The sequence below is a fragment of the Kribbella speibonae genome, from assembly GCF_004331375.1.
GTDB lineage: Bacteria > Actinomycetota > Actinomycetes > Propionibacteriales > Kribbellaceae > Kribbella > Kribbella sindirgiensis.
The window spans coordinates 905327-959939 of sequence record NZ_SJKC01000003.1 but is presented as its reverse complement, the minus strand read 5'-3'; the positions used below and the strand labels follow the sequence as shown (position 1 = coordinate 959939).

The window sequence follows — 54613 nt, the reverse complement described above, 5'->3', positions numbered from 1 at the left end:
CGAGTCTGCGGCTGGCGATGGTCGCCGCGATGCAGCACCTTCCGCCGCGGCAACGCGCCGTACTGATCCTGCGCGAGGTGCTCACGTGGCCGGCCGCGGACGTCGCCTCGTTGCTCGACACAACAACCGCGGCGGTGAACAGTTCGCTGCAGCGTGCGCGGGCCGAACTGGCGCGGTTGCGGCCGCGGGAGGACGAGTTGAGCGAGCCGCACGAACCGTTGCGGCGGGCGTTGCTCGACCAGTTCCAGGCCGCGATGGAGAGCAAGGATCTCGTCGTACTGGAAGGGCTGTTCAGCGCGGATGCCCGGTGGGAGATGCCGCCGATCCCGACCTGGTTCAGCGGGCGTTCCGACGTACTGCGGTTGCTCGACGCGAAGCTCCGCCCGGGCCCGGGCCGGCGGGTCCTGGTCGAGACGTCGGCGAACGGCCAACCGGCCTTCGCGCTGTACATCCGGGGCACGGACGACCTGTTCCACGCGCACTCGATCAAGGTGCTGACGTACACCGAGGACGTGATCTCAGCCGTCCTCGCATTCCACCAACCTTCCCTCTTCCCAGCCTTCGGGCTGCCCCTGATCCACGGGAGATCTTGATGTCATTGGCAACCATCCTGCGGGAACTGCACGTCCCCGGCACACCGCTCGTCGTACCGAACGCATGGGACGCCGCCTCGGCCCGCATGGTCGAGGCGGCCGGCTTCGCCGCGGTCGCCACCAGCAGCAACGCCACGGCCGCGGTCCTCGGATACGACGACGGCGAGCACGCGCCCGTTGACGACGTACTGGCAGCCGCGGCGCGGATCGCTCAGTCGGTGTCCGTCCCGGTCACGGTCGACTTCGAACGCGGGTACCGGCTGGCGCCGGCCGAACTGGTCGAGCGCTTCGTCGCGACCGGCGCGGTCGGGCTCAACCTGGAGGACTCCGACCCGGCGACCGGGGCAATGATCGACCCCGGCGAGCAGGCGGACTTCCTGGCAGCGGTCCGCGATTCGGCCGGTGACGCGCTGGTGATCAACGCGCGGATCGACGCGTTCATCCGCCAGGCCGGTACGGCGGATGAGCAGCTCGCGACCGCCCTCGACCGCGGAAACCGCTATCTGGCCGCCGGCGCCGACTGCGTGTACCCGATCGGCGTCGGCGACCTCGACCTGCTCGCCACGCTCAGCACGCAGATCGACGGCCCGGTGAACGCGGGCTACGGGCAGGGCGCGAACTCGGTCGCGGACTACGCGGCGCGCGGGGTCGCCCGGGTCACCTTCGGCCCGATGTTCCAGCGCCACCTGTACGCGAAGTTCGCCGACACGCTCCTGCCCGCCGTCGCCGCGGACCGCAACCCGTTCACTGCATGAGGTCGGGTACTTCCTCGGCGTGGATTCGGCCGCGGTCCTGCTTTTCAGTAGTTCGCAGGGCAGCAGGCGCCGCGGTCGGATCCGTGGGGCGGCGGTGATGCCAGTCGGTGACGGCCTGGTAAGCGGCTGCGACGGAGAGCAGGCGGTCCTCGCCGAACGGTTTGCCGCCGAGGATCGTGCCGATCGGTACGCCGTTCGCGGTGAACCCGATCGGCAGCGCCAGCTCGGGCAGTCCGAGCGCGTCGAACGGCGTCGGGGACGTCTGCACCACGACGTCGCACTGCTCGAACAGATCCTCGAGCACCCGCTCCAGCAGGACCACCTTGGCGCGCTGGCCGATCAGGAACTCGTTGGCTCCGAGCAGCGCGCCCTGCAACCACCCGACCACGGACACCCCGAAACCGCGGAGGTCCGACCGCAGCATCGGGAGGAACGGCTCGCTCCGCTCCGGCAGCCGGACGTTGTTGAAGGCCGCGTTCGTGAGCAGGTCCCACTCGTCCGGCATGGTCACGTCGACGACCGACAAGCCCTCGATCCCCGCGAGGACGTCGAGGGCCGTCGTACGGGCCGCCGCTGTCTCCGACGTACCGCTGGTGAATCCGGGGATCACGCCGATCCGGGTCCGCCAGCGGGCCCGTCCCGGTCGCAGCGGCGTTGCCGCCTTCACGAGGTCCGGCACCGGCGGAAGCCCTTGTGTTCTTGGGTCTTCCGGGTCCTCGCCCGCCATCGCCGTCAGCATGATCGCGGCATCCATCGCGTCCCGCGCCAGCGGGCCCGGGTGGTCGCGGGTGTAGCTCAGCGGCACGATGCCGTGCAGGGACACGCGGCCCATGGTGGGCTTCAGGCCGGTCAGGTTCTGGGCGTTCGACGGCGCGGTGATCGATCCGCCGGTCTGGGTCCCGACCGCCGAGGTCGCGAGCCTCGCCGCGACCGCGGTCGCCGATCCGGACGACGATCCGCCGGGGTCCGTGGCCGGATCGTTCGGCGTCCACGCGTTCACGGTGGTGATCCGGCCGTCCGGCGTGGTCGCGCGAGTAGTTGCCAACGGCCCCATCTGGGTCTTGCCGAGAACGATCCCGCCGGCCGCGGTCAGCCGTCGTACTGCGGTCGCGTCGTACGGCGGCACGAAGTCGGCGAACAGGTACGAGTTCGCGGTCGTGGTCACACCGCGCGTGTAGTAGTTGTCCTTGATCGCCAGCGGGATGCCGTGCAGCGCACCGCCGCGGGTCCGGCCGAGCGCGCGGGCTCGTTGGAGCGCCTCGTCGGCGAGGACCAGGTTGAACGCCTGGTACGCCGAGTCGAACGCGCTGATCCGCGCGAGATGAGCCTCCACCAGCTGTTCGGGCTTCAGCTTGCCCTTGCGGATCAACGTAGCCGCCTCGGCGATGGTCAGCTCGCTGACGTCGACCGATCTCGCCGGTACGTCGACCAATGCCGCCGTACCGCTGGACCCGGTGGACGCGGGGGCGGCGTGCGCTACGGCCGGTAGCGCGACCGAGCCGACCGCGGTGGCGGCGGCCAGCGCGCTCGCGCGGTGGAGGAACGATCGCCGATCGACCTGGGTGTCCTGTGGCTCGCCCATCAGGCCTCCCGGACGACGTCGATGGACGGGTACAGTTTCGGCGGCGCGGCCTGCTGGGCGAGCCGGGCGTCCGCGGCGAACGTGTACGAGCTCAACGGCAACACCGTCGTACGCATGAAGCTGCGCAGACTGGCGAGCACCGAGTCGCGGCCCGGGCTCCCGGTGTCCGGATCCGGTGCGCTGCCGGCCGGCAACTGGTCGAGATCGATTCCGATGGAAGCCAGACGCGCCCTGATCATCACGTCCAGCTCGGCATCGGTGGGCTGACTGAGACTCACGAGTCCCCTCCCGGTCGTGGCGGCAACCTGTCAGCCTTTTATGTCATCTTCAACTACTCCGCAGGTTTCGGCGGGATCACCACCAGGTTGCGGCGCCCGGGTGTGTGGAATCGGACCGATCGGGTACTGACGGCTCGTAGCGGAAGGCAACCATCGAGAGAACGGGGAAACCACGATGGGTATGTTCGACAGCATGAAGGACAAGGCCGGCGACCTGGTCGACGAGCACGGTGACAAGGTCAGCGAGGGCCTGGACAAGGCCGGCGAGTTCGCCGACGAGAAGACCGGCGGCAAGTACGGCGACAAGATCGACCAGGGCACGGACATGGCCAAGGACCAGCTGGACAACCTGGACGGCCAGAACGACGACATCCCGGACAACCAGTCCTGACACCCGTCGCCCGCCCCACATTTGGTGGGTCAGCCAGCGCATTTGGTGGGCCAGCCAGCGAATTGCGGGGTTCCACACCCTGAGAACGGGTCAGGAACCCCCGATGTGACCGGCTGACCCATCAAATCGGCCGCGTCGTGCCCGACCAGCAGAGCGAACGCTTGACCAACTGGTTGATGCTGTGGGCAACGAGGTTCCTGTGAGTCCGCTGAATGCCTGCTCACCGGTCGTCTGCGTGCTGGCGGCGACCGCGTGGTTGCTGATGGTCAGAAAAGCCCACGGGGGTTCGCCTTATGGGCTCCACGACGTAGTCTCTGCTCCTAGGGGTGGGTTGGGTCTGCAGGGGGGAACTGCATGATGCTGGATTTTTGCCTGCGCTCGGGGACGGACAGCCGATGACGCCGTTGCGGCGGATTCTGGTCTGGATCTCTGGTGCGTCGGCGGGGCTGGGGGCTGCGCTGGCGGCGACGATCCCGTTCGAGAGCGCGGAACTGATTGACATCTCGCGTCGCGGCGGTACGCCGGGCGCGCACCACGTCGCGGTGGATCTGGCAGATCCTGAGTCGTGGCCCGTGGTGGACAAGGACTTCCGGCAACGGATCGAGGCCGGCGACCCGGAGCTCGTGGTGTTCATCCACAACGCCGGAACGCTGACGCCGCTCGGCTCGGCGGATCACGTCGACACCGAGCAGTACACCCGCAACGTGCTGCTGAACTCGGCGGCAGCGCAGGTGCTCGGGCAGTCGTTCCTGAGCGCGGTGTCCGGACGGGACTGCGAGCAGCACCTGATCATGCTGTCGTCCGGCGCGGCGAGCCGCCCGCACGAAGGCGAATCCAGTTACGGCGCAGGCAAGGCAGCGATCGACCAGTGGGTGCGCACGGTGGGCTTGGAGCAGCAGCGCCGAAGTCCCGGCTGCCGGGTGATCTCCGTGTCGCCAGGCTCGGTCGACACCGACATGCAGGCCGAACTACGAGCGGCCAGCCTCGATGAAGTCCCGATATCGGGCCGCTTCCGTGAGATGCAGGCCCTCGGCCACCTCGCCAAGCCGGAAACCGTGGCGCGGACGATCTGGTCGCTGCTCGACCGCGATCTCCCCAGTGGAACTGTGCTGCACGTCCGCGACGTGTCCTAGCGAGCGGTCTGCGCCAGGCGGTGGATCTGCTCCCGCGTCGCCGGGTACAGCTCCGTGAACGTCTGCAGCAAGCCCGAGTACGTCGACCGGGTCGCCGGATCGGGCACGACGACGTGGTCCGGCCTGGTCCAATCGGTGTCCGGTGGGACCGCCCCGATCCCGATCGCGGCCAGCAGCGCATCGCCGTACGACGCTCCGATCGTCTGCTGGGGAACCGTTTGCCGTACGCCCGCGACGTCGCTGACGATCTGGGTCCACAGCCCACCCTGCGTGCCACCGCCGACCGCAACGATCCGTCCCGCGGCGCCCGCGGTGCCGACGCTGTCGAAGAGGTCGAGGATCTGGCGAACGCCGCAGGCGATCCCTTCGTACGCCGCGCGCAGCAGGTGACCGCGGCCGTGCCGGAGGGTGAGGCCGGCGATCACGCCACGGGCCAGCGGGTCGTAGATCGGGGTTCGTTCGCCACTGAAGTACGGCAGCAGGACGAGTCCCTCGCTGCCCGCGGGAACGGCAGCGGCCTCCGCGAGCAGGGTCTCGAACGGTGCACCGCCGGTGAGCTCCTGCAGCCAGGTGGTAACGGTTCCCGACGTCGCCATACCGGCAGCGAGCGTGTGCGATCCGTGCTCGACGCCGGACGTCGTCCACAGGCCTCGCACGCTCGTCGGCGCGGACAGGACCTGGACGAAGAACATCGTCGAGCCGTACATCAGCATCAGATCGCCAGGACGCCGTACGCCGACGCTGAACGCCTCGGCCCACGCGTCGACGGTCCCCGCGACGACCGGCGTACCTTCGGCCAGACCGGTCAGTGCTGCGGCGTCCCGACGTACGACGCCGACCTGTTCGGACGGCCAGACCAGGCGGGGCAGGGCGAGACCCGGCAGGACCGCCTCCACCCAGTCTGTCGCCCAGTCCTGCCGATGGATGTCGTAGAACGGGTCGCACTGGCTGGCGGTGTGGTGATCGAGAACCCATTCACCGGTGAGCTGCGCGACGACGTACGTATGCGCGCTGAACCAGCGGTCCTGAGGCCGCCACGCGTCGCCGGCCGCCCGCCGCAACCAGGCCAGCTTCGGCCCGATCGCCTGGCTGGACAGGTCTTTGCCGCAGCGTTCGAGGATCGCGTCCGCGCCGAGCTGGGCGGTGATCTCGGCGATCTCGCGGGTCGATCGGGTGTCGACGCCGTACAGGATCGCCGCGCGCCGTGGGCGCAGGTCGTCGTCGGTCTGGACGACGCACGGACCGAGGCCGGAGACACAGACGGCTACGACGTCCGTGGAGTCCAGCTCGGCGAGCACGTCGACGACGTCGCCCCACCAGTCGCGTTCGGGATCCATCTCGGCCCACCCCGGCTGCGGCAGGCTCGGGGCGTGGTCGCGGCGCGCCACCGCCACGACCTCCCCGTCGAGAGTGCACAGCACAGCCTTCGTACTGCCGGTACCGATGTCGACGCCGATGACGAAGCTCATCCGGCAATTGTCCAGGTGTGTGGAACGCCGGCGGCGAGAGACACCTCCTCGCGCTTCTGCCGATGCCGGAGTACGACGGCGGTGTCGCGGTCGGCCGTGAGTACGGCGTTCGCGGCGTCCGGGGACCAGGTGAGGTCGACGCGGACGCCGCCGCGGGCCCGGAGACCGGTGACCGAGCCCTCCGGCCACGCGTCCGGGAGCGCGGGGAAGATCTCGAGCTCGTCGGTGTGGCTCTGCAGCAACATCTCCGCGATTCCGGCGGTCGCACCGAAGTTGCCGTCGATCTGGAACGGCGGGTGCGCGCAGAACAGGTTCGGGTACAGGCCGGAGCCGTCGCCCACGTAGTCGGTGCCGGAGTCGGCGGCCGGGGTGAGCAGCTCGCGGACCAGGCGGTGGGCAGCGGCGCCGTCGCGAAGCCTTGCCCACAACGAGATCCGCCAGGCCAGCGACCAGCCGGTGCTCTTGTCGCCGCGCAGCTCCAGAGTGCGCGCGGCGGCCGCGGCGAGTTCCGGCGTACCGTCCGGGGTGATCTGGTCGCCGGGGTGCAGGCCGATCAGGTGGGACGTGTGGCGGTGCTGCGGCTCGGCCTCGGGCAGGTCGGCCAACCACTCCTGTAGTTGCCCTTGGCCACCGATCTTCGGGTCGGGGATCCGCTTGCGAGCCGCGGTCAGGTCGTCGATCAGGGGGTCGGTGAGGTCGAGTTCCGCGGCGACCTGGGCACAGCGGTCGAAGAGGTCCGCGATGAGGGACAGATCCATCGTCGACGAGATCGTGACCGAGGCGGGCTTGCCGTCTGCGGCGACGTACTCGTTCTCCGGTGAGGTGGAGGGGGCGGTGCCGAGGGTGCCGTCCGGGAGTTCGATCAGCCAGTCCCGGGCGAACTCGGCGGCGCCTCGGAGAGTCGGCCAGACATCCTTCAGGTACTCGCGGTCGCCGGTGAACGCGTAGTGATCCCAGAGGTGACGGCACAGCCAGACGCCGGCCATCGGCCAGTTCGACCACTTCGGATTGCCGTCGACGGGCGCGGTCCAGCACCAGGCATCGGCGTTGTGATGGGCGGTCCAGCCCTTCGCGCCGTACAAGTGTTCCGCGGTACGGCGACCCGCTACGGCTAGGTGTTTGACGTAGTCGAGGAGGGGTTGGTGGCACTCGGAGAGGGATGTGGTCTCGGCGGGCCAGTAGTTCATCTCGGTGTTGATGTTGACTGTGTAGTTGCTGCTCCACGGGGGCTGCAGCTTGTCGTTCCAGATGCCTTGGAGGTTGGTCGGCAGTCCGCCTGGGCGGGAGCTGGAGATCATCAGGTACCGGCCGAAGTTGTAGATCAGCGCGGCCAAGCCGGGGTCGTCTCCCGCTTCCACGAGCCGACGGTCGGTCGTGAGGTCGATCGCCGAGGGAAGTACGAACACCGACCGTCGGAACAGCTCTTGGTAGTCGCGGACATGCTCCTGCAGAAGCACCTCGGCACCTTGGGCGAGTGCGGTGCGGGCTGTGGTGTCCGCTGCCTGGAAGCAGTCGTCTTGTGTGCGAGTCGGGGCGGTGTGGGGGTCTTCGTAGCCGGTGGCGGTGGTGAGGACTACCAGGAGTTCTGTGGTGTTGCTGACGGTCAGTTGGTCGTCTGTGGGCGTCAGCGTGCCGTCGGTGTGTGCGCGCAGTACGACGGCTGCGTTCATCCCTCGGTCGTCGCCGTCGGAGTACTGGATCGGCTCGGTGGCGTTCCCGTGGGGCGGGGCGACGGACGACGGGCAGGTTGCTAGCAGTGCTAGGCCGTTGTCGCCGAGGGACTGCGTGGTCGCGCGGAGCTGCGAGGTGAGGGTGAGCGTCATCGTGAGTGGCTGCGAGGCGCCTAGACGTAGGACCAATGCCTGTGCCGGCGCGCTGACGAAGACCTCTTGCCAGATCTCGACGTCGCCCACTTCGTACTCGACGCGGGCGACTGCGGTGTCCAGGTCGAGCCGGCGGCGGTAGTTCGTACCTGTGGACGCGAAGTCCAGGAGCAGATCGCCCAGCGGGAGATACGCCTGCGAGTGACCGCTGTGAAATCCACCCGAAAGCTCCTCGGCCGCGCGCACGTCCCCCGCTGCCAGCGCGGCCCGCACGCGCTCAACCGCCCCCGCTCCAAACCGATCACCGGTTGGGGTTGCGAGGCGGCGGGTTGTCTCGGGGCTGCCGGACCAGCAGGTTTCGTCGTTCAGGGCGATCCGGTCCTGCGGGGTGCCGCCGAACCACATCGCGCCGATCCGGCCGTTGCCGAGGGGGAACGCCGCCAGCCAGTCCGCCGCGGGAGCGTCGTACGTCAGCTCGGTGGCGGCCGCAGTCATCCGATCTCTCATAGCGCGATCCTCCCCCGACCGCCCGCCACCGCGCGACCGGAGGTCCGGCTGGTGATCAGGCGGCTTCGGCGAACTGGGTGGCGTAGAGGTCGGCGTACAGGCCGCCCTGGGCCAGCAGTTCGTCGTGGGTGCCGCGTTGCTGGATACGGCCTTCGTCGAGGACGAGGATGACGTCGGCGTTGCGGATCGTGGAGAGGCGGTGGGCGATGACGAGCGACGTACGGCCGACCAGCGCGTTCGCGAGCGCGGTCTGGACGGCGGCCTCGGACTCGGAGTCCAGGTGCGCGGTCGCCTCGTCGAGGATCACGATCGACGGGGACTTGAGCAGCAGCCGCGCGATCGCGAGGCGCTGACGTTCGCCACCCGACAACCGGTAGCCGCGATCCCCGACCACGGTGTCGAGACCGTCCGGCAGGCTGCCGACCAGCGTCGCGATCTGCGCCGCCTCGAGGGCCTGGTGGAGTTCGGCGTCGGTCGCGTCCGGGCGGGCCAGCTGCAGGTTGGCGCGGATCGTGTCGTGGTACATGTGCGAGTCCTGCGTGACCACGCCGATCACCGCACGGAGCGAGGCCTGGGTGACTTCGCGGACGTCGTGACCGCCGACCAGGACCGCGCCGCCCGTGGCGTCGTACATCCGGGAGACGAGTGAGGACAGCGTGGACTTGCCGGCGCCCGACGGGCCGACGACGGCGACCATCTGGCCGGGTTCGACGGTGAACGTGACGTCCTCGAGGACCTCTTCCCCGGTCTCGGCCGACAGCGTCGCGACCGACTCGAGCGAGGCGAGCGACACCTCCTTGGCCGACGGGTAGTGGAACGACACGTGGTCGAACTCGATCGACGGCTCCGCGTCCGGCGGCAGCGTCTTCGCGTCCTTGCGGTCGGCAACCATCGGCGGAAGGTCGAGCACCTCGAGCACCCGCTCGAAGCTGACCAGCGTGGTCATGATGTCGACCTGCATGTTCGAGAGCGCCGTCAACGGCCCGTACAGGCGGTTCAGGTACGCCGTCAGCGCGACGACCGTACCGATCCCGAGCATCCCTTCGACCGCGAAGACCCCGCCGACGCCGTACACGAGCGCGACCGCCAACGCTGCAACGAGTGTGAGCGAGACGCGGAAGACACCGGCGTACATCGAGGTGGTGACGCCAATGTCACGAACGCGGGCGGCCTTGCCGGCGAAGTCGCGGGACGCGTCCTCGGTGCGGCCGAACACCTTCGCGAGCACCGCCCCGGCGACGTTGAAGCGCTCGGTCATCGTCTGCGCCATGGTGGCGTTCAGCTTGTACGTCTCCGCTGTTGCCGTACGCAACTTTCCGGCGAGCAGCCGGGCCGGAATCACGAACAGCGGGAGAACGACGAGTGCGAGCAGGGTGATCTGCCACGACATCACGAACATGGCGGCGAGGACCAGTGTGACGCTGAGCAGGTTGCTGACCACGTTCGAGAGCGTAGACGTGAACGCCTGCTGGGCACCGAGTACGTCGCCGTTCAGGCGCTGGATGAGCGCGCCGGTCTGCGTCCGGCTGAAGAACGCGACCGGGAGTTGCTGCACGTGGTCGAACACGGCGGTGCGGAGGTCGTAGACGAGACCTTCGCCGATCCGCGAGGAGAACCAGCGTTCGACGAGGGTGATGGCGCTGTTCGCGACGGCAAGCAGTGCGACGACGAAGGCGAGCCAGACGACCACTTGGGCATGGCCCGGCACGATGCCGCGGTCGATGATCGCCTTGAACAGCAGCGGGGTGACCGCGCCGGTGGCGGCGTCGAGCGCGACGAAGACGAGGAAGGCGGCCAGGTGACCGCGGTACGGACGGGCGAACCCGAGGATCCGGCGGAGCGTGCCCGCCGACAACTTGTGATGCCGGACGGAGGAGTCCTTCAACAGCGACCGCATCGCACGCCCGCCGCCCCCTCCCCCACCCGGAAGCCCGGAAATCTGCGACATGCAGCTCCTTCCAGCTCAGGGACCAACTCAGGGATCAGCTCATATTGAGGTTAACTCACTATGAGCTAACCTCACAATGTGCTGGTTTGTTCCCCGCGGGCGCGAGAACTCCCATTAGGCTCTGGGCATGCCTGATCCCGAGGATGCTGCAGAGCAGATCGCCGGCCTGCTGGACGGGATCGTTCGGCGTCAGCGGCGGGCGTCGCGGGAGGGGTTCGGCGAGAGCGTCACGCACGGGCAGTTCCGGGTACTGCGGACGCTCCATCGTGCGGACCGGCTGCTTCGACTGAGCGAACTGGCAGCACTACTGGACATCGTTCCGCGGTCGGCGACATCGGTTGTGGACGATCTGGAGGCGGCCGGACTGGTCGCGCGGCAGCCGGACCCATATGACCGCCGCGCCACCCTCGTCTATCTCACGCCCGACGGCCTGAAGATCCTCAGCACCCTCCGCGAGAAGCGCCGGGACGTGATGGCCAGCCAGTTGGCGCGGCTCAGCGCCGACGAGCAGCAGACGCTCGCCGTACTCCTCCAGCGTCTCGCCGAGGACTGACGCGGACGCCGCCCTCTCGTGGGTTGACGTCCGAGATGCAGGGTTTGCGCACGGGATCTCGGACGCAAACCCTGCATCTGATGGGTCAACCCACCAACGGCGGGGATCCGGGTGGGGCTTGGTCAGGCCTTCTTCAGGTGGGCGATGATGCCTTCCAGGTCTTCGATCATGCGGTTGGGGCGGACCATGTGGCCGCCTTCGTCTTCGTAGGCGGTGAAGGGGATGTTGGCCCGGTCGAGGGCGGCCTTGAACTCGCGGTGGCCGGCCAGGACCTGGGTCTCGTTGGCGTAGTCGAACGGGTCGGGGCTCGGGCTGGTGCCGGCGACCAGGAAGATGCGCTTGCCGCGGTAGCGCTCGAGGTTCTGCATCGGGTTGTCGGCGGTGACGCGTGCCTCGTCCCACGCCGGGGCGCCGTAGATCGTGCCGCCGGCCAGGTCGACGGCCGCGGAGGACACGTTCGCCCAGTGCACGACCAGGCCAGCGTCACGGCGTACGCTCGCCGGGCCGGAGTGCGAGCTGACGGAGGCGAAGTGGCCGTAGTACTTCGCGGTGTACTTGAGCGCGCCGAAGCCACCCATCGAGAAACCCGCGACGGCACGGCCGGCGAACTCGGCGTGCGTCCGGAAGTTGGCGTCGACCCACGGAATCAGCTGGTTGATGTGGAAGCTCTCCCAGTTGCGCGGACCGGTGTTGGAGCTAACCGGGTTGGAGTACCAGCCGGCCTTGCCGCCGTCGGGCATCACCACGATCATCGGCTTGCCCGCGGTCCAGTCGCGGATGCCGAGGCGGTCGAACGCGATGAAGTCCTGGTTGCCGCCGTGCAGCAGGTACAGCACCGGGTAGGTGCGCCCGCTGGTGTGATAGTCACTCGGCAGCAGGACGTTGACGGCCGGGGCCCAGCCGATCGCGTCGGTCCGGAAGCGGTAGTACCACATCCGCGGATCGTCTTCGTTCCGCTCGGTGATGTGCAGGCCGAATCCGTCGTCCGCCGCGCTGGCGGCGAGGGAGGTGGCCAGAATGGTGCCGGCGCCGAGGCCGGCGGCGACGGTCAGCCCGCCGGCGGCCTTCAGCATCGTGCGCCGGGTGGGGCGAGGTGCGCTCACCATATTCTCCTGAAGAGTGAGGGACAGAAAGATCACCGTCGGTGACGGTGTCGATCTAAGTTAGTAGCATAACTTTGGGGTCAGTCCCCAGGGAGGAGGGTTGTGACAGCGAATCCGCCCCGCCGGAAGACCGGCGGCCGCCAGGCGCAGATCACCATCGCGGACATCGAACGGGAGGGTCTGCGGCTCGGCCTGACCAACCTGACCGTGAACGGGGTCGCGACCGCGCTCGGCGTCACCCCGACCGCGCTGTACCGGCACGTCGACGGCAAGCTCGGGCTCGAGGCGCTGGTCGGTGAGGCGGTACTGCGGGAGCTGCACATCGTCGACGACCCGGACGAGGACGTCGAGGCGCACCTGTTGTCGTTCGCGCGGCAGCTGCACACGTTCGTACTCGAGCACCCGGGCCTCGCGGCGTACCTGCAGGGGCTGTTTCCGCGCGGCGAGGCCGGCGTACGGCTGCAGCGGGAGGCCGTCGAGGCGCTCAGCCGGCGCGGCTACAGCGCGGCCGGCGCGGTGCTGATGTCCGGCACCGTCGCGTCGCTCGCGATCAACCTGACCGCGGCCGAGGAACGGCATCGCCCGTACTTCGAAGGCCCGCACCAGCGCGAACTCGAGAAGGTCTACGCACTCCTCGCCGCGGACGACGTACTGAGCGCGGCGCACCAGGAACTACCGATGATCACGTCCGAGCCGTACTTCCGGATGGTGATGACCGGCTGCATCCGCGGCCTGGTCGCCGCCGCCCCGCCGAACCGCCCGGTGATCGAGGTCCTCACTGACCTCGGTCTGGAATGAGTGCGCGGGCGCCGGCCAGCTCGAAGAGGAACGTGTTGACGGGGGTCGGGACGCCCGACTGGGCACCGAGCCGTACGACGGCGCCGGTCCAGGCGTCCAGTTCTGACGGGCGGCCGGCGATCAGGTCGCGCTGCAGGGAGGTCGTGCCGTCGGACGGGAGCTGATCGATCCAGGCGAGGGTCCGCGGTACGACGTCCTCGGCGAGCCGGATGCCTCGCGCCAGTGCGATATCGCGGATCTCCGTGATGGCTTCGGTCAGCAGCCGGCGAGTGGCGGGGTGGGTGCGGAGTACGCCGTACCCGGCGCCGGTCGCCGTACCGAGACCGCCACCCGGGACGACCGAGAGGAACTTCGTCCAGAGCGCCGCCCAGATGTCCTCCGGCACGGTCGCCTGGAGGCCCGCCGCCACGAACGTGTCCCGCAGCAGACCGGTCCGCGGCGTGGTCGCGTTGTCCCATTCGCCGAAGTTGAGCTTCCCGTTGCCGAGATGCCGGATGACGCCGGGACTCTCGACGTACGCGATCACCTCGGCGGCGCCGGGCAGTACGGCGTCCCGTCCGTAGACCTCGGCGACCTGGTCGGGGGCCTCGACTCCGTTCTGCACGGTGACGATCGCGGTGTCCGGACCCACCAGCGGACGGATTGTGCCGATCGCCGCGGGGAGCTGCCACGTCTTCACGCAAATCAGCACGTAGTCCACCGGGCCGATCTCGGCCGGCTCGCTGGTCGCGCGCACCGGCAACCGCAGGTCACCTGCCGGGCTGTGCACGACGAGCCCGTCGGCCTGCAGCGCCTCCAGGTGCTTACCCCGCGCCACGAATGCCACGTCCTGCCCGGCGGCGGCCAGCCGCGCACCGAAGTACCCGCCCACACCGCCCGCGCCGACGATCCCGATCCTCACAAGCCGCTCCTCTGGTTACCGGTTCAAGTGGTAACAGCGATGATAGACTACGCAGATGTTCACTTGGGTCGGCGGCCGACCGTCGGTCGACTTCACCGCGACGCTCGGCAAGCGGCAGCAGGCGCCGTTCGAGCGGATCCCGGAACCTGCGGATCTCGGTCGATGGTTCCGCGAAGCGGGCCTCGTTCAGGAGGAACCGGGGGTTCCGGGGCGTGCGTATCGGCAGGCTGTCGAGTTGCGCGAGGCGATGTACCGGCTCTTCACCGGGACGACGGACTCCGCTGACCTCGAGGTGGTCAATCGGTGGAGCAGCCGTCCATTGGCCGGGCCTCGGCTGACCTCTGAGCTTCGCGCGGAGAGTGCGGCGGTTGATGTGCTCGGTCTGCTCAGTGGTTTGGCTCGGGACGCGGTCGACCTGCTCACCGGTCCGCTCGGCGATCGGATCCGGACGTGCGCTGCGGACGATTGCTCGCTGCTGTACGTCGACGCGAGTCGCGCCGGGCGGCGGCGCTGGTGCTCGATGAACACGTGTGGAGCGCGGGCGAAGATGGCGACGTACCGCGCCGTCGATTGAGAGGTTCGCGCAATCGGCCGGGGCCGCGGCATCCGGGCTGGTTGATTGTCGGCATGCGTACACCGACTACAACACCGGCGCAGGCCGCCGGGATGATCCGCCGGGACCAGGACCTGTTGCTGAGCCGGATCGAGGGACTGAGCGAGGACGAACTGCGGGCGCCGTACGAGGTGACCGCCGGACCGCTCGGGGACTTCTGCGACTCGTTGCACGACCTGGTCGCGCACGTGCTGATGTGGGACGAGATCACCCTCGCCGTACTGCGGGACGCCCGGGCGGGGCGCCTGCACTGGAGTCTCGATCCGCGCTGGGAGACCGCCGGCATCGGGCGCGCGCTCAACCTCGGCGGCGTCGAGGCGGGCCGGCGGATCCCGTCCGAACTGGTGCTGCACCGGTTCCGCTCCGTCGGCGACGCCCTCGTCGACGAGATCGCGCGGTACGACGAGGAGACCTGGGCGGACCCGTCGACGGGCGCCGGGTTCGACGGCGGGATCGGGGCGCTCGCGGAGTACGTCGCGACGACGCCCGACGGGATCCTGTTCGCGCACGCGGCGCGCCATCTGCAGCCGGTGAGCGCATGACGCCCGAGCTCGTCGACAGCCCGGAGTACGGCCCGGAGACCGACGCGCTGCTGAAGGTGCTAGCCGATCAGCCCGGCTACCCCGGCCTCGATCCGTACCAGGCGTTGCTGCTGGACCGGGAGGATCTGCCGGATCCGGTGCTGGCGGGCGAGCGTGATCCGCGGCCGGAGATCGAGGACATCGTGATCGAGCTGCCGGGGCGGTCGCTCGACGCGCGGATCTATCGCATGTCGTCAGCGCCTCGACCGGTTCTGCTCTGGCTGCACGGCGGTTCGTTCATCGGCGGGCATCTGCGGGACATCGAGTACGCGACCTCCGGGATCGCCGCCGGCGGCAACGTCACTGTCGTCTCGCTGAACTATCGGCTCGCGCCGGAGAACCCTTATCCAGCAGGGCTTCTGGACGTCCGCGACACGCTGCGATGGATCCGCGAGCATCTCGGTGGGGAGATCGCGGTGGGTGGGCAGAGTGCGGGCGCGGCGCTGGCGGCCGGGGCGTGTCTGCTCGCTCGGGACGACGGCGGCCCTCTCCCCGACCGTCAGGTTCTTTGCTATCCGACATTGGATCTGCACCCGGACGCCGAGTGGCACGAGTGGTACTTCCCCGCGGACGACGTACCGGCAACCGCCGTACCGCTGCGGGCCGACTCGCTCGCGGGACTTCCGCCGACGCTGATGCTGGCGGCCGGGCGGGACTCGTTGCGTGATGACGCGCTCGCGTACGCGGGCCGCCTGGAGCAGGACGGCGTACCGACCCGACTGGTCGAGTACGAGGACACGATGCACGCGTTCCTGAACTTTCCGGGCGCGCTGTCCGCCGGGCGTCACGCGGTCGAACTCATCGCGGCGGACCTGCGTACAGCGTTTTCCTAATGATCGGCGCGGTGCGTGAAGAAACGGGCCGGGTTGCCGGCGGCGCGCGGGTTCGACGCCAGCCAGACGGCGAACGAGTCGGGGTGGCGGCGTTCGAGTTCGTCGAGGTAGGCACGGCGTACGTCGGCCATCGCCTGTCTCCGATCGGGACCGGTCACGCGCTCGAGCTGGCTGAAACTGCGTCGCCAGGCGAGGCACAGCTCCTCGTCGCTCAGCTCACTTAGGCTCCGCACCACGGCGACCAGGTACTTCGGCATCGGCCAGTCCGCTTCCGGGTCGTCGTCGGCGTGCACGGCGTTCAGCCGGCGGTTCGATGCCTTGGGCAACCTGATCGGCCGTCGCGGCAGTGTCCGCGCCGGCCGGTCGGCGCGGCCGGACCGTAGCCAGCCGACAACCGGCGGAGACACGCCGACCACCAGCAGGAGCAGAGTCACGGTACGGGCGCCGATCGCGGCGGCGTACCCGCAGATCGAAAGCACGCACAGTCCGCCGAGCACTGCGCCGCGGGGAACCATGTTGAGCAGGTCCGAGTTCGGCAGGTCGCGCCCGAGTCCCGCGCTGAGGCAGATGGCTCCGGCGGTGAAGGCGGCGACCAGGAAGACCGCCAGGTTCGACGCCGGTGACACGAACACCAGCGCAGTGACGACACCCAGAATGGCCAGCAGTCCCACGGCTGCTCGCCAGATCCGCAGATACCGCAGCTCGACGTCCACCATGCTCACCTAGTGCCCATCGCCCGGTCCCACAACCGGGGTCGACCGGCGCCCCTGACATCAGTGTCACTCGCTCCGCCGCCACAAAGAAGACAGTGTGACGACCTGGACATTGCCCGCCACGGGTGTGCAACCGGTTGCACGAGCCTTATGGTGTGCGCATGGCATCACGTGCCGGCCGGGCGCCGGGGGTCACCATCGGCGACGTCGCGGCCGCCGCCCAGGTTTCGCGGGCGACGGTGTCGCGCGCCTTCACCCGGCCGCAGCTGCTCAGCCAGGAGACCGTCGAGCGCGTGCGCACGGTCGCGGCCCGGCTCGGGTACGTCGGCAACCAGGCGGCGCGGGCGCTGTCGACGGGACGGTTCGGCAACATCGCGGTCGTCGTACCGGACATCGCCAACCCGTTCTTCCCGCCGCTGGTGCGGAGCCTCCAACTCGCCGCGGAGGCCGCCGACCTCGCGGTGTTCCTCGGGGACTCCGACGAGTCCGCGGAGCGGGAGGCCAAGCTGATCGCCCGGCTGGCGGCGCAGGTCGAGGGGTTCGTACTCGCCTCGCCGCGACTGTCCGAGGCGTTGATCCGGGAGCTGGCCGCGACCCGGCCCGTCGTCCTGGTCAACCGTGATCTGGACGGGATTCCGCGGGTGCTGATCGACTCGTCGGGCGGGATGACCGAGGCGGTGCTGCTGCTGAAGAAGCTCGGTCACCAGCGGCTCGTGTACCTGGCCGGGCCGCGCGACTCGTGGTCGGACCAGCAGCGGCGGGAGACGCTGACGCAGACCTCCGCCAAGGCGGGACTGACGGTGGAGATCGTCGAGGTCGGACGGCCGACGTACGCGGCCGGGCGGGATTCGGTGTCGGCCGTGGTCCGATCGGGAGCGACCGCGGCGATCGCGTTCGACGACGTGGTGTCTCAGGGCGTGCTGGCCGGGCTCGAGGTGCGCGGCATCTCGGTGCCGACGGACTTCAGTCTCGTCGGCTGCGACGACACCCTCGCCGCGCTCACCACGCCTGCCCTGACCAGCGTCTCGGCGGGTGCCGCGCCGGCCGGTACGGCGGCCGCGAAACTGCTGGTCAACCTGCTGGAGGCGACCGAACCTCACACCGAGCCGAGCACCGAGTGCGTCACGATCGCGACCCACCTGGTGACCCGGGCGACGACCGCGGCGGCGCCGAAGTCGACGCCCTGATGCGTTGACGTGCAACCGGTTGCATGCTGGAATCACGATCATGACGCGCATCGCCATCGCCGGCGCCGCCCATCCGCACGTGGCCTATGCGACCGCGGAGGTCGATCAGGTCGCCGAGTACGAGCTGGTCGCGGTCGCGGACCCGTCCCGCGACACCGCCGAGCGCTGGGCTGCGCCGTACGACGCCAAGGTGTTCACCGATCACCAGCAGATGCTGCGCGAGGTCGAGCCCGACGTCGCCATGGTTGCCGGGATCTACGGCGACCGCGGACAGGTGGTGGTCGACGCGCTGAACGCCGGCTGCCACGTGATCGCCGACAAACCGCTGTGCACGACGCTCGAGGACCTCGACGCGATCACCGAGGCCGCGGACCGCACCGGCCGGCATGTGACCCTTCTGCTGGAGAAGCGGTACTACCCCGTCACGCTCGCCGCCCTGGGCATCGCGGAGCAACTCGGCACGATCCACGGCGTGACGTCGTCCGGCCCGCACAAACTCAACCGGCCGACGCGTCCCGACTGGTTCTTCGAGCGCGCGCGGTACGGCGGGCTCCTGAACGACCTCGCTGTGCACGACATCGACGCCGCGCTGCTCTTCACCGGACTGACCAGCGGGACCGTCAGCGGCGCCGTGGTTGAGGGGTCGTACGGCGTCGCGACGCTGAGCGGACCCGGTGCGGTCATCACCGCGGGCGTTGACTGGATGAACCCGGCCGGCTCACCCGTCCACGGCGACTACCGGATGAAGCTCGTCGGCACAGATGGCACCGCCGAACTGCTCTGGGCGCGCAACCGCCTCGTTCTCACCACGACCGACCTGGCGCCGCACGACGTACCGCTGCCGGCCGGTCATCGCCCGGCCGAGCTCGTCCTGCAGGCGCTTGCTGCGGGCAACGAACCGGACATCACCACCGCGCGCGGCCTGCTGGCCACGCGGCTCGCACTCCTCGCGCAACGGTCCGCCGAGAACGGCGGCGTACCCATCTCCTGGACGACCGACTGAAGAGAGGTCCTATGCGTTTCGCCCTCATCGGTGCCGGCACGATCGGCGCCGTGCACGCCCGCCTCATCGAAGCCCTCGGCGACGAGGCCGTGCTGGCCTGTGTTGTCGACCAGAACCTCGAACGCGCCGGCGAATTGGTCGCGCAGTACGGCGGCCGGGCCTTCGCGACACCGGCCGAGGCGTACGCGGCGGAGGAGGTCGACGCCGTCGGGATCTGCCTGCCGAGCGCACTGCACGCCGACGTCGCCATCGAGGCGCTGCGGGCCGGTAAGCACGTGATCGTCGAGAAGCCGGTCGACATCACGTTGGCCGCCGCCGACCGGTTGATCGCTGCGCAGCGCGAGACCGGGCTGACCGTTTCGGTGATCAGCCAGCGCCGCTTCCAGCCGCCGGTCGCGCAGATCCGGGCCGCGATCGACACCGGTGCCCTCGGACGCGTGACGTCCGGGATCGCCGAGTCGGCGTTCTTCCGCCCGCAGTCGTACTACGACGGCGACGACTGGCGCGGCACCCTCGCGATCGACGGCGGCGGCGCGCTGATGAACCAGGGCATCCACGCGCTCGACCTGCTGGTCTGGATGCTCGGTCGCCCGGTCCAGGTGAGCGCGCAGACCGGGCGGCTCGCGCACGAAGGTATCGAGGTCGAGGACCTCGCCGGGGCCTCGATCGTGTTCGAGAGCGGGGCGATCGGACTGATGCTCGCCAGTACGGCGGCGTACCCGGGCCGTCCGGTGCGGCTGACGATCCACGGCGATCAAGGGACGGCGGTCCTCGACGACGATCAGCTCGCGTACTTCGCCGCGGCGGACGCTTCGGCACCCGAGGTACCTGCGCTGGCAGGGCCGGACGGGTGGGGGCCGGTGGAGCTCGCTCATCTCGCGCAGTACCGCGACTTCATCGCCGCTGTCCACGAAGGCCGTCCGCCGGCGGTGACGCTGGAGGCCGGGCGGCGATCGTTGGCGACGGTGCTCGCTGTGTACGAGTCTGCCCGTTCGGGGCAACCGGTCGAACTGAAAGAGGACTGACCCATGCCATTGCGCGTCGCGCTCGTCGGCACCGAGAACAGTCACGCCGACCACATCGTCGAGCATCTGAACGTCGATCCCGTCGCTGATACCGCGCGCATCGTCGCGCTGGTCGGAGCGGACGACGACCGCAACCGGAAACTCGCCGCGGCCGGTGGGATTACCCAGATCGTGCCGACGTCGGGCGAGTTGCTCGGCAGCGTCGACGCGCTGATCGCCACCAATCGGGACGGCGCGTTGCACCGCGAGCACGCCGTACCGTTTCTGGAAGCCGGGCTCCCGGTGTGGGTGGACAAGCCGTTGGCCGCGAGTACGGCGGATGCGCGGGCGATCCTGGACGCGTCACGGCGGGGTGGTGCGCCAGTGACGTCGTACTCCGCTGTGCGCTGGGTCGCGGACGCGGATGTGCTCGCCGCGGCGTCGGTCGGTGAGCTGCAGGCGGTGACGGTGACGGGGCCTGCTGATCCGGACAGTGAGTACAGCGGGATCTTCTTCTATGGGATCCACGCGGCCGATCTGGCGCAGCGGTTGGCCCCTGGCGAGCCGGGGCCGGTGACGGCCGAGCGTGTCGGGTCCACCGTCGTCGTGCGGTACCTGTGCGGTGGGGTGCTGGTCACGTTGCAGTTGGTGAAGCCGACGGATGACGGGCGGGTGCCGTTTCACGCCGAGCTCGTTGGGCGCACTGGGCTGGTGAGCCGCGACGTACAGCTCGATTCGGAGTACGTCGTACCTGGGCTGAAGGTGTTCCTCGACATGCTCGAGACCGGTGAGCGGCCCCTCGACGACGCGACGATGCTCGCCCCGATCACGGTGCTGGAACAGACTCACACGAAGGTGCGCCAGACCGTTCCATAGGTATGAACAAGTACGAGCGACGTGTGGCCGGAGCGGACTGGGATGCGGTGGCGGCTTCGGTTGATGATCTGGGTTGTGCGCTGCTGCCTCAGCTGCTGACGCCGGCTGAGGCGGCGCGGATCGCCGGCCTGTACGACGACGTACAGCGGTTTCGGGCGACGATCGACATGGCGCGGCATCGGTTCGGTGAGGGGCAGTACCGGTACTTCGATCGGCCGTTCCCGGAGGCTGTGGAGGCGTTGCGGCAGGCGCTGTATCCGCGGCTGCTGCCGATCGCGCGGGAGTGGTACTCGCGGCTCGGGCGGGAGGCGGAGTGGCCGGACACGCTCGACGAATGGCTGGACATGTGTCACCGGGCCGGGCAGGCGCGGCCTACGCCGATCCTGCTGCGGTACGGCGCGGGCGACTGGAACGCCTTGCACCGCGATCTCTACGGCGACAAGGTGTTCCCGCTGCAGGTCGTGATCAATCTGAACGACCCTGGCGTCGATCACACCGGCGGCGAATTCCTTCTGGTCGAGCAGCGACCGCGGGCACAATCGCGGGGTACGTCGACTTCTATCCCGCAGGGGCATGGGTTGGTGTTCACGACGCGGGATCGGCCGGTCAAGTCAGCGCGTGGCTGGTCGGCGGCGCCGGTGCGGCATGGCGTGTCCGCGATCCGCTCGGGGCAGCGCCATACCCTCGGGCTGGTTTTCCACGACGCAAAGTAGAAGATCACCGCTCCGTAGCGGCTTCGCCGAGGAGTAGTGCGGCGACCGCCTCCGGAGCTTCGTTCATTGCGTCGTGGCGGGTCGGGAGGTCGTGAACCTGCCATTCGGGATCGGCCTGCAGACGGGCGCGGAGTGGAGCGAACGGCGTCTGGTCTTCCCAGCCGGAGCAGTAGACGAACTCGCGCCGAGGGACCTGGGCAGCCGCACCTGTGAGCCGGATCGTCTGCACGAAAGCAGCCAGAGGATGCGGACGCCGGCGAGGATCCTTGGTGCCTGGCGGCTGGACCGAGTAGCCGGTGCTCGCCGCGCCGGCCTCGAACACCCCCCGGAAGTAGTCGTTCGTTGCCGACCAGCACGACTCTCCGTCCTGCGGTACGTACGCGTCGAGATGCACCAGCCGCGAGATCCGGCCGGCAGCACGATCGGCGACGGCAGAGATCACCATCCCGCCGTAGCTGTGGCCGACCAGCGTCACGCCGGTGAGGTGCGCTCGATCGAGGTGCCGCAGTACGTCGTCGGCGTGCGTATCGAGGTTTGCCGTAGCAACGGTCGCGATGTCGTCCTGCGGCCGCAGACCGGTCAGTGTCAGCGCATGCACGCTGTGCCCAGCAGCCTCCAGCAACGGAATCACCGCCTCGTACGCCCACGCCCCCTTCCAGCCACCCGGCACCAGCACAAACGTCGCCATAGGTTTCTCCTGCCTCGATGACCCTGAAGTACGAGCCAGTCTTGCCGGGTCAACCCATGGCTCACCACCGTTAGAAAGCCAACCAATACCCTTACGCCGCCATGTCGGTGCAGATGTCCCAGGCAGACTGGCGCAGGAAGGCGGCGGTGTCCGGGTCAAGACCTTTGACCGGTACGTCGATACCGACGGGGTCCTCGTTCAGCAGGGCGATGAGGAACACGCAGGCCGCGAGGTAGCTGCCGGCGAGCGCCGGGTGGCTGTTGTCGGTGTCGTGCAGCGCGGGTTCGTCGTACTGGCTGAGGAAGCGTTCCCAGACCATCCCGACCGGTACGAGCGTCGCGCCGAGCTCCACCGCGGCACCGCCGTACGCCTGGGTCAGCGCCTGCTGAGTCTCCGGCGCGGTCCGGCGCGCCCAGGTCAGGTAGAACGCGGTACTCGCGCCGGCCGCGGTGATCGCCTCGGCGAAGTCACGGGCGCTCTCCCGAAACCGGTCCGGACTCTTGATCGGCAACGTGCTCTGCTCCTGCAGTACGACAGTGTCGAATCCACCGCCGGCAATCTCGTCGAGCGCCTTGCCCGCGTTGAAATGCTGCCGCAGCGACGCACCGCCGGCCGAGATCAGCTTGTGCTCGACCTCGATCCCACGCGCCCCTGCCAACCCCTTGACCAGCCCAGGCAGGTTGTTCCGCGAGGTGAAGCTGTTACCCACGAAGAGAATCCGCACGACATGGACGCTACTACTTCCCTGGGATCGAATCCGTTTGACCGCTGGCCGCGCCCGGCTGTTGGGTGGCGGGATGAGTGAGCTGCGGATCGTGCCGGTCGAGGACGACCAGACGCTGCTGGACTGGCAGCTGGTGCACAACGAAATCATCCCGACGGCGGCGCTGTCGGTCGAGGAGATCCGCGAGCGGGTCACACGGAACGTGCTCGAGGTGGCGTACGACGGTGACGTGCTCGTCGGCTGTTCCACGGTCCGGCCACCGGCAGAGGAGGAGACCTCGGCCGCGGTGGTGATCGCTCGCGTGCTCCCGGCGTACCGGCGTCGCGGATTCGGTACGGCGATCTACGAGCACTGCTTGCGGCGCGCGCGGGAGCTCGGTGACGGGATCGAGACGCACATCCTCAGCAGCAACGAGGACGGCGTACGGTTCGCGAAGGCGCACGGCTTCGTCGAGGTGGAGACCTACCTGCTGCCGGGCGACACGATTCCGTTCATCGAACTACGGCTGGGTGAGTGACGATGCGTTTCTCGATCAACATCCCGAACTTCGGCGACTTCGCCGACGCCCACACGGTCGTGCGGGTCGCGAAGGCCGCCGAGGACGCCGGCTGGGACGGCCTGTTCTTCTGGGATCACGTGGTGCACAGCAAGGACCGGCGCCGCGGCCAGCCGTTCGGCGACCCGTGGATGTTGATGACGGCCGCCGCGCTGGCGACGTCGCGGATCAAGCTCGGTCCGCTGGTGACGCCGATCGCCCGGCGGCGGCCCGAGCAGCTCGCGCGGCAGGTCGCCACGCTCGACGGCCTGAGCGGCGGCCGGGTGATCTTCGGCGCCGGGCTCGGTGGGCCGATCGACGACGAGTTCGGCAGTTTCGGTGACGAGACCGACCCGAAGGTGCTCGCCGCGAAGCTGGACGAGGGCCTCGAGCTGCTGACGGCGTACTGGTCCGGTGAGCGGGTGCACCACGCCGGCGAGCACTACCGCGTCGATGACGTCGAGTTGCTGCCGGCAACGGTCCAGCGACCGCGGCCGCCGGTCTGGATCGCCGGCTACTGGCCGCGGAAGGCCCCGATGCGCCGGGCCGCGCGCTGGGACGGCGCCGTACCGCTGTTCAAGACCGCGAACCACGGCGAGGCCCCGCCGGTCGACGAGCTGCGTGATCTGGTCACGTTCATCAATGCGCAGCGCGAAGACGGAAGTACGCCGTACGACGTGATCGTCGGCGGCATCAGCCCGGCCGACCCGGCCCGCTCCCGTGCCCTCGTCGAACCACTCGCCGAAGCGGGTGCCACCTGGTGGGACGAACGCCAGCTCATCACCGGCACCGACTTCTACCGCCTGGACCCCGTCCTGCGCCGCATCGAGCAAGGACCGCCACGCCTCGGATAGGCCGGCTTCGGGCCGGAAGCGGCCAATTAAGCTGACGGGCATGAGCGACGAGCATCAGTCCTGCTGCGCGCCTGCCCGGACCGGAGTCCCGCTGGACTTGACGGTCCGGCCGGCCGTGCCTGCCGCCAGGCCCGGGGAGCACCGGATCGAGCAGGTCGTGCTCAGTGGCGGCTCGTTCGCGATGGGTAACAGCAACGGGGACGAGAACGCCGCCGACGGCGAGACGCCGGTGCATCAGGTCGAGCTCGCGCCGTTCAGCATCGACGCGACCAGCGTGACGAACGCCGACTTCGCCCGCTTCGCCGAGGCGACCGGTTACCGAACCGAGGCCGAGACCTTCGGGTACTCCGCGGTGTTCCATCTCGCCCTGGCCGCGGAACCGGACGACGTGATGGGACCCGCGTCCGGTACCCCGTGGTGGGTCGGTGTGCGCCATGCAGACTGGCGGCACCCCGGAGGCTCGCGGTCGGACCTCGACGGGCTCGACGACCATCCCGTCGTCCATGTGAGCTGGCACGACGCGGTCGCGTACAGCAAGTGGGCGGGGAGACGGCTGCCGACCGAGGCCGAGTGGGAGTACGCCGCCCGCGGAGGTCTCGAAGGCGCGCGGTACCCGTGGGGCAATGATCTGATCGACGGCGAGTGGCGCTGCAACATCTGGCAGGGCGAGTTCCCGCGGACGAACACCGAGGAGGACGGCTACCTCACCACTGCCCCGGTCCGCACCTTCCAGCCGAACGGGTACGGACTGTGGCAGATGGTCGGCAACGTCTGGGAGTGGTGCGGGGACTGGTTCGGCCCGCGCTACTACAAGTTCTCCCCCGCCGAGAACCCGCCCGGCCCGTCCCTCGGCGCGGCCCGGGTGATGCGCGGCGGCTCGTACCTCTGCCACGACTCGTACTGCAACCGCTACCGCAACGCCGCCCGCTCGTCGAACACGCCGGAGTCGTCGATGGGCAACGCCGGCTTCCGCACCGTCAGTCTGTAACCGCCTTGACCTTTTCGGCCGCCCGCAACCCAGGCGTCGTGCCGGCGACCGCAGCAACGGCGGCGACGCACAGCAGCGCACCCGAGGCGAGCGATGCGACCGGCGACGTCAACTGTGCGACGACGCCACCGCGGAGGTTGCCGAGATCGGGACCGGCCTGACCGACGATCTGCTCCGCAGCACTGACCCGGCCGAGCAGCTCGGGCGGGGTGTGCAGCTGGACGATCGTGCTGCGGGAGACGACCGCGACGGTATCCGCGGCGCCGGCGAACGCGAGGCACACCAGCGCCAGCCAGGCGGCCGGCGAGAACGCGAACAGCAGCAGCGCGATCCCCCACCCGGCCGAACCGCACAGCATCACCAGCCCGTGCCGCGGCAACCGGGTGAACGACCCGGAGAACAACGACGCGGCGACCCCGCCGACAGCGATCGCGGTCAGGAACAACCCGAGTGTCCGCGGATTGTTCCCGAACCGCTCGGCGTTGATCACCGGGAACAAGCTGATCGGCATCGACAGCACGGTCGCGGCCAGATCAGTGATCAACGCGCCACGGATCACCGGCGTAGCGACGACGAACGTCAACCCGTCCCAGACCCCGCGCAGCCCCGGTTTCGCAACCCCGTCGATCTTCATCCGCGGCAGCCCGAGTACGCCGTACAGCGCGGCGAGGAAACTGAGCGCGTCGACGAGGTAGCAGACGCCGACGCCCCAGGTGCCGACGATCACGCCACCGAGCGCCGGTCCGAGCAGCATCGCGCCCTGGAAGCCGATCCGGTTGAGCGCGATCCCAGCGGCCAGCTGATCACGCGACAGCAACTGCGGCAGCACGGTCCGCGCCACCGGTCCGGCGGTCGCGCCGAAGGCCGACTGTACGGCGACCAGCGCCAGGAGGACCCCCACCGGGACCCGGCCGGTCACGAGCTGGCTGGCCATCACCGTTGCGGTCAGCAACTGCCCGATCGTGGTGATCAGGTAGATCTTGCGCCGTTCGAGCCGGTCGACGAGCGTGCCCGCGAACAGGCCGAGCACGATCAGCGGCAGTGCTTGGGCCAGGCCGACCGCGCCGGTCCAGGCCGGGCTCGCGGTCTGGTCCCAGACCTGGAACATCACCGCGACGAAGGTCAGCTGACCGCCGAACCCCGACAGCACCTGCCCGATCCACAATCGCCGGTACGTCAGGACCTTCAACGGCCCGAGGTCGATGAAGGCGCGCTTCACCGCAGCTTCTCCGCGATCCGGTCGTGGAAGCTCTTGCGAGCGAGTGCTTCCTCGACGTCGCGGACGACCTGAGACATCGGGTACGGCAGTTCGGCCTCGAGTTCGGCGATCGCGGCCTCGGTCGCCCGCCATTCGGCGGCGAGCAGTTCGACGAGTTTCTTGGACTTGGCGGTGAGCGTGACCTGCTTGCTCCGCGCGTCCGCACCCGGCACGGTCCGGACCAGGCCGGCCGCGCGCATCGCGGCCACCTTCTGGCTGAGCGCCGAGTGCGTCCGTCCGATCGCGTCGGCCAGCTCGGTGATCGTCATCGGCCCCTTGAGGTGCAGCTGGAGCAGCTCCCGCACCCAGGTCGGCTTCAGCCCTTTGACGTCCCGATCGGTGTAGATCTGCCCGATCTCGGCGTCCAGCCGCGCCAGCAACTCGTGCAACGGCCGCCACAAACTCTGCTCGGTGGGATCCTCCATCCGCCGATCATAACAGCACTTATATAAGTGCTGTTACATCTGCCGGACGGTCAGCTGCGGTGCGGCGCGAAATGGTTGAGATCCAGGCGGCGGCGAGACCGGCGGCGAGGAGGCTGATCGCGGCGACGGTCGCGAAGCCGTAGCGGGTGTCGGAGTGGCCGGTGACGACCGAGGCGATCAGCATCACGACGATCGTCGCGGCGAGACCGTACCCGTTGGCCAGCCCGAACGCGTGCCCGACCCTCGACTCGTCCACCGAGGTCATCAGCAACGAACGTGTTGCGATCCGCGCCTGCCCGAACAGGAAGGCGCCCAGCGGTACGAGCATCATCAGGACCGGGAGGCCGAACAGCGGCTGCAGCGCGAACAACGCCGTACAGACAAGGAATCCGCCGACCGCGAGCTTCAGGTCGCCGAGGCGTGCCGCGGATCGGCGGTAGACGGCCGCGGCGAGCAGGAAGCCCGCTCCGCCCAGTGCGTCGACCACACCGAGGACCGCCGGACCGCGATGCCACTCTCCGATCAACAGCACCGGAAGCAAGGCGTTGAAGACCGTCACGACTACGAGCCCCTGCCCGAAAAGCAAGGCCAGCGGGATCACTCTCGCGGCGGTGGGTCGCGCGGCGTGGGTCGTTTCCTGCGGCAACTCGACGACGCGGCTCCTCGTTCCGACCGCGAACACCAGTACGGCGGAGAGCGCGAACGTGAGCGCATTGAAGGTGAAGAGCGGCTTCGGACCGAAATACTGGAGCGCGATGCCACCGACGGCGGCGGACAGGAGCATGCCGCACTGGAGAGCGATCTCGTAGTGCGCGTTGAAGCGGCGAAGTTGCGCGGTGGGGACTCGTTCGCGGATCAGTGCGGCACTGGCCGGCGTGAACTGGGCAGCGATGACGGCGAGAGCGAAGTTGGTCGCGTACACGAGCGGCTGATGGGACACGCCCAGCGCCAGGCCGACCGGAAGTGCGAGGGCAGCCGCCGCGCTCACCAGGTCGCAAATGATCCACAGGCGGCGCCGGTCGAAGCGGTCCGCGAGGCGACCGAAGTACGGCGACAGGACGGCCTGCGGTACGGCGACGGCGATGAAGAGCCAGCCGACGTCGAGCATCGAGCCCTGCGCGCGAACCAGCAGCAGCGCGGCACCGAGGAGCTGGATGTTGTTGCCGAGGGACGTGATGAAGGCTGCGGGCAGCAGCAGTCGGGGTCGTGAGGTCACTCGGGCAACAGTGACACCGAACCCTGACAATCCATGGCAGCGTTTATTTCCGCTACTCCAGTTGCGGAAATAGTGCTACGGTTCTTTTCGATACCGCAGTAGCGAAAAGAGGCAGGCGATGGTGGGACGAGGACGGCCGCGGGACGCCGGCGTCGAAGGGCGCGTGCTGGAGGCCGCGATGGCCGAGATGCGCGCCCGGGGGTACGACGGGTTGTCGGTCGACCGGGTCGCGGAACGGGCCGGGGTCGCGAAGACCACGATCTACCGCCGCTGGCCGAGCAAGGCCGAGCTGGTGATCGCGATGATCACCGGCCTGCGCGGCGGCGTACCGTTCGATCCGGGCACCGACCCGCGGAGCGACCTCGTCGCACTCGTCACCGGGATCGCCGCGACCCTGCAGGCGATCCCGACCACGCTGGTCGCCGACCTCACCGCCGCGGCGGCCCGCGAGCCGCGCGTCGGCGAGAGCGTTCGCGCACTCTGGGCCGAACGGCACGCCGCCGTCACCGCGGTGATCGCACAAGCACAGACCGATGGGCTCCTGCCCGATCACGCCGATCCGCGGGTCGTCGTCGACCAGCTCGTCGGGCCCCTGTACTACCGGCTCCTGATCACCGGTGAGCCGATCGATCCCGCCTACGTGAGGGCGCTGGTGCACAGCACTCTCGGACCGGAGCAGTCATGAAGAAGTTCCTCGTTGCCCTCGGCACCGTTCTCGTCGTGGTCGCCGGCTGGACGATCTACACGGTCGCCCGCCCGTTCGTCCTGCACACCGAGCTCGACATCGACGCCTCCCCCGAGCAGGTCTGGAAGGTCCTCACGGACCGCGAGGCCTACCCGGAGTGGAACCCGTTCATCATCTCGTCGACCGGCGAGCTGACCGTCGGCGGCACCATCACGAACGTGCTCCGCGACACCAAGGGCAGCGAAACCAAGTTCACCCCGAAGCTCCTCGCCGTCACGCCGAACGTCGAACTCCGCTGGATCGGCAAGGTCCCGCCCGGCGCCCTCTTCGACGGCGAGCACTCCTTCCGGCTGACGGCCCTGCCGGACGGCCGCACCCGCCTCGTCCAGGAGGAGAAGTTCAGCGGCGCCGCCGTCCCGTTCACCCGATCCATGCTCAACAAGACGATCAAGCCCCAGTTCGAAGCCATGAACCAAGCCCTGGCCGCCCGCGCGCTAGCCAAATGACGGGCTGGTGGCCTGGGGGACGCGGAGTTTCGCAGGCGTGGTCAAGCCGACGGACCAGAGGTCGAGGGTGTTGCTCGAGTTCCTGAGCGGGTAGAGGAGGGTGTTGTTGCCCTGCCAGACCGGTTGGTCGTCCACCGGGCGGGAGTCGGGCGGATGGCTGACTTGACGAGTGGCCAGGTCCAGGACGGCGAGACGCCAGACTCCGGTGGAAACCTTTTGTTTATAGGCGATTCGGCGACCGTCAGGTGAGAGTGACGGGCATTCGACGTTCTTCGCGATCGCAGTCCCGCGGTACGCGCGGTAGTCGGCCTCGATCAGGTACGTCGTCCCCTTGCTCGCCATCGTCACGTAGAAACGGTTGCCGTCGGCAGCGAACGTGATCCCCCAGTAGTTCACGTCCGAGGCGAAGTACCGCTTCCCGTCGACGAACACCGCGAGCTCCTCGATCGTCTTCACCAGCCGCCCGGTGCCCACCTCGTACAGCCCGGTGCGGGTCGAGAAGCCGGTGGCGGCGTACGAGTCGCCGGTGACGAACAGCGTCCAGTTCACGAACCGCCCGTCCGGCGACACCCGGGCGCGGCTCGGCGTACCGGGGAGCGTCTTGCGGTGGCGTTCGCGGAGCTTCGCGTCCAGGACGATCATCTCCGTCATCGCCGGGAGCGAGCCGGCCTTCAACCGCAGGCAGATCGCCGTACCGTGCGCCGCGGCGAACCGGTCGCAGTGCAGCTCCCCCACGCGCCGGGCAGCGCCTGGATCGGCCACTGGTACGGCGGCCAGCTTGCCGGAGTCCGGTCCTTCGGCGAGGTTGCGGAAGAACAGCGTCCGACCGTCGAACCGCATCGGCTGCCCCGTGACAACCGGTACGGCGTTCTCGGTCGCGTCGTCCTCGCGTGCGTGCGCGACGTACGTGATCGCGCCGCCGAGGAGTGCGAGAACCCCGAGCGCGGAGCAGAAGAGCTTGGGCGTCATCGGCGTACCTCCAAGGGTTTGAAGACGGCGGCGGCGATCGTGACCGCGAGCAGAGCGAGGGTGAACGCGAGGAGCGCCGGGCGGAGGTCCCAGAGGGTCCACAGCAGACCGACAGTGACGGCCGCGGCCATGCGGGCGAGCGCCTGGCCGGTCTGCAGTACGGCGAGACCGGTCGCGCGGAGGTCTTCGGGCAGGAGCGGGCCGACGGCGGCTGGGAGTACGCCGTCGGTGGCTGCGTAGAAGACACCGTGGAGCGCGAGGACCAGCCACCAGGCGCCGACCGGACCGCAGACAACCAGGAGCGCGACGACGAGCGCGAGATGCCCACCGATGAACACCTTCCAACGGCCGACCCGATCACCGAGCCGACCGAGCGGGATGGCGAGCAGCAGAAACGTGCCCGCAGTCCCCAACGGCAGCAGCGGAAACAGGCTCGTGCTGATATCCCAGCGGCGCTGTACGGCGAGGTAGACGAACGAGTCCGTGATGGTGAACAACCCCAAGCCCGCCGCCCAAACACAACACCTCCGAAACCCCGAATCCTTCAACAACCCCACCGCTGACGCTCGTACGACGAGGGTCGAGGAGGGGGTGTGGTTCTGGACGACGGTGGTGAGGAGGATGACGCCGCAGGCGGCCAGGGCGAAGCTGGTGACGAAGACTGAGTTGTAGTCGTTGAGGCTGGCCCACAGGACCAGCGTGGCTACCAGTGGGCCGAGGAAGGCGCCGATCGTGTCCAGTGCTCGATGGACACCGAACGAGCGCCCCATCGTGGCCGGATCACTGCTCAACGAGATGAGAGCGTCACGCGGCGCCGTCCGAATCCCCTTGCCGGCGCGATCGATCGCGAGCACCGCGCCGATCGCCGGCACCGTCGAACCGGCGGCCAGGAACCCCAGCTTCGAGATCGCCGAGAGCGCGTAGCCGACCCCGGCGACGGTCTTCAACCGTCGCCAGCGGTCGGCCACGTGTCCGCCGACCAGCCGCAGTACGGCGGTCGCTCCGGCGTACAGGCCGTCGAGCAGACCGAACTGCAGCGGGTTCAGCCCGAGCCCGAACACGAGGTACAGCGGCAGCACAGCGGTCACCATCTCGGCCGAGACATCGGTCACCAGGCTGACGATGCCGAGAGCAACAACGTTCCCGGGCACCCGTCGCAGCAAGGTCCGCGGCGGGCCGACGGATGCGAGGTACATCAGTGGCAGCTGTACGTCGGGCTGCTGTCCAGGACCTTGCCGTCCAGCCCGATCAGCTGTGTGGCGAAGGTGTTGTCGGTCATCGACAGCTTCAGTACGCCGAAGTCCGAGATGATCTTCGCGGTCGCCGGATGCGCGGCGTGCACCGGGTACAGCGGCGCCCCGCCCATCCCGCCGATGATCTGGACCGGGCCGTTCGCGTCCTTGTCACCGTCGGCGTTCTGCGGCACGAAGCGCTCGTAGTGGTGGTCGTGCCCGTTCAGCACCAGGTCGGTCTTCGCCGACACCAGCGTCTGCCAGAGCGAGTCGGCGTCCGGGTTGTCCCCGTGGTCGCCGGAGCTGAACCGCGGGTGGTGGTAGTACGCCGCGATACAGCCCTTGGTGTTGTTCGCGAGGTCCTGCTTCAACCAGGTGAGCTGGGCCGGCTCACGGAGCCCTTCTTCCTGCACGAAGTCGTTCGAGTCGAGTGCGACGAAGTGCCAGTTGCCCTGATTCCAGCTGTAGTAGTTCTTGCCCTGCGGCGTCGCGATTGCACCGAAGTAGTCGTGGTACCCCTTGTACGGCGTGTCGTCGTACGTCTCGTGGTTGCCCGGGATCGGGTGGGTGATGCTCTTGAACTTCCCCCACGTCTTCGCGTAGTAGTTCTGGAAGTCCGACAGGTGCGCGTCGTCGTACTGGTTGTCGCCCATCGTGATCACCGCGGTCGGATTCATCGCCTGGACCAGCTGGGCGGTCTTCGGATGGATGCAGTCCGGGTCGGACGCCGTACAGCGGTCCGCGATGTCACCGGCCGCCGCGAGGACGAACCCGCCGGTCCCGCCGGTCGGCGTCGTCACGGTGATCGGCTGGCTCGCAGCGGACACGTTCCCGGCCAGGTCGCGGGCTCGCACCGAGTACTGGTACGCCGTGTTCGCGGTCAGGCCGGTGTCGTTGTACGTCGTACCCGCCGTCGTAGCGACCACAGTGCCGCCACGCAGTACGTCGTACCCGCTGACGCCGATGTTGTCGGTCGAGGCGGTCCAGCTGAGCGCGACCGAGGTGGCGGTGGTGCCGGTGCTCTTCAGACCGGCCGGAACCGTCGGCGCCTGGGTGTCGCCGCTCGAGTCGGTCGTACCGTAGACCTGCAGCTCCCACAACGAGTAGCCGTACGACGTGCCGCGCTGCGTACCGACGACCCGGACGTACCGCCCATGACCCTGCAGGCCGGTCAGGTCATCGGTCGCACCGTTGCCGTCCGCAACCGTTTTGACCGTACTGAAGGTGGTGCCGTCGTCGGAGACCTCGATCCGGTACACCTTCGCGTACGCGGCTTCCCAGTTCAGTTTGACCCGCCCGACGGCGGCCGGCTGGCCGAGGTCGACGCGGATCCACTGCGGATCGGACCCCTCGGCGCTGGCCCAGCGGGTCGACGTACTGCCGTCGACCGCCTTACCTGCCGTCAGGGTGTCGTCCTCGATGCTCGAGGCAATCACCGGTTTGCCCTGCGACAGCAGGGTGTCGGCGCTCATCCGGGCGTTGGCGGCGGAACCGCCGAGCGCGGCGAGCAGGCCGGCGGGGAGCACCAGCGCGAGCAGGCGCAGTTTCATGAGATACCTCCGGGGGCGCGGAGCCAGAATTGTTAGGAAGGTTACCTAACGGTTAATGGTAGGTAAAGGCCTCAATTTCGTTACATGCATTGAATGCATCAACTCCGCGCAGAAGATTCATTGGACGGATCACTCGCGGACTGGTTGGCTCGGCGGCATGGAGATGCGCACGTTGGGACGAGCAGGTATCGAGGTCAGCCCGGTCGGATTCGGGTGCTGGGCGATCGGAGGCCCGTTCAGCAACCCGGCCGGCGAACCGCTGGGCTGGGGTGTGGTCGACGACGAGGAATCGGTGCGGGCGATCCGCCGGGCGGTCGAGCTCGGCGTGACCTTCTTCGACACCGCGGACGTGTACGGCGCCGGTCACAGCGAACGCGTGCTGGGCAAGGCACTCACCGGGATCCGCGACCAGGTGGTGATCGCCACCAAGTGGGGCAATACCTTCGACGAGTCGACCCAGGTCATGCACCACCAGGACACGACGCCGGAGTACGTCCACAAGGCCGTACGGGCGTCGCTCGAGCGGCTCGGCACCGACTACCTGGATCTCTACCAGCTGCACTTCGACACCACCGACGAGATCGCGCTGCCGTTGCGCGAGGCCTGCGAGGAACTGGTCCGCGAGGGGCTGATCCGCAGCTACGCGTGGAGCACCGACACGGTGCACAGCGCCGAACTCTTCGCGCAGGGCGAGCACTGCGCCGCCGTCCAGCACGAGGCGAGCGTTCTGCACGACGCGCCGGAGTTCTTCGCGCTGTGCGAGCGCGAGAACCTGGCCAGCATCAACCGGACCCCACTCGGCATGGGCATCCTCGGCCGCCGGGACGCGAACAAGCCGGCGACCGGCGCGGACATCCGCACCCTGCCGCCGTCCTGGCTGCGGTATTTCGACGAGGGCGGCGTACCGGCACCGGAATGGTGGGAGAAGGTGTCCGCGATCCGCGACGTCCTGCAGAGCGACGGACGGACCCTCGCGCAGGGTGCCCTGGGCTGGCTGTGGGCGCGGAGCCCGAGGACGGTGCCGATCCCCGGCTTCCGGACCGTCACACAGGCCGAGGAGAACGCCCGCGCAATGGAGTTCGGCCCGCTGTCCGAGGAGCAGCTGACCAAGGTGGCCGACCTGCTGCGATGAACCGCACCCGACCCTGCGCGCCCCTTCCGTGGCGCGCAGGGTCTTGTCATGGCGAAGGTTTATCGATATACCTACGGCCATGCGCGGCAAGCTGGGCGATTCAGGCGGGTGGCTTCGTCGTGCCGCGCGCCACCACCTGGGCCGGTACGACGACCTCCTTCGGGTCGCCGGTCGGGCCGCCGGTGATCTGCGCGGTCAGCAGCTCCGTGATCCGGTCGGCCATCTCGTCGTGCCCGGGGTTGACCGAGGTCAGCGACGGAACCAGGTACGCCGCCTCGTCGATGTCGTCGAAGCCGACCACCTGGATGTCGTCGGGCACCCGCAGCCCGGCGTCGGCGAGGGCCCGCAACACGCCCATCGCCACCACGTCCGTGAGCGCGAACACCGCGTCGAACGCGATCCCGCGGTCGAGCAGCGACCGAATCGCGTCGTACCCGTCCTGGAGTCCGAAGCTGGAGCGGACGTTCAGCGCCGGATCGACCGGTACGGCAGCCTCGGCGTGCGCGATCGCGTAGCCCTCCGCACGCAGCCCTGGCATGTTCGCCGAACCGGTGGGGTCACCCCCGATCATGGCGACCCGGCGCGCGCCGGTGCCCAACAGGTACGCGGTCGCCTGGCGGGCACCGTCCACGTTGTCCATCATCACGTGGTCGAAGCGCGACGGCAGCGCCCGCTCCCCGATCATCACCACCGGCGCGTCGGTGCGCAGCTGGTTCAGCTCGGACGGGTCGAGGTCGACCACGCTGAGGATCAACCCGTCGTACATCCGCAGCCGGGAGAACGCGACCGCGTCCAGCTCCCCCTCCCGGCCGCCGCCGGTGCGCTCCATCACGATCCGCAGGCCGTGCGCCTCGAACCGGTCGGCGAGGCGGCCGGCCAGCTGCGCGAAGTACGGGCGCTCCAGCTCCGGAACGGCGAGACCGACCACACCGGTCCGGCCGGCGCGGAGGTGCCGGGCGGCCAGATTCACCTGGTAACCCAGCTCGCTGATCGTCGCCAGCACCCGCTCTCTGGTCGCGGCACCGACCCGCGGCCGCCCGTTGATCACGTTCGACACGGTCATCGTGGACACCCCCGCGGACCGCGCCACATCGGCCATCGTCACCACGGATCCGGCCTTCTGCTTCATGTCCCCCACCTTACGTAAGGAGTCTGCGATGAGACTGCGCCGCACAGTAGCCGCTCTGGCCGCCGTCGCGCTCGCCCTCCCGCTGGCCGCCTGTGGCGGTACGCCGGGCAGCGGCGGCAAGAGCGACGGGAAGCTGACGTTCTTCTCCTGGGACGGTCAGGACACCATGAAACCGGTGATCGACAAGTTCCAGCAGGAGAACCCCGGGATCAAGATCGAGTTCTCCAACGCACCGCCGGTCGCGGAGTACATCTCGACGCTGCAGTCCCGGATCCTGTCCGGTACGGCGGCCGACGTGTTCGCGATCGCCGCCGAGAACAAGACCAACCTGATCAACGGCAAGCATGTCGTCGACCTGAAGGACAAGCCGTTCCTCAAGAACGTGCCGAAGTTCAACCAGACCACGTACGGCGGTCCGGACGGTGCGGTGTACGGCCTGTCGGTCGCATCCTGGGGCGCCGGAGTCCTGTACAACAAGGACCTGCTGGCGAAGGTCGGTGCCACCGGGATCCCGAAGACGTGGGACGAGTTCCTTGCCCTGTGCCACAAGCTGAAGGACGCCGGTGTCACGCCGTACCTGGAGTCCGTCCAGGGGATGTCGACCCCGCTGGCCGCGTTCCTCGGCGCCCAGAGTGCCGCGGACGGCGACGCGATGGACACCAAGATCTTCGACGGCAGCGCGAAGTTCAAGGACTACTGGGTCGAGCCCCTGAAGCAGTGGTCGCGGCTGTGGACCGAGGGCCTGGTGACCCCGGCCGTCGTCGGCCTGACCGGTGACCAGGTGCGCACCGAGTTCGCCAAGGGCAAGGTCGCGATGATGATCGCCGGACCGTGGGACATCCCGGGGGTCCGCAAGGCCGCGCCGAAGCTCCAGCTCGAGATGGCGCCGATCCCGGGTATCGAGGGCCGCCCGGCGTACCTGGCCGGTGCCGCCAGCCCCGGTTACGCGATCAACGCGAAGGCGAAGAACCCGGAGGCGGCGGAGAAGTTCCTCGCGTTCCTGGACACGCCGGAGGCGATGGCGCTGTACCAGAAGGCGACCGGTGCGATCACCGTCACCACGGACTTCGAGCCGACCCTCGACCCGGCGCTGCAGCCGATCGTGAAGGACGTCCGGGCCGGCAACATCTACCTGCCGCAGATCGCCTGGAAGCGCGCCGAGGACATCCTCAACGTCGAGGCGACCGCGCAACTGCAGCTGCTGGTCCAGGGCAAGGCGACTCCCGAGCAGGTCGCGAACGCCCTCGACACCAAGCTCGCGAGTACGTCGTGACGACTCGCCAACTCGCTCCGGCCGGGACCACCTCTCCGGTCCCGGCCGGAACCGCACGATCCGGACCCGACCGCCCAGGCTGGGCACGGGTTCGTGAGGTGTCCGCGAACCAGCTCTTCCTGGTGCCCGTGGCCCTGGTGTTCGTGGTGCTCCTGGTGGTGCCGCTGACCCAGACGTTCTACTGGAGCTTCACCGACTTCACCGGCTACTCGGCCGACGTGAAATTCGTTGGGCTGTCCAACTACCACAAGGTGCTGACCGACCCGTCGATGCTGGCCGGGCTCGGATTCACGCTGGCGTTCACGATCGGTACGGCGGTGCTCATCACGGCCTGCGCGATCCCGCTGGCCGTCGTTCTGAACAAGAAGTTCTTCGCGCGGAACTTCGTCCGGTCGGTGTTCTTCTTCCCGGCCATCCCGAGTATCGCGATCCTCGGCCTGGTCTGGGGCTACATCCTGTCCCCGCTCGGCTCCGGTGTGCTGAACTCGGTGCTGGACAGCGTGTTCCACGCCGGGCCGTACCCGTGGCTGTCGGACGCGACGCTGGCGCGGCTGTCGGTGATCGTGGTCGCGGTCTGGGGCGGCGCCGGGTGGCACGCGATGCTGTACCTCGCGTACCTGCAGTCGATTCCGGCCGACTACTACGAGGTGGCGACGATCGACGGCGCGTCGGCGCGGCAGCAGTTCTTCCACATCACGTTGCCGTTGCTCACGCCGGCGATCGTGATCAGCAACTTCCTGCTGATGACCGGTGGGCTGAAGGTGTTCGACCTGCCGTTCACGTTGACGAAGGGCGGCCCGGGGTACTCGACGTACACGATCACGCAGTCGATCATCACCAGCGGGGTCGCGCAGGGCCGCTACGGCCTCGCCTCGGCGCTGGCCGTGCTCTTCACGTTCGCGGTGGCCCTGGTCGCGGTCGCCCAGCTGTGGGTGTCCCGCCGGATCGAACGGAGAGTGCTGTGAAACAACGCCGATCACCGATCACGAGTGTCGTGATGATCGCGCTGGCCGCGCTGGTCGGCGTACCGCTGTACTACATCGTGGTCAACACGGTGAAGACGCAGCAGGAGATGACCGCGTCCCCACTGGCGCTGCCGAAGCAGCTGTTCCTGGACAACTACCAGCGGATCTTCGAGACGGTGCCGCTCGGACAGAGTTTCCTGAACACGCTGGTGGTGACGATCGCCGCGCTGCTGGTCCAGCTGTTCGTCGGGTCGACCGCGGCGTACGCGATGGCCATGCGGGCGAGCCGGTTCAACCGGATCTTCGGTGCCTTGCTGCTGCTCGGGTTCATCGTGCCGGGACAGTCGACGCTGATCCCGCTGTACCGGATGCTGGTCGGCGCGGAACTGGTGGACACGCTGCGCGGGCTGGTGGTGATCTACTCCGGCGGGGCGATCTTCTGCTACTTCCTGATCCAGGCCTACATCAGCCGGCTGCCGTTCGAGATCATCGAGGCAGCGCGGATCGACGGCGCCGGGCCGTTCCAGATCTACTGGCGGATCGTGCTGCCGCTGATCCGGCCGATCCTGGTGACGGTCGGCATCTTCCAGACGATGGGGATCTGGAACGACTTCATCACCCCCAACGTGTTCCTCAGCTCACCCGAGAAGTCCACGCTGGTGTTGCAGGTGTACCGGTCCGTGGGCGAGTTCTCGACCGACTGGCCGGCCTTCATGACAATGAGTGTGCTGGTGCTGGTACCGATGGTGGTCTTCTTCGTCCTCACCCAACGGCACATCGTCAGCGGCCTGCTGGCGGGGAGCGTCAAGTCATGACAGTGCTCTACACCGACCCGGTGCACCTCGCGCCGACCGATCCCGCGCTGATCGCCGGGCCGGACGGATCGTGGTGGATGTTCTACACCCAGCGCCGGGCGCACGAACCGGCCGGCGGAGTCACCTGGGTCCACGGCACCGACATCGGCGTCGCGCGCTCCTTGGACGGCGGCCGGAGCTGGCAGTACGACGGCGTCGTCGCGGGCCTCGATCCACATCCGGGACGGAATACGCTCTGGGCGCCGGAGATCGTCCGGGCCGGCGATCGGTACCACATGTTCACCAGCTACATCCCCGGCGTACCCGACCGCTGGGAGGGACACCCACGGACGATCCTGCACCATTCGTCGGCCGACCTGGTCGAATGGCAGTACGACGGGGTGCTGCCGCTGTCGTCGGACCGGGTGATCGACGCGTGCGCGTTCGAGCTGCCCCGTGGCGGGTGGCGGCTCTGGTACAAGGACGAGGCCGCCGGGTCGACGACCTGGTCGGTGGACTCGCCCGATCTCGTGTCCTGGTCGGAGCCGGTGCAGGTGATCGACGGTGCGCCGCACGAAGGCCCGAACGTGTTCCGGCTCGATGGGTTCTACTGGATGATCACCGACGAATGGCGTGGCCTGGCGGTCCATCGCTCCACCGACCTGACCACCTGGGAGCCGGCCGGCCACATCCTCGACGAACGCCCGTACGGTCATCACGCGGACGTGGTGACCTGCCGGGACCCGGACGGGAACGCGGTCGGGTGGATCTTCTACTTCACCCACCGAACGGACCGGCTCACCGACGTGCACGTCGCCGTACTGCGGGCGTCCGGCAACCGACTTGTCTGCGACCGGGACGCACCGGTCGCACTCGACTTACGCCAAACTATCTGAGGAGAATTCCTTGACCATGGCATCTACCGCTCGGGTCGCGATCGATCTCGACGTTCCGGGACCGACGATCAGCCGGCACCTGTACGGCCACTTCGCCGAGCATCTCGGGCGGTGCATCTACGGCGGGTTCTACGTCGGCGAGGACTCGCCGATCCCGAACGAAGGCGGGATCCGGCTGGACGTCGTCGAGGCGTTGCGAGCGCTGGACATCCCGAACCTCCGCTGGCCGGGCGGGTGTTTCGCGGACGAGTACCACTGGAAGGACGGGATCGGCCCCAAGGCGGACCGGCCGTCGATGGTGAACACGCACTGGGGCAACGTCGAGGAGAACAACCACTTCGGCACCCACGAGTTCATGGCGTTGTGCGAGCTGCTGGGCGCCGCGCCGTACGTGAACGGGAACGTCGGCAGCGGGACCGTGCGGGAGATGAGCGAGTGGGTCGAGTACCTGACCCGCGACGGCGACAGCCCGATGGTGCGGCAACGCAAGGCCAACGGGCGCGACGAACCGTGGCAGGTCCCGTTCTGGGGGATCGGCAACGAGGCCTGGGGCTGCGGCGGGAACCTGCGGGCCGAGGCGTACGCCGATCTGGCGCGGCAGTACGCCACGTTCCTCAAGGACCACGGCGACAACAAGCTGTACCGGATCGCGGCCGGCGCCTCGGACGACGACCTGAACTGGACCGAGGCGTTGCTGAAGTCGATCAGCTGCCTGGGCTGCGGACGCGACCCGAAGAACCTCTACCAGGCGATCTCGTTCCACTACTACACGGTCGCGGGGACGTGGGAGAACAAGGGCAGCGCGACCGAGTTCAGCCTGGACGACTACTACCGGACGTTGTCGAAGGCGCAGGACGTCGAGCGGGTCGTCCGCGCGCACTCGGCGCTGATGGACGCCTACGACCCGGAACGCAAGATCGGTCTCGTGCTGGACGAGTGGGGCACCTGGTGGGATGTGGAGCCGGGGACCAATCCCGGGTTCCTGTACCAGCAGAACGCGATGCGCGACGCGCTCGTCGCGAGCCTGCACTTCGATGTGTTCCACCGGCACGCGGAGCGGCTGGTGATGGCGAACATCGCGCAGACCGTCAACGTGCTGCAGGCGATGCTGCTCACCGACGACGAGGGCGGGCTCGTGCGGACGCCGACGTACCACGTCTTCGAGATGAACAAGGGGCATCAGGACGCGACGTCGGTGCCGGCGCACGTGATCGAGGGCACGACCTACGATCTCGACGGCAAGGCGATGGACCTGGTGTCGGCGTCGGCCTCGGTGAAGGACGGGCGGGCACTGGTGTCGCTCAGCAACCTCGATCCGGACGCGGCGCTGGACGTCGTCCTGGATCTGCGGGGCGCGTCGTCGCGGGAGTCGTCGGGACGGTTGCTGACGGCATCGAAACCGCAGGCGTACAACACGGTGACGGATCCGGACGCGGTGGCTCCGGTCCCGCTCGTAGTGGAACCGGAGCCGCGCGGCCTCCGCGTGACCCTTCCGCCACACTCCTTCGCGACGGTCAGCTTGGTTTTGTGACCGCGATCTGGAACTCGTGCACCCAGTTCGCCGGGTTGTCCGGGTCGAACTGCACGGTGACCTCCCGCGCGTACCCCTGGCTGCGATAGCCGTTGTCCTCGATCCACCGGGCCAGCGTCTGCATGCTGCGGTCAGCCTCCATCATGTCGCCCTGATGGACGATGGTGGCGGCGTTCAGTGCGGGGAGTTCGGTGATGTCGACGTCCGCCGCCGTACCTGTTTCGACGGGTACGGCGGCGTGGACGCGGATCGTCTCGTTCTCGGCGTCCTCGTAGTACGCGACCGGTGAACCGCACGGGTGCAGACCGGCCGCGCCGAGGCGTTCGAAGAGCTGCCCGAACAGCGGCTGCAGCACCGGGCCGATGTCCGCACCGTCGTAACTCGGTGAGATCGCGGACAGTTCGGCGACCCGGGTCGGGGCGATGTTCTTCAGGACGACGTCGTCGGTGGGCATGTGACCTTCCCTCTCGATGAGTCGGAGCCTCGCCTCGACGCTCGTCAGCCGCGCGGCACTGCGGGCCAGCTCGTCCTCGAGCTGGGCCTGCCGCAACCGCAGCATGCCGCGCAGCTCTTCGGCGGACAGCTTGGCGTCGACGATCTGGGCGACCTGCTGCAGGCTGAACCCGAGGTCCTTGAGCGCGACGATCCGGTTCAGCCGGCTGAACTGGTCCGCCGAGTAGAACCGGTAGCCGGTCGCCGCGTCGACCACGGCCGGGCGGAGCAGCCCGAGCGCGTCGTAATGCCGCAGCATCCGCGCCGACACCTGTCCGAACGCCGCGAAGTCTCCGATGGTGAACATCCACCCACCTTCCGGCTTGACACAGTGTCAAGGTCAAGCCCCACTTTGAGCACCCACCAACCATTATCCGGCGCGAAGAACGGTTGGTAGGGACCCAAAGTCGGGTGTCAGGAGGTGACGCGGGTACGGCGGTCGCGGACCGCGGCGACCGAGAGCGCGCTGACCACGAGGGCGACCCCGCCGGCGCCGAAGCCGGTGACCAGCGTGCCGCGGGTGCTCAGCCGGGCGTCGCACTGCATCGGCGTGATGCCCTTGTCGGGCTGGAAGATCGAGCCGCAGCTGTCCCCGCCGGCGTGGACCGGCCGGACGGCGAGCACCACCCCGACGATCAGCAGGACCGCTCCTACCGCGCCGAGGATCCTGCTCAGCACCGGCCGTCCTCTCGGATCTGGGCGCGCACGTCAGCCGGGACCGACCACGATTGGCGGGTCAGATCCGACATACGCACCCTCAGCTCCCTGGCAGCTCGGTAAGATTTGATCAAATCTAACGCAGCTAGCGGTCCGCCCCGAAGTCGGCAGGGCCAACCGGTGGAATCTTCACCCAGTTCTAACGCTGCTCAGGGCTGATCGGTTCAGCTGCCTAGGACGGCGACCAGGGACCCGCTGGCGCGGCCGTGCGCGACGTCGGAGAGGGCACGGTCGACCGCGCCGAACGGCACGACCGTCGTGTGCGCGGCGACTGGCAGCCGGGCGACCAGGCCGAACAACTCCTCACCGTCGCGCCGGGTATTGGAGGTCACGCTGCGGAGATCACGCTCGTGGAAGAGATGCCGCTCGTAGTTCAGCACCGGTACGTCGGACAGGTAGATGCCGGCGACCGCCACAGTTCCACCGGGCTTGAGCGCTTCCAGCGCGGCCGGGACCACGTCGCCGGCTGGGGCGAACACGATCGCCGAATCCAGCGGCACCGGCGGCCGATCCCCCACGAACGCAGCGCCCAACTCACGGGCGAGGGCTTGGTTCCGCTCGCCACGGGTTACCACGAACAGCTCGGCGCCTTGAGCCAGAGCGAGCTGCGCGGTGAGGTGGGCGCTCGATCCGAAGCCGTAGATGCCGAGCCGGCCGCCGGGCGGCAGGTTCGCGCGGAGCAGGGAGCGGTACCCGATGATCCCGGCGCACAACCACGGCGCGAGCTCCGCCGCGGGACGATCCGTCGGCATGACGTAGGCATAGTCCTCCGGCACCACGGCGTACTCCGCGAAACCGCCGTCGGCGTCCCACCCGGTGTATGTCGAACGCGGGCACAGGTTCTCGGAACCCTGTCGGCAGAACTCGCAGACGCCGCACGTGCTGCGCAGCCAGGCGATCCCGACGCGGTCTCCGATCGCGAACCGTTCGGCGGCCGTGCCGCGCTCCACCACCTGGCCGACGGCCTGGTGCCCCGGGACGACGCCCGGGCGCTTCGGTGCCAGGTCGCCCTCGGTCAGATGCAGGTCGGTCCGGCAGATCCCGCACGCCTCGACCTTGACGAGTACTTCGCCGGCGCCCGGCTCCGGCACGGTACGGCGTACGCGCTGCAGCGGACCGTCGTCGACGGGTCCCGGATGATCCACTGCCCACGCGTGCATCTGCTCCATTGCTTCATCATGGCGACTGCTCCATCATGCGACGCGTTGGAGGGCCCGTTCGCGGCGCTCGGCGACCTTGGAGCCGGACTCCCGCCGTGCCATGCGCCGCAGCACGACGGGCGCTAGGAGCAAACCGGCGACGGCCCAGATCCCGAGGACGGCTGCCGTCTCCAGATGGCGCCAGGACTCGCCGACCTCGACCACGACCGCCTCGCCGGGAAGCAGAGCGGACCGCATCCCGAGGCCCATCCAGTAGACCGGCGTGAGCTGGCCGATCCCTTCGAGCCAGCCGGGCAGCGCGGTAATCGGGTAGAAGATGCCGGAGACCGCGATCAAGGCGAGCATCGGCAACTGGATCAGACCCTGGGACCGGGCCGTGGTGAAGACCGAGCCGAGAACCGCCCCGATCGGCAACGTCGCGACCAGGCCGAGCAGCAGGACCCAGACCAGGGTGAACCAGTGCGCCGATCCGAGCGCGAGCCCGTCGACGAGGAGCAGCCCCGGGATCAGGAGGATCGCGAGATCGACCAGCAGCCCGCCCGCGACCGACACCACCTTGCCGATCAGATAGCTGACCATGCCGTTCGGAACGGCCTTGGCGCGCAGCAGGGTGCCGTCCTCGCGGTCGGCGGTGAGTTGCTGGCTCATGCTGACCATGCCCATCGCGGCGTTCATCCCGAGGATGCTCGGCAGAGCGAGCGCGCCGAGCAGGAAACCGGTGGAGCCGAAGTCGCGATCCCGGAGGAAGAAGAGCGCGGCCAGCATCAGTACCGGCCAGAGGAAGTGGCTGAACAGCTCGGGACCGTTGGTGAAGGACTGCCGCAACTCGATCAGCCCACGCTGCCATCCTGTTTTCATGCCTGCTCCCTGACCAGCGTGAGGTAGGTGTCTTCGAGCGAGGCCCGACGGACTTCGAGTTCGCGCACAGCGTCGCCGTACGTCGCGAAGAGCTCGCGGACGAACGCGGTGGAGTCGGCGGTCGACTTTCGGAACGCCTGCCCGTCGACGGACCAACGGACCTCGTCCTCCCCCGCGATCAGCTCGGTGAGCTGCGCCGTACTGCCGGCGGCGATGATGCGGCCCGCGGCGAGGACGAGGATGCGGTGCGCGAGTTTGCTCGCCTCGTCGAGGTCGTGGGTGGTCAGCAGGATCGTCGTCCCCTGCTCGGCCGCCAGCCCGCGCACCAGCTCGTGGAACTCCGAGCGCGCCTCGGGATCGAACCCGGTGGTGGGCTCGTCGAGGAACAGTACGTCGGGGCGGCCAACGATCCCGATCGCGACGTCGAGCCGCCGGCGCTGGCCACCGGAGAGGGTCTTGATCTTCTGCCCGGCGGACGGGGTGAGGCCGACGGCATCGAGCAGTTCGCCGGACGGCCAGGCGGGTCTGTACGGCGTGTAGTACGAGCCGAGATGGTGCAGGAGCTCGCCGACGCGCCAGTTGCCGTGGTCGCGCCACGACTGCAGCACGATGCCGACCCGCGACCGCCACCGCTCGTCGCCCGCGGCCGGGTCGACGCCGAGCACCTCGACCCGCCCCGCCGAGCGGAGCCGGAAACCTTCGAGGATCTCGATCGTCGTACTCTTCCCGGCGCCGTTCGGACCTAGCAGTGCTAGCACTTCGCCGGGGCGCGCGTCGAACGTCACGTCATGCAGGACCTCGCGGTCGCCGTACCGCATCCGCAGGCCGTCCACTGTCAGAACCATGCCGTGGAAACTACGTTGCGTTCACTGGATCGGCAATCAACCGCCTGGGTCGCGAGCTCGTGAAACCTCATAAAACATGGCATTCTGTGCAATGGGATTGCGAGAGAACGCAACTCGTTGCAATGAGCTGACAGTGAATGCGCGGAGGTTGCCGATGCCCGGAGGCAGGCTGAGTCACCAGGACCGGCTCGAGATCGCGGCCGGGTTGGCGGACGGGCTCGGGTACGCCGAGATCGCGCGGCAACTGGACCGTCCGACGTCGACGGTGAGCCGGGAGATCGCCCGCAACGGCGGCCCCACCGGGTATCGGGCCGACCACGCCCACTACGCCACCGCCTCTCGCGCCCGCCGCCGACGCTCCACCCCGACCCCCGCGGACGGCTGGGCCGACGAGTGGACGGGCGCGGCGCGGCGTGCGTATGTCGAACGGTTCGCGACGATGATGGTCGACGGCGGGCTGCCGCGGATGGCATCGCGGGTCCTGGCTTTGCTCTACACATCCGACACCCGCACGTTGACGGCAGCCGACCTCGTCCGCACCTTGCGGGTCAGCCCGGCGTCGATCTCGAAGGCGATCGGCTATCTCGAGCGCGTCGGCATGGTCTTCCGCGAACCCGATCCGGTACGCCGGATGCAGCACTACGTCATCGCCGAGGACGTCTGGCTGAAGGCGTGGGAGATCAGCGCCCGCACGAACCACAACTGGGCGGAAACCGCGGCCGAGGGCGTCGACCTCGTCGGTCGCGACACCCCCGCGGGCGAACGACTCACACAGATGGCGGAGTTCTTCGAACGACTCAGTGAAGACATGTCCGGCGGCGCCGGCTTCCAGGACTGCCTAGCAGTGCTAGCAGTCGCATGGGAACCAGATCGCGCCGCAGAGCTTGCCGCCCAGCTCGGTTGGCCGATCGAGCGTGTCACCGACGCCGTCGGCTACGCGATCAAGGCGTCAGCGCAAGAGAGTGCGGAGCAGCCGACGCGTCAGGCCGCCGTCCGCGAGGCCTAGCTCGACGAGGTCGTCGAACACGCGCTGATCGGCAGCCGCCGCGCGGATGCCGCCGTCGAGGATCCGGTCCGATCGGCTCAGCTGAGCGACGAGCGCGGTGTCGCGAAGATGCCTGGCGAGGAGACGAGTCGTCCGGCGACGGTACGGCGTACCGGCGTCCGAGGTGCCCGCACGAAGCGCGTCCGCGATCGCTCGGCCGGCGAGGAGCCCGGTCGCGACCGCGTAATAGATGCCTTCGCCGGTCATCGGATTGATCAGGCCGGCCGCGTCACCGGCGAGCAGCACCGGCCCGCTGCGCGGCCGCCACGACCAGCCGGCGAGCGGCAGATGGTGGCCCCACCACGACTCGCCGCCCTCGGTCGCCCCCGGGAGCAGCGCCTCGAGGCGGTTCAGCAACTCGGTCCGCGTCGGGCGGGTGCCGGCGAGCAGCTCGCCGTACCCGACGTTCGACCAGCCGTCGCCGCGGTCGAACGACCATGCGTACGACGGTTGCCGGCCGGGCCCGTACGCGATCACCTGACTCGCCGCGCGCGCGGCCGGGGTCGGCGCGTACCCACGGATCGCCAGCGCGACCGGACCGGGCTTCAGGCCGAGTTCCCGCCGTACGACGGAATGCGCGCCATCGGCGCCGACCACGAAGCGCGCGTCCAGCTCCTCGTCCACGGTGACGGACCGGCTCTGGATCGCGAGTCCGCGAATCCGTCGGCGGACGAACTGCGCGCCCGCCGTTCGCGCGGCCTCGACCAGGCGCTCGTCGAAGACGGCTCGCGGGACCACCCAGGTCGGCCGGGACATCTGCCGGTCCACGCCGACGTCACCGCGGTTGAGCACGAACCGCCGTACCGGGGTCCAGTCGTCGAGGATCCCGGTCACGCCGACGCCGGCGAGCAGGTCCAGGACGTGCGGGGCGATCCCGTCACCACAGGCCTTGTCGCGCGGGAACTCGTGCCGGTCGAGCAGCAACACCGACAGGCTCGGATCCGCCGCCAACGCACCGATCGCGGCCGACGCTCCCGCCGGTCCGGCTCCGACAACAATGACATCCCACACAGGCGCCTCCCCGGGCCACAGTCTTGCAGCTCTAGGTAGCGTCCGCGCGACCCTCGGCCGGTCCTCGAGTGCACTGTGCGGCGGCGTCACGATCTCTAGCGTCAGGAGTGACTTCGAGGAGGATCGATGAAACTGCTTCTGGTACTGGCGCTCCTGGGCGCGCCCGTTCCCACGCTGCCGGAGGACCCGCGGATCGAGTGGCACCACTGTCAGCTGAACGCCGCCGACGCCGAAGGGGCCGCGCTCGACGAGGCCGGTGCCGAGTGCGGTGAGCTGAAGGTGCCGCTCGACTACGGGCGGCCGAACGGCCCGCAGATCACCATCGCGCTGTCGCGGTTGCCGGCGACCGGCGACCGGATCGGCACGATGGTGCTGAACGACGGCGGCCCGGGCGGTCCCGGCCTGAGCATGCCGCTGCGGCTGCGGACGGCGATGAAGGCGGCGGGGACGCGGTACGACCTAATCGGGATGGATCCGCGGTTCGTGGGTCGCAGTACGCCGATCGACTGCAAGCTCCCGTTCGCGGGCTGGCCGTGGGCGGGCGGCGCCGACCGGTCGTCCTTCGCGCGGGCCGATCGGCAGGTCGCGGACGTCGCGGCACGGTGCGGCGCCCACGCGGGCGGTTATCTGCCGTACGTCAACACGCGGAACACTGCGCGGGACATCGACCGGGTGCGGATCGCGGTGGGCGAGCAGAAGATCTCGTACCTGGGGTACTCGTACGGGACCTATCTCGGATCGGTGTACCTGCAGATGTTCCCGGGACGGACCGACCGCGTGGTCCTCGACGGTCCGATGGACCCCGAGCGGTACAGCGCGCGGCTGCTGCGGACGGTCGGGCCGGCGAACGAGGCCGCGTTGCGCGCGTGGACGTCGTGGGCGGCGGCGCGCGATGCGACGTACCACCTGGGGTCGACGCCGGCGCGGGTGATGGCTTCGGTGGATCGGATCCTGCGCATCGCGGCGACGAAGGGTTTGCGGGTCGGGACGTACCAGCTCGACGACGGATCGGTGCCGCTGGTGTTGTTCGGTCCGCTCGCCGATGATCGGGACGCGGCGCGGGCGACGTACGCCGGGATCGTGCGGACGCTGCTCGACGCGACGTCCGGGCCGGTGGAACCGGGGCCTGACCTCGGTGGGTTTCTGGAGGGGTTGCTGACGCCGGCGTCGTCGCAACTGGCCAGTGCGCAGATCGCGATCCTCTGCGGCGACCGCGCTGTGCCGCGCGATCGGCAGGTGTACTGGCGGGACATTCAGACGCATCGACGGGCCGAACCGCATTTCGCGTCACTCACCCGGATGATCTCGCCGTGTGCGTACTGGCCGGTGCAGCCGCAGGAGCCTCCGACATGGATCGCCACCTCGGAGCGGGCGTTGATCGTGGCCGCCGACGGCGACCCGCGGAGCATCTACGCGTACGCGACTGCCCTCCAGAAGCACCTGCCCAACGCCCGGATGCTGACCCTGAAGAACGCCCGCAAACACGGCATCTTCGGCGAGTACGGCAGCGACTGCGTCGACAACACAGTCATCAGCTACCTGATCACTGATCGGCTGCCGGCCGACAAGACCTGCTAGGTCCCGGGGCGGCGGCCGGGTTTGTTCGGGCGGCGGGCGGTGGTACGGCGGGGGCGGGGGGTGTGAGGCGTGACTGGGCCGGAAGGGGTGACCGGGCGGGCCTCGTCCAGGTCGACGACCTTGGGGGGTGGTGGGACGAAGACCGGGATGGTGTCCTCCTCGTCGACAACCGGCGCGGGAGGTGGCGGCGGCGCGGCGGGTGGGGCCGGCCTGGCTCGCGCGGCCGACTCCTTACTCACGCGGGGCTGGACCTTCGTGACCGCGGGCGCGGCGAGTGGGTCGCGCGGGGGACGACGGTGCGGGAGGCGGGTGCTCAGCTCGATGCCGAGCGCATCGATCAGTTTGCGGCAGGCAACGATCGCGACGGCGACCGCGAGCACAGTGCAGCCGGCGAACAGCACCGACTGGCCGCCGGAGGCCCAGTTCGACGGATCGGTGCGGACCATCGCGGCGATCATCGCGACGACGATCGCGTTGGTGATGCCGAGGGCAACGGCCAGACCGACCGTCCGGAGCAGGACGCCTCGCTCGAGCCCGACGTCGTCGGCCGCCGCGACCAGCCCGGCGATCAATCCGGCGAGCACGGGCACTGTATAGACAAGTGCGAGTGTGAGCCCCGGGCTCGCGACGAGATAGAAGACGTCGAACACCAGCGCCGTACCGGTCAGCGCGGCAGCGAAGCACACCACCATCGGCGGATACGCGCGCAGCACCGCGACCGCGTCCGCGGGCACGGTCTTGAACATCCGCAAGGCCAACAGCAACGACTCATCCCCTCGTCCTCCCCCCATTGTGCAGCCCCACCACCACCCTCAGTGAGCTCCCCCAACAGCGAGTCGCAGATCACCACCCCGCTCCCCGCATTTGCCTGGCCCACCCAGCAATTTGCCTGGCCCACCCAGCAAGTTGGGGGTTCCTGACCCTGAATGCGGGTCAGGAACCCCTCATTTGGTGGGTCAGCCAGTCAAATGCGGGAGAGGGCGGGGGCTAGGGTCCAGGCGTGGATGACGAGGTGCGGGTTGCGGTTGAGGCGGAGTTGCGGTTGTTGTTGCCGGAGGTGCGGGGGTCGGCGGAGGTCGACGTACTGCTGGATCCGGCGTTCGTCGAGGTCGGGGCGTCGGGACGGCGGTGGGACCGGAAGGCGATCGTGGCCGCGTTGGCGTCCGGGGAGATCACCGACGCGGAGCCGATCGAGGCGACCGAGGTCGCCGGCGTTCGGCTGGCCGACGACCTCGTGCACGTCACCTACGTGTCCCGGCGTACAGGCGGTACGCCGGTCCGCCGCAGTTCGATCTGGCGACGGACCGACGGCGCCTGGCGTCTCTACTACCACCAAGGCACACCAACGACTGACGACTAAGCAGCCGTCTGCTCCGGCGCCAGCTTCTCGCGCAGATCGATCAGGATCCGGCGCAGGACCCGTGAGACCTGCATCTGGCTGACGCCGATGTCGTCGCCGATCTCGGACTGCGTCCAGCCCTCGACGAAGCGCAGTTGCAGGATGCGGCGGTCCCGGTCACCGAGGTCGGCGAGCACCGGCTCCAGCATCTCGACCGTCTCCAGCTGATCGATGCTCGCATCGTCGTCATCGGCAACGACATCCGCGAGCGTCAGTTCCGCGTCCGCCTCGGCGGGACGATCCAGCGACAGGACGTTGAAGCAGCCGCGCGCCGCGAGCGCCTGCTCGACCTCGGTCACCTCGACCTCGAGATGGTCGGCCAGTTCGGCCGGTGTGGGTTCGCGGTTCAGCTGCTGCTCCAGTTCCGGCAGTTTGGTGGCGATCGTTCCTTGCATCTCCTGGAGCCGGCGCGGGATCCGGACCGTCCAGGCGCAGTCGCGGAAGTACCGCTTCACCTCGCCGCGGATGGTTGGGATCGCGAACCCGATGAACGGGGTGTCCGCCTCCAACCGGTAGTGGTGGGCTGCCTTCACCAGCCCTAGGTACGCGACCTGTTCCAGGTCGTCGGCCTCGGCTCCGCGCCCGCGGAAACGGCGCGCGATGCCCTTGGCCATTTCCAGGTTGAGTTCGACGACCTGTTCGAGAAGTTCCTGCCGCTCTTCGGCGGCGGTGCTGGCGGCCCGGCGTTCCATCAGTTCCCGGGTGGCTGCTTCGCGGGCGGCCCGGTCTGTCGGGGCTCCGCTGCGGGAGAAATCCCGCTCGATGATGCTCGTAACCATTGGTATGACCTCGCGACTGTCTCGTCACGGCGTGGCACTTCGCTGAACCACGGTCATGCCTGCAAGAGAAGTCGTACCCCACCTCGCCGGAAGTCATGCACGAAGCCCGAAATCGTCACCGATGGCGACCGAAAACCGTGAGCCAACGCTCGTTTGACCGCATCAAGATCACAGGACGTAAGGGAGCGGACACATGGGCCAAAAGTGTGTACGATGCAGATGCAAGGCCAAATGCACGTGCATATGCCAAGGACGTACGGAAGGTGCAGCTGATGACTGCGATCTACAACGGCATGCCCGGCGACTCGAACAGCGAGCTGATCTGGCGCAAGAGCCAGCGCAGCGGCCCCAACGGCAACTGCGTCGAGGTAGCGAAGCTGCCCGACGGCGGTGTGGCGGTCCGCAACTCGCGCTTCACCGAGGGACCGGCGCTGGTGTTCACAAAGGCAGAGATCGAGGCGTTCCTCGGCGGCGTTCAGGACGGCGAGTTCGGCTACCTGATCTGAGCAACAACCAGCAACACCGGGCAACTCAGAAGCAAAGGGCCCCTTCGCCAGGCGAGTGACGAAGGGGCCCTTTCTTGTGCCCGAAGACATCGGTACGACGCCCCGGCGGGCGACCTCGTACGATCGCCGGCCGAAGCACTGGCGTGCGATGGTCCGGCGTACGCAAAAACGCCAGGACCGACCCTCCGGAGAGAGCCGGTCCTGGCGTTGCCCGAGGGGCGGGTACGGACTACTGGACGGTGAGCGGCCAGAGCTGTTCGCTCGGCAGCTCGGAAGCCTTCCCGGTCGCCGCATTGTCAACGGTGATTCGCAATCCGGTGAACTTCGGCGTCATCACCCGCTGGTACCGCGACGCGCGGTCGGGCTCGGCGACGTACTCGGCGATCAGGTGGTCGCCCAGCCAGATCCGCACCATCTTCCGTCCTCCTGTTGCTCTGTCGGTGGTCATGGAGCCAGGCTCACGATCGGGTCGCCGTCGAGTTGGCGGACGCCGCGCAACCAGCCCTCGAAGGCCCAACGCTGTTGCTCGGGGCAACGCGCGACCAGGTCCTGGATCTCCCGCTCCGTCAGCTCCTCGGGCGCGCGGCCGCCGGCCATCGCGGCGGTCTGCTCCACAACCTCACTGTCGTCGTCGTTCATCGACTCGGGTTCCCCAACCAGTCATGCCAACGGGGGGCCATTGGCGCTCTGTAGGACCGGCCTGCCGGATCACGCGATGTCACTTTTCGCGAGAACCAGCTCACCTTCTGTGCATGAATCAATCATGGCGTTGGCACGCGACGAATGCAAGCGCCCGATGCACGTGCATCCGCACGTTTTCCATTTCGAGACCAGATCGGGCCATTTTCCGCCTGTTCGAGCCTGGATCGACCCCGGCGAACGGTGTTCGACCGCCGATCGGCACGCTAGTATGTACTGACAAATCCGGTCGACCTTCGATCGGCTAGTCTTACGCTCCGTGATCGCCGATCCGGATTCGCCGTTCTTTTGTAAGAACTCCGGCAGATCACCGCTCGGGCATGCGATGATGTGCACCTGCGGATGAGGTTGCCGATGAAGACCGCTGGGGCCGCTGGGAGGTGGGTGTGACCGAGTCGGGCGCGCAGAGCGGGCCGACCGCGCTGCGCATCATTCTCGGCGGGCACCTTCGCCGGATGCGGGTGGCAGCAGGGATCAGCAGATCCGACGCGGGGTGGGAGATCCGGTCGTCGGAGTCCAAGGTCAGCAGGATGGAACTCGGCCGCGTCGGCCTCAAGGAGCGCGACGTCCGTGACCTACTGACTCTCTACGGCGTCGACGACGAGGAAGAGCGCCAGCGCCTCCTCGCCCTGACCCGCGAGGCGAACAACCCCGGCTGGTGGCACCGGTACGGCGACGTACTGCCGAGCTGGTTCCACTCTTATCTGGACCTCGAGGCCGCGGCACAGCTGATCCGTGTCTACGAGCTGCAATTCGTCCCCGGTCTGCTGCAGACCCCCGACTACATCCGCGCCGTCATCCAGCTGGGCCGCGGGCTGATCCCGGCCGAGGAGGTCGAGCGCCGCGTCGCGCTGCGGACGAGTCGGCAGGGCGTCCTGACCCGCCCGGAGCCGGTCCGGATCTGGGCTGTCGTCGACGAGGCAGTACTGCGCCGGCCGATCGGCGGCGTGAAGGCGATGATCCAGCAGCTCGACCACCTGATCGACGCCTCGCAGTACCCGAACGTCACGCTGCAGGTGATGCCGTTCAACGTCGGCGGCCACGCAGCCACCGGCGGCGCGTACAGCATCCTCCGTTTCCCGGAGCAGGACCTCCCGGACATGGTCTACATCGAGCACCTCAGCAGCGCCCTCTACCTCGACAAACTCGAGGACCTCGACCAGTACACGGCCACCATGGAAGCCCTCTGCGTCGCCGCCCCACCCCCGAACAAGACCCGCGACCTCCTCACCGACATCAAGAAGGACTTCGAGCGCTGACCGGCCGCACCTGTCAGGTGTTGTCGGTGAGCCATTGGATGAGGGGCTGGGTGGCTCGCCAGTCTGTTCGGATCTGGTTGGTGAGGGCTGGGGTGTGGATGACGGGTTCGAAGCCGTAGTTCTTGCTGACAGTCAGGGACTTGTGGCGGAGTAGGTCGATGCGCGGGTGGTCGGGGTCGTAGCCTCGGGGGCTGGTTTTGAGTTTGTCGCCGCCTACGGTCCAGCCGGCCTTGACCAGTTTGGCGAGTAGCTTCTCGAGTTGTTTGCCGCGGCGGTCGTCGTCGATGGCGGTGCGGACGCGGGCCAGTCGCTCCGACGACGCCTCGTAGAAGCCGGCCGCGACCCGTACGCCGGGTGCGGACACCTGCACGTACCATCCGGTGGCGGGGGCGATGTCGATGAAGGCGCCCTGGTGGATCTTGTACGGCGTCTTGTCCTTGGCGAACCGCACGTCGCGGTACGGGCGGAACAACTTCGCCGTACCGAACTCCTCCTCGAGCTCCGCCAGCAGCGCGGCCATCGGCGCCCGGACCGACTCCTCGTAAACGTGCTTGTGCTCCGTCCAGAAGGTCTTGGTGTTGTCCATTTCGAGATCGTCGTAGAAGTCCAGCGCCGCAGCCGGAAACCCGGTAAAACTCATGCGGCAACGATAGTTCGCCCGGCAGATCGGACGGACACCCCCTGCGCGATCCAGGTCACCCGGTTAGCTCATCCTCAAGCCGTAAAAGACTCGAAGAAGGCTCGGATGTCCGCGGCCAGCACCTCGGGCTGTTCGAGTGCGGCGAAGTGACCGCCGTGCGGGTGGCTGGTCCAGCGGACGATGTTGTCGGTATGCGCGACCTTGTGCCGTAGCGGGATGAAGTTCTCGTGCGCGAGGTCGAGGAGTGCCGTCGGCGTCCGTGAAGGGTCGGCCGGCTGGCCCCAGTACGACGCGTGGGCGCGCTCGTAGTAGATCGCGCCGGACGATCCCGCGGTCCTCGTCAGCCAGTACAGCATGACGTTGGTGAGCAGCAGATCCCGATCGATCGGTGACGCCGGATCGGACCAGGTCGCGAACTTCTCCGCGATCCACGCCAGCTGCCCGACCGGCGAGTCGGTCAGCGCGTAGGCCAGCGTCTGCGGGCGGGTCGACTGCAGGTCGGCGTACCCCTGCTGCTCGGTCGCGAACTGCTGCTGCCGGTGCCACGACGCCCAGGTCCGCTCGCGCTCCCCGGCGTCCAGCGGCGCGAGTTCCTCGAAGGTCGGCTCGGACGTCGCGCCCGCGCCGGGGATCAGGTTGAGATGTACGCCGATCACGCGCTCGGGATCGATCCGCCCGACCTCGCGAGAGATCGCCGAACCCCAGTCACCGCCCTGTACGCCGTACCGCTCGTACCCGAGCCGCGTGATCAGCTCGGTCCACGCGCGCGCGACACGCTTGAACTCCCACCCGGGTTCGCTGGTCGGGCCGGACAGCGTGAAGCCTGGGATGGTCGGGACAATCAGATGGAAGTCGTTCAGCAACGGGGCGACGAAGGTGAACTCGACGATCGAACCCGGCCAGCCGTGCGTGAGAACG

At 68.6% G+C, this 54613-nt stretch carries 59 protein-coding genes (2 of these 59 cut by a window edge); 30 read left to right on the top strand and 29 right to left on the bottom strand.

From position 1 onward, the window contains the following. Nucleotides 1-593 carry the 3' portion of a sigma-70 family RNA polymerase sigma factor gene (locus E0H92_RS25940; RefSeq protein ID WP_131497986.1) on the top strand. Its footprint begins 358 nt before the window's first position, so 593 of the gene's 951 nt are visible here — the last part of the coding sequence; its start codon lies beyond the left edge, outside the window; it ends in the stop codon at nt 591-593. After that, entirely contained in the window at nt 593-1348 is a 756-nt protein-coding gene (locus tag E0H92_RS25935; RefSeq protein WP_131459678.1) for an isocitrate lyase/PEP mutase family protein, read from the top strand. Before E0H92_RS25940 ends, E0H92_RS25935 begins: the two co-directional genes overlap by 1 nt. On the opposite strand, the gene E0H92_RS25930 is transcribed toward E0H92_RS25935, so the two are convergent. Further along, nucleotides 1338-2930, bottom strand: coding sequence for an amidase (locus tag E0H92_RS25930; protein ID WP_131459679.1), 1593 nt, complete (start codon nt 2928-2930; stop codon nt 1338-1340). The genes E0H92_RS25935 and E0H92_RS25930 overlap by 11 nt on opposite strands. Further along, the gene (locus E0H92_RS25925; RefSeq protein ID WP_131459680.1) at nt 2930-3208 is read right to left on the bottom strand and encodes a hypothetical protein; all 279 of its coding nucleotides are present in this window, start codon (nt 3206-3208) and stop codon (nt 2930-2932) included. The genes E0H92_RS25930 and E0H92_RS25925 overlap by 1 nt, the downstream gene beginning before the upstream one ends. 175 nt (nt 3209-3383) lie before the next feature. Between E0H92_RS25925 and E0H92_RS25920 the strand changes: the two genes are divergently transcribed. Both E0H92_RS25920 and E0H92_RS25915 read left to right on the top strand, forming a co-directional pair. Beyond that, nucleotides 3384-3599 carry an antitoxin gene (locus tag E0H92_RS25920; RefSeq protein WP_131293632.1) on the top strand — a complete coding sequence of 72 codons (216 nt, stop codon included), beginning with the start codon at nt 3384-3386 and terminating at the stop codon, nt 3597-3599. A 368-nt stretch (nt 3600-3967) separates the two neighbouring features. Beyond that, nucleotides 3968-4732 (top strand): SDR family NAD(P)-dependent oxidoreductase, encoded by a 765-nt coding sequence (locus E0H92_RS25915; protein WP_131459682.1) that lies wholly within the window; start codon nt 3968-3970, stop codon nt 4730-4732. Here E0H92_RS25915 and E0H92_RS25910 read toward each other — a convergent pair. The 3 genes from E0H92_RS25910 to E0H92_RS25900 are packed head-to-tail and all read right to left on the bottom strand — an operon-like array spanning nt 4729 to nt 10479. After that, nucleotides 4729-6201: an FGGY-family carbohydrate kinase gene (locus E0H92_RS25910; protein ID WP_131459683.1), complete on the bottom strand. Its 1473-nt coding sequence runs from the start codon at nt 6199-6201 to the stop codon at nt 4729-4731. The two genes, E0H92_RS25915 and E0H92_RS25910, sit on opposite strands and share 4 nt — an antisense overlap. Continuing rightward, nucleotides 6198-8531 carry a glycoside hydrolase family 95 protein gene (locus E0H92_RS25905; RefSeq protein WP_131497985.1) on the bottom strand — a complete coding sequence of 778 codons (2334 nt, stop codon included), beginning with the start codon at nt 8529-8531 and terminating at the stop codon, nt 6198-6200. The genes E0H92_RS25910 and E0H92_RS25905 overlap by 4 nt, the downstream gene beginning before the upstream one ends. A gap of 55 nt (nt 8532-8586) precedes the next feature. Beyond that, nucleotides 8587-10479: an ABC transporter ATP-binding protein gene (locus tag E0H92_RS25900; RefSeq protein WP_202873810.1), complete on the bottom strand. Its 1893-nt coding sequence runs from the start codon at nt 10477-10479 to the stop codon at nt 8587-8589. Nucleotides 10480-10606: 127 nt separating this feature from the next. Between E0H92_RS25900 and E0H92_RS25895 the strand changes: the two genes are divergently transcribed. Then, entirely contained in the window at nt 10607-11032 is a 426-nt protein-coding gene (locus tag E0H92_RS25895; protein ID WP_131459685.1) for a MarR family winged helix-turn-helix transcriptional regulator, read from the top strand. 122 nt (nt 11033-11154) lie between these two features. Here E0H92_RS25895 and E0H92_RS25890 read toward each other — a convergent pair whose 3' ends face one another. Then, complete coding sequence (locus E0H92_RS25890) at nt 11155-12135, bottom strand: alpha/beta hydrolase (protein ID WP_420843835.1); 981 nt, start codon at nt 12133-12135, stop codon at nt 11155-11157. A 102-nt stretch (nt 12136-12237) separates the two neighbouring features. On the opposite strand from E0H92_RS25890, the gene E0H92_RS25885 reads away from it, so the two are divergent. Beyond that, nucleotides 12238-12933 carry a TetR/AcrR family transcriptional regulator gene (locus E0H92_RS25885; protein WP_202873809.1) on the top strand — a complete coding sequence of 232 codons (696 nt, stop codon included), beginning with the start codon at nt 12238-12240 and terminating at the stop codon, nt 12931-12933. Here the strand turns inward: E0H92_RS25885 and E0H92_RS25880 are convergent. Beyond that, nucleotides 12911-13834, bottom strand: coding sequence for a 2-dehydropantoate 2-reductase (locus tag E0H92_RS25880; RefSeq protein WP_131497983.1), 924 nt, complete (start codon nt 13832-13834; stop codon nt 12911-12913). The genes E0H92_RS25885 and E0H92_RS25880 overlap by 23 nt on opposite strands. Nucleotides 13835-13889: 55 nt before the next feature. Here E0H92_RS25880 and E0H92_RS25875 point away from each other — a divergent pair, with 55 nt between their 5' ends. From E0H92_RS25875 to E0H92_RS25865, 3 genes are read left to right on the top strand one after another with little or no spacing between them, the layout of a single operon-like run. Next, a complete protein-coding gene (locus tag E0H92_RS25875) occupies nt 13890-14408 on the top strand; it encodes a CGNR zinc finger domain-containing protein (RefSeq protein ID WP_131459689.1) in 519 nt (172 codons plus the stop codon). Between the two features lie 53 nt (nt 14409-14461). Continuing rightward, complete coding sequence (locus E0H92_RS25870; protein ID WP_131497982.1) at nt 14462-14989, top strand: DinB family protein; 528 nt, start codon at nt 14462-14464, stop codon at nt 14987-14989. Next, entirely contained in the window at nt 14986-15861 is an 876-nt protein-coding gene (locus tag E0H92_RS25865) for an alpha/beta hydrolase (RefSeq protein WP_131459691.1), read from the top strand. The genes E0H92_RS25870 and E0H92_RS25865 overlap by 4 nt, the downstream gene beginning before the upstream one ends. On the opposite strand, the gene E0H92_RS25860 is transcribed toward E0H92_RS25865, so the two are convergent. Then, a complete protein-coding gene (locus tag E0H92_RS25860; protein ID WP_131459692.1) occupies nt 15858-16583 on the bottom strand; it encodes a hypothetical protein in 726 nt (241 codons plus the stop codon). The genes E0H92_RS25865 and E0H92_RS25860 overlap by 4 nt on opposite strands. 152 nt (nt 16584-16735) lie before the next feature. Between E0H92_RS25860 and E0H92_RS25855 the strand changes: the two genes are divergently transcribed. Genes E0H92_RS25855 through E0H92_RS25835 form a run of 5 tightly spaced genes read left to right on the top strand, consistent with a single transcriptional unit; the run spans nt 16736 to nt 21357 of the window. Next, complete coding sequence (locus E0H92_RS25855; RefSeq protein ID WP_131497981.1) at nt 16736-17761, top strand: LacI family DNA-binding transcriptional regulator; 1026 nt, start codon at nt 16736-16738, stop codon at nt 17759-17761. Between the two features lie 40 nt (nt 17762-17801). Next, nucleotides 17802-18764 carry a Gfo/Idh/MocA family protein gene (locus tag E0H92_RS25850; RefSeq protein WP_131497980.1) on the top strand — a complete coding sequence of 321 codons (963 nt, stop codon included), beginning with the start codon at nt 17802-17804 and terminating at the stop codon, nt 18762-18764. A gap of 11 nt (nt 18765-18775) precedes the next feature. After that, entirely contained in the window at nt 18776-19789 is a 1014-nt protein-coding gene (locus tag E0H92_RS25845) for a Gfo/Idh/MocA family protein (protein WP_131497979.1), read from the top strand. A 3-nt stretch (nt 19790-19792) separates the two neighbouring features. After that, the gene (locus E0H92_RS25840; protein WP_131497978.1) at nt 19793-20644 is read left to right on the top strand and encodes a Gfo/Idh/MocA family protein; all 852 of its coding nucleotides are present in this window, start codon (nt 19793-19795) and stop codon (nt 20642-20644) included. 2 nt (nt 20645-20646) lie between these two features. Then, nucleotides 20647-21357 (top strand): 2OG-Fe(II) oxygenase, encoded by a 711-nt coding sequence (locus E0H92_RS25835; RefSeq protein WP_131497977.1) that lies wholly within the window; start codon nt 20647-20649, stop codon nt 21355-21357. 4 nt (nt 21358-21361) lie between these two features. Here E0H92_RS25835 and E0H92_RS25830 read toward each other — a convergent pair whose 3' ends face one another. Beyond that, a complete protein-coding gene (locus E0H92_RS25830; RefSeq protein ID WP_131497976.1) occupies nt 21362-22045 on the bottom strand; it encodes an alpha/beta fold hydrolase in 684 nt (227 codons plus the stop codon). Between the two features lie 91 nt (nt 22046-22136). Further along, on the bottom strand, nt 22137-22769 hold the full coding sequence (locus tag E0H92_RS25825; protein WP_131497975.1) for an SGNH/GDSL hydrolase family protein: 633 nt from the start codon (nt 22767-22769) through the stop codon (nt 22137-22139). A 73-nt stretch (nt 22770-22842) separates the two neighbouring features. On the opposite strand from E0H92_RS25825, the gene E0H92_RS25820 reads away from it, so the two are divergent. From E0H92_RS25820 to E0H92_RS25810, 3 genes are read left to right on the top strand one after another with little or no spacing between them, the layout of a single operon-like run. Continuing rightward, nucleotides 22843-23286, top strand: coding sequence for a GNAT family N-acetyltransferase (locus E0H92_RS25820; protein ID WP_131497974.1), 444 nt, complete (start codon nt 22843-22845; stop codon nt 23284-23286). A gap of 2 nt (nt 23287-23288) precedes the next feature. Continuing rightward, complete coding sequence (locus E0H92_RS25815; protein WP_131459701.1) at nt 23289-24158, top strand: LLM class flavin-dependent oxidoreductase; 870 nt, start codon at nt 23289-23291, stop codon at nt 24156-24158. A gap of 40 nt (nt 24159-24198) precedes the next feature. Further along, nucleotides 24199-25146: a formylglycine-generating enzyme family protein gene (locus E0H92_RS25810; RefSeq protein WP_131497973.1), complete on the top strand. Its 948-nt coding sequence runs from the start codon at nt 24199-24201 to the stop codon at nt 25144-25146. Here the strand turns inward: E0H92_RS25810 and E0H92_RS25805 are convergent. From E0H92_RS25805 to E0H92_RS25795, 3 genes are read right to left on the bottom strand one after another with little or no spacing between them, the layout of a single operon-like run. Then, a complete protein-coding gene (locus E0H92_RS25805; RefSeq protein ID WP_131497972.1) occupies nt 25136-26365 on the bottom strand; it encodes an MFS transporter in 1230 nt (409 codons plus the stop codon). The two genes, E0H92_RS25810 and E0H92_RS25805, sit on opposite strands and share 11 nt — an antisense overlap. Beyond that, the gene (locus E0H92_RS44715; protein ID WP_131459704.1) at nt 26362-26829 is read right to left on the bottom strand and encodes a MarR family winged helix-turn-helix transcriptional regulator; all 468 of its coding nucleotides are present in this window, start codon (nt 26827-26829) and stop codon (nt 26362-26364) included. The genes E0H92_RS25805 and E0H92_RS44715 overlap by 4 nt, the downstream gene beginning before the upstream one ends. A gap of 19 nt (nt 26830-26848) precedes the next feature. Continuing rightward, nucleotides 26849-28045 carry an MFS transporter gene (locus E0H92_RS25795; RefSeq protein ID WP_202873808.1) on the bottom strand — a complete coding sequence of 399 codons (1197 nt, stop codon included), beginning with the start codon at nt 28043-28045 and terminating at the stop codon, nt 26849-26851. A gap of 118 nt (nt 28046-28163) precedes the next feature. Here E0H92_RS25795 and E0H92_RS25790 point away from each other — a divergent pair, with 118 nt between their 5' ends. Both E0H92_RS25790 and E0H92_RS25785 read left to right on the top strand, forming a co-directional pair. Then, complete coding sequence (locus E0H92_RS25790; protein WP_131497971.1) at nt 28164-28730, top strand: TetR/AcrR family transcriptional regulator; 567 nt, start codon at nt 28164-28166, stop codon at nt 28728-28730. Further along, the gene (locus E0H92_RS25785; protein ID WP_131497970.1) at nt 28727-29236 is read left to right on the top strand and encodes an SRPBCC domain-containing protein; all 510 of its coding nucleotides are present in this window, start codon (nt 28727-28729) and stop codon (nt 29234-29236) included. The genes E0H92_RS25790 and E0H92_RS25785 overlap by 4 nt, the downstream gene beginning before the upstream one ends. On the opposite strand, the gene E0H92_RS25780 is transcribed toward E0H92_RS25785, so the two are convergent. Genes E0H92_RS25780 through E0H92_RS25770 form a run of 3 tightly spaced genes read right to left on the bottom strand, consistent with a single transcriptional unit; the run spans nt 29225 to nt 32987 of the window. After that, nucleotides 29225-30205 (bottom strand): PD40 domain-containing protein, encoded by a 981-nt coding sequence (locus E0H92_RS25780; RefSeq protein ID WP_131497969.1) that lies wholly within the window; start codon nt 30203-30205, stop codon nt 29225-29227. The two genes, E0H92_RS25785 and E0H92_RS25780, sit on opposite strands and share 12 nt — an antisense overlap. Beyond that, nucleotides 30202-31401: an MFS transporter gene (locus E0H92_RS25775; RefSeq protein ID WP_131459710.1), complete on the bottom strand. Its 1200-nt coding sequence runs from the start codon at nt 31399-31401 to the stop codon at nt 30202-30204. The genes E0H92_RS25780 and E0H92_RS25775 overlap by 4 nt, the downstream gene beginning before the upstream one ends. Then, entirely contained in the window at nt 31401-32987 is a 1587-nt protein-coding gene (locus E0H92_RS25770; protein ID WP_131459711.1) for a discoidin domain-containing protein, read from the bottom strand. The genes E0H92_RS25775 and E0H92_RS25770 overlap by 1 nt, the downstream gene beginning before the upstream one ends. Before the next feature lie 157 nt (nt 32988-33144). Between E0H92_RS25770 and E0H92_RS25765 the strand changes: the two genes are divergently transcribed. Then, a complete protein-coding gene (locus E0H92_RS25765) occupies nt 33145-34119 on the top strand; it encodes an aldo/keto reductase (protein WP_131497968.1) in 975 nt (324 codons plus the stop codon). A gap of 100 nt (nt 34120-34219) precedes the next feature. On the opposite strand, the gene E0H92_RS25760 is transcribed toward E0H92_RS25765, so the two are convergent. After that, on the bottom strand, nt 34220-35248 hold the full coding sequence (locus tag E0H92_RS25760) for a LacI family DNA-binding transcriptional regulator (protein WP_202873807.1): 1029 nt from the start codon (nt 35246-35248) through the stop codon (nt 34220-34222). 28 nt (nt 35249-35276) lie between these two features. Between E0H92_RS25760 and E0H92_RS25755 the strand changes: the two genes are divergently transcribed. The 5 genes from E0H92_RS25755 (at nt 35277) to E0H92_RS25735 (ending at nt 40707) form a co-directional block, all read left to right on the top strand. Then, nucleotides 35277-36521 (top strand): ABC transporter substrate-binding protein, encoded by a 1245-nt coding sequence (locus tag E0H92_RS25755; protein ID WP_165549977.1) that lies wholly within the window; start codon nt 35277-35279, stop codon nt 36519-36521. A 98-nt stretch (nt 36522-36619) separates the two neighbouring features. Next, nucleotides 36620-37486, top strand: coding sequence for a carbohydrate ABC transporter permease (locus E0H92_RS25750; protein WP_131460883.1), 867 nt, complete (start codon nt 36620-36622; stop codon nt 37484-37486). Further along, a complete protein-coding gene (locus E0H92_RS25745) occupies nt 37483-38301 on the top strand; it encodes a carbohydrate ABC transporter permease (RefSeq protein ID WP_202873806.1) in 819 nt (272 codons plus the stop codon). Before E0H92_RS25750 ends, E0H92_RS25745 begins: the two co-directional genes overlap by 4 nt. Next, nucleotides 38298-39176 carry a glycoside hydrolase family protein gene (locus E0H92_RS25740; RefSeq protein WP_131459714.1) on the top strand — a complete coding sequence of 293 codons (879 nt, stop codon included), beginning with the start codon at nt 38298-38300 and terminating at the stop codon, nt 39174-39176. Before E0H92_RS25745 ends, E0H92_RS25740 begins: the two co-directional genes overlap by 4 nt. A gap of 16 nt (nt 39177-39192) precedes the next feature. Next, nucleotides 39193-40707: an alpha-N-arabinofuranosidase gene (locus tag E0H92_RS25735; protein WP_131497966.1), complete on the top strand. Its 1515-nt coding sequence runs from the start codon at nt 39193-39195 to the stop codon at nt 40705-40707. Here E0H92_RS25735 and E0H92_RS25730 read toward each other — a convergent pair. From E0H92_RS25730 to E0H92_RS25710, 5 genes are all read right to left on the bottom strand, one after another. Beyond that, nucleotides 40691-41506 (bottom strand): MerR family transcriptional regulator, encoded by an 816-nt coding sequence (locus E0H92_RS25730; protein WP_131497965.1) that lies wholly within the window; start codon nt 41504-41506, stop codon nt 40691-40693. The two genes, E0H92_RS25735 and E0H92_RS25730, sit on opposite strands and share 17 nt — an antisense overlap. 107 nt (nt 41507-41613) lie before the next feature. Continuing rightward, entirely contained in the window at nt 41614-41877 is a 264-nt protein-coding gene (locus E0H92_RS25725; protein ID WP_131293602.1) for a hypothetical protein, read from the bottom strand. Nucleotides 41878-42080: 203 nt separating this feature from the next. Further along, nucleotides 42081-43085 carry a zinc-dependent alcohol dehydrogenase family protein gene (locus E0H92_RS25720; protein WP_238152472.1) on the bottom strand — a complete coding sequence of 335 codons (1005 nt, stop codon included), beginning with the start codon at nt 43083-43085 and terminating at the stop codon, nt 42081-42083. A gap of 24 nt (nt 43086-43109) precedes the next feature. Next, nucleotides 43110-43934 carry an ABC transporter permease gene (locus E0H92_RS25715; RefSeq protein ID WP_131459717.1) on the bottom strand — a complete coding sequence of 275 codons (825 nt, stop codon included), beginning with the start codon at nt 43932-43934 and terminating at the stop codon, nt 43110-43112. After that, a complete protein-coding gene (locus E0H92_RS25710) occupies nt 43931-44779 on the bottom strand; it encodes an ABC transporter ATP-binding protein (RefSeq protein ID WP_131459718.1) in 849 nt (282 codons plus the stop codon). Before E0H92_RS25710 ends, E0H92_RS25715 begins: the two co-directional genes overlap by 4 nt. Before the next feature lie 154 nt (nt 44780-44933). On the opposite strand from E0H92_RS25710, the gene E0H92_RS45555 reads away from it, so the two are divergent. After that, nucleotides 44934-45785 (top strand): GbsR/MarR family transcriptional regulator, encoded by an 852-nt coding sequence (locus E0H92_RS45555; RefSeq protein WP_275670101.1) that lies wholly within the window; start codon nt 44934-44936, stop codon nt 45783-45785. On the opposite strand, the gene E0H92_RS25700 is transcribed toward E0H92_RS45555, so the two are convergent. After that, nucleotides 45729-46835 (bottom strand): NAD(P)/FAD-dependent oxidoreductase, encoded by a 1107-nt coding sequence (locus E0H92_RS25700; RefSeq protein ID WP_238173589.1) that lies wholly within the window; start codon nt 46833-46835, stop codon nt 45729-45731. The two genes, E0H92_RS45555 and E0H92_RS25700, sit on opposite strands and share 57 nt — an antisense overlap. 126 nt (nt 46836-46961) lie before the next feature. Here E0H92_RS25700 and E0H92_RS25695 point away from each other — a divergent pair, with 126 nt between their 5' ends. After that, a complete protein-coding gene (locus tag E0H92_RS25695) occupies nt 46962-48413 on the top strand; it encodes an alpha/beta fold hydrolase (RefSeq protein WP_131497964.1) in 1452 nt (483 codons plus the stop codon). Here E0H92_RS25695 and E0H92_RS25690 read toward each other — a convergent pair. Continuing rightward, complete coding sequence (locus E0H92_RS25690; RefSeq protein WP_238152473.1) at nt 48410-49177, bottom strand: hypothetical protein; 768 nt, start codon at nt 49175-49177, stop codon at nt 48410-48412. The genes E0H92_RS25695 and E0H92_RS25690 overlap by 4 nt on opposite strands. A 236-nt stretch (nt 49178-49413) precedes the next feature. Here E0H92_RS25690 and E0H92_RS25685 point away from each other — a divergent pair, with 236 nt between their 5' ends. Beyond that, nucleotides 49414-49773 carry a nuclear transport factor 2 family protein gene (locus E0H92_RS25685; RefSeq protein WP_131459721.1) on the top strand — a complete coding sequence of 120 codons (360 nt, stop codon included), beginning with the start codon at nt 49414-49416 and terminating at the stop codon, nt 49771-49773. Here E0H92_RS25685 and E0H92_RS25680 read toward each other — a convergent pair. After that, a complete protein-coding gene (locus E0H92_RS25680; RefSeq protein WP_131459722.1) occupies nt 49770-50591 on the bottom strand; it encodes a SigB/SigF/SigG family RNA polymerase sigma factor in 822 nt (273 codons plus the stop codon). The two genes, E0H92_RS25685 and E0H92_RS25680, sit on opposite strands and share 4 nt — an antisense overlap. Nucleotides 50592-50863: 272 nt before the next feature. Here E0H92_RS25680 and E0H92_RS25675 point away from each other — a divergent pair, with 272 nt between their 5' ends. Then, complete coding sequence (locus E0H92_RS25675) at nt 50864-51097, top strand: DUF397 domain-containing protein (RefSeq protein ID WP_131459723.1); 234 nt, start codon at nt 50864-50866, stop codon at nt 51095-51097. 229 nt (nt 51098-51326) lie between these two features. Here the strand turns inward: E0H92_RS25675 and E0H92_RS25670 are convergent, their stop codons facing one another. Together E0H92_RS25670 and E0H92_RS25665 are read right to left on the bottom strand one after the other, a co-directional pair. Continuing rightward, complete coding sequence (locus tag E0H92_RS25670) at nt 51327-51545, bottom strand: hypothetical protein (RefSeq protein ID WP_238151293.1); 219 nt, start codon at nt 51543-51545, stop codon at nt 51327-51329. After that, nucleotides 51542-51736, bottom strand: coding sequence for a hypothetical protein (locus E0H92_RS25665; RefSeq protein ID WP_130381785.1), 195 nt, complete (start codon nt 51734-51736; stop codon nt 51542-51544). The genes E0H92_RS25670 and E0H92_RS25665 overlap by 4 nt, the downstream gene beginning before the upstream one ends. A gap of 446 nt (nt 51737-52182) precedes the next feature. On the opposite strand from E0H92_RS25665, the gene E0H92_RS25660 reads away from it, so the two are divergent. Next, complete coding sequence (locus E0H92_RS25660) at nt 52183-53055, top strand: helix-turn-helix domain-containing protein (protein WP_131459724.1); 873 nt, start codon at nt 52183-52185, stop codon at nt 53053-53055. 13 nt (nt 53056-53068) lie between these two features. Here E0H92_RS25660 and E0H92_RS25655 read toward each other — a convergent pair whose 3' ends face one another. Both E0H92_RS25655 and E0H92_RS25650 read right to left on the bottom strand, forming a co-directional pair. Beyond that, complete coding sequence (locus tag E0H92_RS25655; RefSeq protein ID WP_131459725.1) at nt 53069-53695, bottom strand: DUF2461 domain-containing protein; 627 nt, start codon at nt 53693-53695, stop codon at nt 53069-53071. Nucleotides 53696-53769: 74 nt separating this feature from the next. Beyond that, nucleotides 53770-54613, bottom strand: the 3' portion of a protein-coding gene (locus tag E0H92_RS25650; protein WP_131497963.1) for an epoxide hydrolase family protein. The gene runs 284 nt beyond the window's last position; the window shows 844 of its 1128 coding nt (coding positions 285-1128); its start codon lies beyond the right edge, outside the window; its stop codon occupies nt 53770-53772.

What these genes read in the sequence shown, in the direction of transcription:
- E0H92_RS25935 (WP_131459678.1), top strand. Translation starts at nt 593, where the DNA reads ATGTCATTGGCAACCATCCTGCGGGAACTGCACGTCCCCGGCACACCG.
- E0H92_RS25930 (WP_131459679.1), bottom strand. Translation starts at nt 2,930, where the DNA reads ATGGGCGAGCCACAGGACACCCAGGTCGATCGGCGATCGTTCCTCCAC.
- E0H92_RS25920 (WP_131293632.1), top strand. Translation starts at nt 3,384, where the DNA reads ATGGGTATGTTCGACAGCATGAAGGACAAGGCCGGCGACCTGGTCGAC.
- E0H92_RS25910 (WP_131459683.1), bottom strand. Translation starts at nt 6,201, where the DNA reads ATGAGCTTCGTCATCGGCGTCGACATCGGTACCGGCAGTACGAAGGCT.
- E0H92_RS25905 (WP_131497985.1), bottom strand. Translation starts at nt 8,531, where the DNA reads ATGAGAGATCGGATGACTGCGGCCGCCACCGAGCTGACGTACGACGCT.
- E0H92_RS25900 (WP_202873810.1), bottom strand. Translation starts at nt 10,479, where the DNA reads ATGTCGCAGATTTCCGGGCTTCCGGGTGGGGGAGGGGGCGGCGGGCGT.
- E0H92_RS25895 (WP_131459685.1), top strand. Translation starts at nt 10,607, where the DNA reads ATGCCTGATCCCGAGGATGCTGCAGAGCAGATCGCCGGCCTGCTGGAC.
- E0H92_RS25875 (WP_131459689.1), top strand. Translation starts at nt 13,890, where the DNA reads ATGTTCACTTGGGTCGGCGGCCGACCGTCGGTCGACTTCACCGCGACG.
- E0H92_RS25870 (WP_131497982.1), top strand. Translation starts at nt 14,462, where the DNA reads ATGCGTACACCGACTACAACACCGGCGCAGGCCGCCGGGATGATCCGC.
- E0H92_RS25865 (WP_131459691.1), top strand. Translation starts at nt 14,986, where the DNA reads ATGACGCCCGAGCTCGTCGACAGCCCGGAGTACGGCCCGGAGACCGAC.
- E0H92_RS25855 (WP_131497981.1), top strand. Translation starts at nt 16,736, where the DNA reads ATGGCATCACGTGCCGGCCGGGCGCCGGGGGTCACCATCGGCGACGTC.
- E0H92_RS25850 (WP_131497980.1), top strand. Translation starts at nt 17,802, where the DNA reads ATGACGCGCATCGCCATCGCCGGCGCCGCCCATCCGCACGTGGCCTAT.
- E0H92_RS25845 (WP_131497979.1), top strand. Translation starts at nt 18,776, where the DNA reads ATGCGTTTCGCCCTCATCGGTGCCGGCACGATCGGCGCCGTGCACGCC.
- E0H92_RS25840 (WP_131497978.1), top strand. Translation starts at nt 19,793, where the DNA reads ATGCCATTGCGCGTCGCGCTCGTCGGCACCGAGAACAGTCACGCCGAC.
- E0H92_RS25835 (WP_131497977.1), top strand. Translation starts at nt 20,647, where the DNA reads ATGAACAAGTACGAGCGACGTGTGGCCGGAGCGGACTGGGATGCGGTG.
- E0H92_RS25830 (WP_131497976.1), bottom strand. Translation starts at nt 22,045, where the DNA reads ATGGCGACGTTTGTGCTGGTGCCGGGTGGCTGGAAGGGGGCGTGGGCG.
- E0H92_RS25820 (WP_131497974.1), top strand. Translation starts at nt 22,843, where the DNA reads ATGAGTGAGCTGCGGATCGTGCCGGTCGAGGACGACCAGACGCTGCTG.
- E0H92_RS25815 (WP_131459701.1), top strand. Translation starts at nt 23,289, where the DNA reads ATGCGTTTCTCGATCAACATCCCGAACTTCGGCGACTTCGCCGACGCC.
- E0H92_RS25810 (WP_131497973.1), top strand. Translation starts at nt 24,199, where the DNA reads ATGAGCGACGAGCATCAGTCCTGCTGCGCGCCTGCCCGGACCGGAGTC.
- E0H92_RS44715 (WP_131459704.1), bottom strand. Translation starts at nt 26,829, where the DNA reads ATGGAGGATCCCACCGAGCAGAGTTTGTGGCGGCCGTTGCACGAGTTG.
- E0H92_RS25790 (WP_131497971.1), top strand. Translation starts at nt 28,164, where the DNA reads ATGGTGGGACGAGGACGGCCGCGGGACGCCGGCGTCGAAGGGCGCGTG.
- E0H92_RS25785 (WP_131497970.1), top strand. Translation starts at nt 28,727, where the DNA reads ATGAAGAAGTTCCTCGTTGCCCTCGGCACCGTTCTCGTCGTGGTCGCC.
- E0H92_RS25780 (WP_131497969.1), bottom strand. Translation starts at nt 30,205, where the DNA reads ATGACGCCCAAGCTCTTCTGCTCCGCGCTCGGGGTTCTCGCACTCCTC.
- E0H92_RS25775 (WP_131459710.1), bottom strand. Translation starts at nt 31,401, where the DNA reads ATGTACCTCGCATCCGTCGGCCCGCCGCGGACCTTGCTGCGACGGGTG.
- E0H92_RS25770 (WP_131459711.1), bottom strand. Translation starts at nt 32,987, where the DNA reads ATGAAACTGCGCCTGCTCGCGCTGGTGCTCCCCGCCGGCCTGCTCGCC.
- E0H92_RS25765 (WP_131497968.1), top strand. Translation starts at nt 33,145, where the DNA reads ATGGAGATGCGCACGTTGGGACGAGCAGGTATCGAGGTCAGCCCGGTC.
- E0H92_RS25760 (WP_202873807.1), bottom strand. Translation starts at nt 35,248, where the DNA reads ATGAAGCAGAAGGCCGGATCCGTGGTGACGATGGCCGATGTGGCGCGG.
- E0H92_RS25755 (WP_165549977.1), top strand. Translation starts at nt 35,277, where the DNA reads ATGAGACTGCGCCGCACAGTAGCCGCTCTGGCCGCCGTCGCGCTCGCC.
- E0H92_RS25740 (WP_131459714.1), top strand. Translation starts at nt 38,298, where the DNA reads ATGACAGTGCTCTACACCGACCCGGTGCACCTCGCGCCGACCGATCCC.
- E0H92_RS25735 (WP_131497966.1), top strand. Translation starts at nt 39,193, where the DNA reads ATGGCATCTACCGCTCGGGTCGCGATCGATCTCGACGTTCCGGGACCG.
- E0H92_RS25730 (WP_131497965.1), bottom strand. Translation starts at nt 41,506, where the DNA reads ATGTTCACCATCGGAGACTTCGCGGCGTTCGGACAGGTGTCGGCGCGG.
- E0H92_RS25720 (WP_238152472.1), bottom strand. Translation starts at nt 43,085, where the DNA reads ATGGAGCAGATGCACGCGTGGGCAGTGGATCATCCGGGACCCGTCGAC.
- E0H92_RS25715 (WP_131459717.1), bottom strand. Translation starts at nt 43,934, where the DNA reads ATGAAAACAGGATGGCAGCGTGGGCTGATCGAGTTGCGGCAGTCCTTC.
- E0H92_RS25710 (WP_131459718.1), bottom strand. Translation starts at nt 44,779, where the DNA reads ATGGTTCTGACAGTGGACGGCCTGCGGATGCGGTACGGCGACCGCGAG.
- E0H92_RS45555 (WP_275670101.1), top strand. Translation starts at nt 44,934, where the DNA reads ATGCCCGGAGGCAGGCTGAGTCACCAGGACCGGCTCGAGATCGCGGCC.
- E0H92_RS25695 (WP_131497964.1), top strand. Translation starts at nt 46,962, where the DNA reads ATGAAACTGCTTCTGGTACTGGCGCTCCTGGGCGCGCCCGTTCCCACG.
- E0H92_RS25680 (WP_131459722.1), bottom strand. Translation starts at nt 50,591, where the DNA reads ATGGTTACGAGCATCATCGAGCGGGATTTCTCCCGCAGCGGAGCCCCG.
- E0H92_RS25675 (WP_131459723.1), top strand. Translation starts at nt 50,864, where the DNA reads ATGACTGCGATCTACAACGGCATGCCCGGCGACTCGAACAGCGAGCTG.
- E0H92_RS25670 (WP_238151293.1), bottom strand. Translation starts at nt 51,545, where the DNA reads ATGACCACCGACAGAGCAACAGGAGGACGGAAGATGGTGCGGATCTGG.
- E0H92_RS25665 (WP_130381785.1), bottom strand. Translation starts at nt 51,736, where the DNA reads ATGAACGACGACGACAGTGAGGTTGTGGAGCAGACCGCCGCGATGGCC.
- E0H92_RS25655 (WP_131459725.1), bottom strand. Translation starts at nt 53,695, where the DNA reads ATGAGTTTTACCGGGTTTCCGGCTGCGGCGCTGGACTTCTACGACGAT.